This is a genomic window from Neoaquamicrobium sediminum (assembly GCF_040970315.1).
Taxonomy (GTDB): Bacteria; Pseudomonadota; Alphaproteobacteria; order Rhizobiales; family Rhizobiaceae; genus Aerobium; species Aerobium sediminum.
Map to the genome: position 1 here is coordinate 338718 of NZ_JAZHFV010000004.1, position 57671 is coordinate 396388.

At 63.4% G+C, this 57671-nt stretch carries 50 protein-coding genes and 1 tRNA gene (2 of these 51 cut by a window edge); 28 read left to right on the forward strand and 23 right to left on the reverse strand.

Going from position 1 to position 57671, the window contains the following annotated elements:
- The 4 genes from V1479_RS14820 to V1479_RS14835 form a co-directional block, all read left to right on the forward strand.
- Positions 1-514, forward strand: partial view of an extracellular solute-binding protein gene (locus V1479_RS14820; protein WP_173193323.1) — the 3' portion only. The gene continues 614 nt to the left of window position 1, outside the view; the window shows 514 of its 1128 coding nt (coding positions 615-1128); its start codon lies off the left edge, out of view; its stop codon occupies positions 512-514.
- Between the two features lie 91 nt (positions 515-605).
- Complete coding sequence (locus tag V1479_RS14825; RefSeq protein WP_368803591.1) at positions 606-1673, forward strand: ABC transporter ATP-binding protein; 1068 nt, start codon at positions 606-608, stop codon at positions 1671-1673.
- Positions 1666-2547, forward strand: coding sequence for an ABC transporter permease (locus V1479_RS14830; protein WP_173193321.1), 882 nt, complete (start codon positions 1666-1668; stop codon positions 2545-2547). The genes V1479_RS14825 and V1479_RS14830 overlap by 8 nt, the downstream gene beginning before the upstream one ends.
- The gene (locus V1479_RS14835) at positions 2544-3350 is read left to right on the forward strand and encodes an ABC transporter permease (RefSeq protein WP_368803592.1); all 807 of its coding nucleotides are present in this window, start codon (positions 2544-2546) and stop codon (positions 3348-3350) included. Before V1479_RS14830 ends, V1479_RS14835 begins: the two co-directional genes overlap by 4 nt.
- A gap of 6 nt (positions 3351-3356) precedes the next feature.
- Here the strand turns inward: V1479_RS14835 and V1479_RS14840 are convergent, their stop codons facing one another.
- From V1479_RS14840 to V1479_RS14870, 7 genes are all read right to left on the reverse strand, one after another.
- The gene (locus V1479_RS14840; protein ID WP_173193317.1) at positions 3357-3986 is read right to left on the reverse strand and encodes a LysE family translocator; all 630 of its coding nucleotides are present in this window, start codon (positions 3984-3986) and stop codon (positions 3357-3359) included.
- Between the two features lie 2 nt (positions 3987-3988).
- On the reverse strand, positions 3989-5422 hold the full coding sequence (locus V1479_RS14845) for an MFS transporter (protein WP_368803593.1): 1434 nt from the start codon (positions 5420-5422) through the stop codon (positions 3989-3991).
- The gene (locus V1479_RS14850) at positions 5419-6066 is read right to left on the reverse strand and encodes a helix-turn-helix transcriptional regulator (RefSeq protein ID WP_368803594.1); all 648 of its coding nucleotides are present in this window, start codon (positions 6064-6066) and stop codon (positions 5419-5421) included. Before V1479_RS14850 ends, V1479_RS14845 begins: the two co-directional genes overlap by 4 nt.
- An 86-nt stretch (positions 6067-6152) precedes the next feature.
- Positions 6153-6740 (reverse strand): NAD(P)H-dependent oxidoreductase, encoded by a 588-nt coding sequence (locus V1479_RS14855; RefSeq protein ID WP_368803595.1) that lies wholly within the window; start codon positions 6738-6740, stop codon positions 6153-6155.
- A 112-nt stretch (positions 6741-6852) separates the two neighbouring features.
- A complete protein-coding gene (locus V1479_RS14860; RefSeq protein ID WP_376769189.1) occupies positions 6853-7725 on the reverse strand; it encodes a tetratricopeptide repeat protein in 873 nt (290 codons plus the stop codon).
- A 132-nt stretch (positions 7726-7857) separates the two neighbouring features.
- Complete coding sequence (gene rpsU / locus V1479_RS14865) at positions 7858-8091, reverse strand: 30S ribosomal protein S21 (protein ID WP_173193307.1); 234 nt, start codon at positions 8089-8091, stop codon at positions 7858-7860.
- A 182-nt stretch (positions 8092-8273) separates the two neighbouring features.
- Positions 8274-9032 (reverse strand): SDR family oxidoreductase, encoded by a 759-nt coding sequence (locus V1479_RS14870; RefSeq protein WP_368803596.1) that lies wholly within the window; start codon positions 9030-9032, stop codon positions 8274-8276.
- A 232-nt stretch (positions 9033-9264) separates the two neighbouring features.
- Between V1479_RS14870 and V1479_RS14875 the strand changes: the two genes are divergently transcribed.
- From V1479_RS14875 to V1479_RS14895, 5 genes are read left to right on the forward strand one after another with little or no spacing between them, the layout of a single operon-like run.
- Positions 9265-10518, forward strand: coding sequence for a sarcosine oxidase subunit beta (locus V1479_RS14875; RefSeq protein ID WP_368803597.1), 1254 nt, complete (start codon positions 9265-9267; stop codon positions 10516-10518).
- A 9-nt stretch (positions 10519-10527) separates the two neighbouring features.
- On the forward strand, positions 10528-11352 hold the full coding sequence (locus V1479_RS14880; RefSeq protein ID WP_368803598.1) for an alpha/beta fold hydrolase: 825 nt from the start codon (positions 10528-10530) through the stop codon (positions 11350-11352).
- A gap of 7 nt (positions 11353-11359) precedes the next feature.
- Positions 11360-11653: a sarcosine oxidase subunit delta gene (locus tag V1479_RS14885; RefSeq protein WP_368803599.1), complete on the forward strand. Its 294-nt coding sequence runs from the start codon at positions 11360-11362 to the stop codon at positions 11651-11653.
- Positions 11650-14643 (forward strand): sarcosine oxidase subunit alpha, encoded by a 2994-nt coding sequence (locus V1479_RS14890; RefSeq protein WP_368803601.1) that lies wholly within the window; start codon positions 11650-11652, stop codon positions 14641-14643. Before V1479_RS14885 ends, V1479_RS14890 begins: the two co-directional genes overlap by 4 nt.
- On the forward strand, positions 14636-15187 hold the full coding sequence (locus V1479_RS14895; RefSeq protein ID WP_368803602.1) for a sarcosine oxidase subunit gamma: 552 nt from the start codon (positions 14636-14638) through the stop codon (positions 15185-15187). Before V1479_RS14890 ends, V1479_RS14895 begins: the two co-directional genes overlap by 8 nt.
- Here V1479_RS14895 and V1479_RS14900 read toward each other — a convergent pair.
- Positions 15184-17805 carry a bifunctional diguanylate cyclase/phosphodiesterase gene (locus V1479_RS14900; protein WP_438620562.1) on the reverse strand — a complete coding sequence of 874 codons (2622 nt, stop codon included), beginning with the start codon at positions 17803-17805 and terminating at the stop codon, positions 15184-15186. The two genes, V1479_RS14895 and V1479_RS14900, sit on opposite strands and share 4 nt — an antisense overlap.
- Positions 17806-17998: 193 nt before the next feature.
- On the opposite strand from V1479_RS14900, the gene V1479_RS14905 reads away from it, so the two are divergent.
- Positions 17999-18694: an HAD family hydrolase gene (locus tag V1479_RS14905; protein WP_173193295.1), complete on the forward strand. Its 696-nt coding sequence runs from the start codon at positions 17999-18001 to the stop codon at positions 18692-18694.
- Here the strand turns inward: V1479_RS14905 and V1479_RS14910 are convergent.
- Genes V1479_RS14910 through V1479_RS14925 form a run of 4 tightly spaced genes read right to left on the reverse strand, consistent with a single transcriptional unit; the run spans position 18691 to position 21819 of the window.
- Positions 18691-19467, reverse strand: a complete 777-nt coding sequence (locus V1479_RS14910) for an SDR family NAD(P)-dependent oxidoreductase (RefSeq protein WP_368803603.1) — start codon at positions 19465-19467, stop codon at positions 18691-18693. The two genes, V1479_RS14905 and V1479_RS14910, sit on opposite strands and share 4 nt — an antisense overlap.
- A gap of 3 nt (positions 19468-19470) precedes the next feature.
- Positions 19471-20505 (reverse strand): phosphotransferase family protein, encoded by a 1035-nt coding sequence (locus V1479_RS14915; protein ID WP_368803604.1) that lies wholly within the window; start codon positions 20503-20505, stop codon positions 19471-19473.
- Positions 20502-20996 carry a MaoC family dehydratase gene (locus tag V1479_RS14920; protein ID WP_173193289.1) on the reverse strand — a complete coding sequence of 165 codons (495 nt, stop codon included), beginning with the start codon at positions 20994-20996 and terminating at the stop codon, positions 20502-20504. Before V1479_RS14920 ends, V1479_RS14915 begins: the two co-directional genes overlap by 4 nt.
- 10 nt (positions 20997-21006) lie before the next feature.
- A complete protein-coding gene (locus V1479_RS14925) occupies positions 21007-21819 on the reverse strand; it encodes an SDR family oxidoreductase (protein WP_368803605.1) in 813 nt (270 codons plus the stop codon).
- 163 nt (positions 21820-21982) lie between these two features.
- Between V1479_RS14925 and V1479_RS14930 the strand changes: the two genes are divergently transcribed.
- The 10 genes from V1479_RS14930 to V1479_RS14975 all read left to right on the forward strand — a co-directional run bounded on the left by V1479_RS14930 (position 21983) and on the right by V1479_RS14975 (position 32726).
- Positions 21983-22627: a TetR/AcrR family transcriptional regulator gene (locus V1479_RS14930; protein WP_368803606.1), complete on the forward strand. Its 645-nt coding sequence runs from the start codon at positions 21983-21985 to the stop codon at positions 22625-22627.
- Positions 22624-23874, forward strand: a complete 1251-nt coding sequence (locus V1479_RS14935; RefSeq protein WP_438620546.1) for an acyl-CoA dehydrogenase family protein — start codon at positions 22624-22626, stop codon at positions 23872-23874. The genes V1479_RS14930 and V1479_RS14935 overlap by 4 nt, the downstream gene beginning before the upstream one ends.
- A gap of 1 nt (position 23875) precedes the next feature.
- Entirely contained in the window at positions 23876-24844 is a 969-nt protein-coding gene (locus V1479_RS14940; protein ID WP_368803607.1) for an NADPH:quinone oxidoreductase family protein, read from the forward strand.
- A gap of 4 nt (positions 24845-24848) precedes the next feature.
- Entirely contained in the window at positions 24849-25898 is a 1050-nt protein-coding gene (locus V1479_RS14945; protein WP_368803608.1) for a zinc-binding dehydrogenase, read from the forward strand.
- Between the two features lie 101 nt (positions 25899-25999).
- Complete coding sequence (locus tag V1479_RS14950; RefSeq protein WP_368803609.1) at positions 26000-26875, forward strand: branched-chain amino acid ABC transporter permease; 876 nt, start codon at positions 26000-26002, stop codon at positions 26873-26875.
- Between the two features lie 7 nt (positions 26876-26882).
- On the forward strand, positions 26883-27983 hold the full coding sequence (locus tag V1479_RS14955; protein ID WP_368803610.1) for a branched-chain amino acid ABC transporter permease: 1101 nt from the start codon (positions 26883-26885) through the stop codon (positions 27981-27983).
- Complete coding sequence (locus V1479_RS14960) at positions 27980-28768, forward strand: ABC transporter ATP-binding protein (RefSeq protein ID WP_368803611.1); 789 nt, start codon at positions 27980-27982, stop codon at positions 28766-28768. Before V1479_RS14955 ends, V1479_RS14960 begins: the two co-directional genes overlap by 4 nt.
- Positions 28765-29583 (forward strand): ABC transporter ATP-binding protein, encoded by an 819-nt coding sequence (locus V1479_RS14965; RefSeq protein ID WP_173193275.1) that lies wholly within the window; start codon positions 28765-28767, stop codon positions 29581-29583. The genes V1479_RS14960 and V1479_RS14965 overlap by 4 nt, the downstream gene beginning before the upstream one ends.
- Before the next feature lie 25 nt (positions 29584-29608).
- Entirely contained in the window at positions 29609-31504 is a 1896-nt protein-coding gene (locus V1479_RS14970) for an AMP-dependent synthetase/ligase (RefSeq protein ID WP_368803612.1), read from the forward strand.
- Positions 31505-31547: 43 nt separating this feature from the next.
- Complete coding sequence (locus V1479_RS14975; protein ID WP_173193272.1) at positions 31548-32726, forward strand: ABC transporter substrate-binding protein; 1179 nt, start codon at positions 31548-31550, stop codon at positions 32724-32726.
- A gap of 145 nt (positions 32727-32871) precedes the next feature.
- Here V1479_RS14975 and V1479_RS14980 read toward each other — a convergent pair whose 3' ends face one another.
- The 3 genes from V1479_RS14980 to V1479_RS14990 all read right to left on the reverse strand — a co-directional run bounded on the left by V1479_RS14980 (position 32872) and on the right by V1479_RS14990 (position 38226).
- Positions 32872-36006, reverse strand: a complete 3135-nt coding sequence (locus V1479_RS14980; protein ID WP_368803613.1) for an efflux RND transporter permease subunit — start codon at positions 36004-36006, stop codon at positions 32872-32874.
- A gap of 32 nt (positions 36007-36038) precedes the next feature.
- The gene (locus V1479_RS14985; RefSeq protein ID WP_368803614.1) at positions 36039-37208 is read right to left on the reverse strand and encodes an efflux RND transporter periplasmic adaptor subunit; all 1170 of its coding nucleotides are present in this window, start codon (positions 37206-37208) and stop codon (positions 36039-36041) included.
- Between the two features lie 190 nt (positions 37209-37398).
- Positions 37399-38226: a MurR/RpiR family transcriptional regulator gene (locus tag V1479_RS14990; RefSeq protein WP_368803615.1), complete on the reverse strand. Its 828-nt coding sequence runs from the start codon at positions 38224-38226 to the stop codon at positions 37399-37401.
- Between the two features lie 126 nt (positions 38227-38352).
- Here V1479_RS14990 and V1479_RS14995 point away from each other — a divergent pair, with 126 nt between their 5' ends.
- The 3 genes from V1479_RS14995 (at position 38353) to V1479_RS15005 (ending at position 42525) form a co-directional block, all read left to right on the forward strand.
- The gene (locus V1479_RS14995) at positions 38353-39723 is read left to right on the forward strand and encodes a glutamine synthetase family protein (protein WP_368803616.1); all 1371 of its coding nucleotides are present in this window, start codon (positions 38353-38355) and stop codon (positions 39721-39723) included.
- Between the two features lie 37 nt (positions 39724-39760).
- Complete coding sequence (locus V1479_RS15000) at positions 39761-41143, forward strand: aldehyde dehydrogenase family protein (protein WP_368803617.1); 1383 nt, start codon at positions 39761-39763, stop codon at positions 41141-41143.
- 209 nt (positions 41144-41352) lie between these two features.
- Positions 41353-42525 carry an iron-containing alcohol dehydrogenase gene (locus tag V1479_RS15005; RefSeq protein WP_368803618.1) on the forward strand — a complete coding sequence of 391 codons (1173 nt, stop codon included), beginning with the start codon at positions 41353-41355 and terminating at the stop codon, positions 42523-42525.
- Between the two features lie 106 nt (positions 42526-42631).
- Here V1479_RS15005 and V1479_RS15010 read toward each other — a convergent pair whose 3' ends face one another.
- From V1479_RS15010 to cpdR, 3 genes are all read right to left on the reverse strand, one after another.
- Positions 42632-43078 carry a VOC family protein gene (locus V1479_RS15010; RefSeq protein ID WP_368803619.1) on the reverse strand — a complete coding sequence of 149 codons (447 nt, stop codon included), beginning with the start codon at positions 43076-43078 and terminating at the stop codon, positions 42632-42634.
- 359 nt (positions 43079-43437) lie between these two features.
- A tRNA-Val gene (locus tag V1479_RS15015) sits at positions 43438-43512 on the reverse strand.
- Between the two features lie 128 nt (positions 43513-43640).
- Positions 43641-44003: a cell cycle two-component system response regulator CpdR gene (gene cpdR / locus V1479_RS15020; protein WP_173193260.1), complete on the reverse strand. Its 363-nt coding sequence runs from the start codon at positions 44001-44003 to the stop codon at positions 43641-43643.
- Between the two features lie 229 nt (positions 44004-44232).
- Between cpdR and V1479_RS15025 the strand changes: the two genes are divergently transcribed.
- Both V1479_RS15025 and hisN read left to right on the forward strand, forming a co-directional pair.
- Positions 44233-45123, forward strand: a complete 891-nt coding sequence (locus V1479_RS15025; RefSeq protein WP_368803620.1) for an N-formylglutamate amidohydrolase — start codon at positions 44233-44235, stop codon at positions 45121-45123.
- A gap of 204 nt (positions 45124-45327) precedes the next feature.
- A complete protein-coding gene (hisN, locus tag V1479_RS15030) occupies positions 45328-46098 on the forward strand; it encodes a histidinol-phosphatase (RefSeq protein ID WP_368803621.1) in 771 nt (256 codons plus the stop codon).
- Positions 46099-46106: 8 nt separating this feature from the next.
- On the opposite strand, the gene V1479_RS15035 is transcribed toward hisN, so the two are convergent.
- Positions 46107-47084 carry an alpha/beta fold hydrolase gene (locus tag V1479_RS15035; protein WP_194248560.1) on the reverse strand — a complete coding sequence of 326 codons (978 nt, stop codon included), beginning with the start codon at positions 47082-47084 and terminating at the stop codon, positions 46107-46109.
- Between the two features lie 411 nt (positions 47085-47495).
- Here V1479_RS15035 and V1479_RS15040 point away from each other — a divergent pair, with 411 nt between their 5' ends.
- A complete protein-coding gene (locus V1479_RS15040; RefSeq protein ID WP_173193256.1) occupies positions 47496-47960 on the forward strand; it encodes an Hsp20 family protein in 465 nt (154 codons plus the stop codon).
- Between the two features lie 66 nt (positions 47961-48026).
- Here the strand turns inward: V1479_RS15040 and V1479_RS15045 are convergent, their stop codons facing one another.
- On the reverse strand, positions 48027-48434 hold the full coding sequence (locus V1479_RS15045; protein WP_368803622.1) for a GFA family protein: 408 nt from the start codon (positions 48432-48434) through the stop codon (positions 48027-48029).
- A 39-nt stretch (positions 48435-48473) separates the two neighbouring features.
- Positions 48474-49523 carry a threonine aldolase family protein gene (locus V1479_RS15050; protein WP_173193254.1) on the reverse strand — a complete coding sequence of 350 codons (1050 nt, stop codon included), beginning with the start codon at positions 49521-49523 and terminating at the stop codon, positions 48474-48476.
- A gap of 518 nt (positions 49524-50041) precedes the next feature.
- Between V1479_RS15050 and gltB the strand changes: the two genes are divergently transcribed.
- Both gltB and V1479_RS15060 read left to right on the forward strand, forming a co-directional pair.
- Positions 50042-54769: a glutamate synthase large subunit gene (gltB, locus tag V1479_RS15055; RefSeq protein WP_368803623.1), complete on the forward strand. Its 4728-nt coding sequence runs from the start codon at positions 50042-50044 to the stop codon at positions 54767-54769.
- 68 nt (positions 54770-54837) lie between these two features.
- Complete coding sequence (locus tag V1479_RS15060; protein ID WP_368803625.1) at positions 54838-56295, forward strand: glutamate synthase subunit beta; 1458 nt, start codon at positions 54838-54840, stop codon at positions 56293-56295.
- A gap of 3 nt (positions 56296-56298) precedes the next feature.
- Here V1479_RS15060 and V1479_RS15065 read toward each other — a convergent pair whose 3' ends face one another.
- Both V1479_RS15065 and V1479_RS15070 read right to left on the reverse strand, forming a co-directional pair.
- Positions 56299-57549, reverse strand: coding sequence for an SGNH/GDSL hydrolase family protein (locus V1479_RS15065; RefSeq protein ID WP_368803626.1), 1251 nt, complete (start codon positions 57547-57549; stop codon positions 56299-56301).
- A gap of 11 nt (positions 57550-57560) precedes the next feature.
- Positions 57561-57671, reverse strand: the end of a protein-coding gene (locus V1479_RS15070; protein ID WP_368803627.1) for a lytic murein transglycosylase. The gene runs 1119 nt beyond the window's last position; only the last 111 of its 1230 coding nucleotides appear in the window; the start codon falls outside the window, past its right edge — the gene reads right to left on this strand; its stop codon occupies positions 57561-57563.

Genomic DNA, 57671 nt, shown 5'->3' on the forward strand with positions numbered 1-57671 from the left:
CGCCTTTGCCAGCCCGGAAGCTCAGGTCGAAATCTTCGACGTGATCCTCGCCGAGGCGATCGCGCGCAAGGGCAACATCGTGCAGTTCTGGTCGAACGAAAACGAGGCGCAGGGCGCGTTCCGCGTCAATGGCGCGGCGATCGGCCAGACCTGGGATTCGACCGGTGCGGCACTTGCCAAGGAAGGCCTGCCGGTCGGTTTCATCGCGCCGAAGGAAGGCGCACTGGCGTGGATGGAAGGCGTCTCGATCCCTTCAGGCGCGGAAAACATCGACCAGGCCTATGCCTTCATCAACTGGTTCCTGACGCCGGAAGCAGGCGCGATGTACTCCAACGCCACGTCGATCAACTCGACCGCAGTGGGCGCTGCCGACCTGCTTTCCGACGAAGCCAAGGCGTTCTTCGCCGCAGCCTATCCGGGCGACGCGCTCGACAAGCTGTGGTGGTGGCCGATCCAGGAGAGCTGGTACGTCACCAAACGCAACGAATATCAGGACCGCTTCCTCTCGGCCTGATCCATTATTCGGGAGCCGCCGACTGGCGGCTCCCGATGCACCGGCGCCCGTGCGCGGCATGGCTGGAATACCGGATTGAAGAAGGGGCGGCATGTCGCATTCGGTTGAACTTCACGACATCGGCATGACCTTTGGCACGACGCGGGCCGTGGGCGGCGTCTCGTTTACGGTGGAGAGTGGCGAGTTCTTTTCCATCCTCGGGCCCTCGGGATGCGGCAAGACCACCATCCTGCGGATGATAGCCGGCTTCCTGAACCCGACCGAGGGCCGGATCGTCATCGGCGGGCGCGACATGGCGGGGCTTGGCCCGGACCAGCGGCCGACGGCGATGATCTTTCAGTCGCTGGCACTGTTTCCGCTTATGCCGGTCTGGGAAAACATCGCCTTCGGGCTGGAAGCGCGGGGGGCCTCAAAGGCCGAGCGGCGCAAGCGGGCCGACGAACTGCTGACACTGATCGCGCTGGAAGGCTACGGCGACCGCATGCCGGGCGAGCTTTCCGGCGGCCAGCGCCAGCGCGTGGCGATTGCCCGCGCGCTTGCCGTGGAGCCGCAGGTGCTGCTGCTCGACGAGCCGCTGTCGGCGCTGGACCTGAAGCTGCGCCAGCACATGCGCGCCGAGCTGCGCGCGCTACAGAAGCGCACCGGCGTCACCTTCATCTACATCACGCACGACCAGTCCGAGGCGCTTGCGATGTCCGACCGCATCGCGGTGATGAGTGCCGGCGTGCTGCAACAGGTGGGCGCGCCGCGCGAACTCTACGACAACCCGGCGACGCCGTTCGTGGCGGCCTTCGTCGGCGAAACCAATGCTTTTTCCGGCAAGATCGCGGCGATTGAAGCGGGTATCGCGTCCATCGAAACGAAGCTCGGCGTCATGCGCGGCCGGGCAGGGCCGGACGTAGCGCAGGGACATGCCGCTCGGCTCTACGTGCGGCCGGAGGCGCTCACGACAGGCAAGGGCGGCGACAACACGTTGAATGCCACCGTGGAGCGGATCGATTTCGAGGGCGCGTTCGCGCTCGCCCATGGCCGCCTCGACGACGGGTCGGAACTCGTCGCCTCGATCTCCAGCACAGATCTTTCGAGCGCGCCTGCCATCGGCTCTCGCGCCTCCTTCGCGTTCGACCAGCGCCATGCCGTGGTGCTTGCCGATGGGTGAGCTCTACAAGCGCTTCGGCGGCGGGCTTGCCACCACCTTCCTGGCCCTGGTGCTGTTGTGGATTGCGGGCATGGTGCTCGCGCCCAACATCATGATGGTCGACTACGCATTGCGACCGAACCTGCCGCCTTCCCAGATCGGCGGACCGAACGACGTCTATTCGCTCGACAACGTGCTTTATCTCGCCAACGAGGCAGTCCACCGCTCGATCTTCTTCAAGACGATCTGGGCGAGCGCCTTCGTGGCGTTCGCGACATTCGTGGTCTGCTATCCGCTCGCCTTCTGGCTGGCGCAGCACGCGACGCCCAGCCAGACGGCCATCGCGCTCCTTGCTCTGACGATCCCGTTCTGGATCAACGAGGTGCTGCGCACGCTCGCCTGGTACATCCTGCTCGCCTTCCGCGGGCCGCTCAATGCGCTGCTGCTCGGTGTCGGCGTCATCGACGAGCCGATGCGATATTACGGCAATGGCGGCGTGCTGGCGGGCATGATCTACGCCTACATCCTGTTCATGCTGTTTCCGATCTACAACGCGATCGAAAGCCTTGAAAAGGCGCAGATCGAGGCGGCGCGTGACCTCGGCGCATCGACCTGGCGCATTCACTGGCGCGTGGTGATGCCTCATGCCAAGGCCGGCATCGCCACCGGCTGCGTCTTCACCTTCATGCTCGCAGCCGGCTCCTATGTCGCGCCGGCGCTGCTCGGTGCGCCGGGCAGCCGCTGGTTCACCGAAATCATCTACAACTGGTTCTTCGAGGGCGGCGACTGGAACCGCGGTGCCGCCTATGCGCTGGTGCTGCTCGTGCTTTGCCTGGCGGTGGTGCTGGTGACGCTGAAGCTGGCGCGCGTGAACCTGACGGACGTCGCGAAATGAGCGCCGCCGACCGCATCTCGCGTGCTCTGTTCGGCTTCTATCTCGTCGCGTTCTTTGTCTATCTGTTCGCGCCGCTGGCGATCATGGGGGCTGCGACCTTCAATTCGAGCCGCTTTCCGACGGTGACACCATGGCAGGGCACAACCCTGCAATGGTTCTCCGAACTCTGGTCCGACAGCGCGATGTGGCAGTCGGTCTGGACGTCCATCGTGGTCGCGTTCTTCGTGGTGCTGATCGCGCTGCCGGTCGGTACGGCTGCGGCGCTGATGCTGACCAGCCTGCATGCGCGGGCACGCGGTTTCCTCTACGCCGTGATGGTCTCGCCGCTGCTCACGCCCGGCGTCGTCATCGGCATCGCCACGCTGGTCCTGTGGCGCCAGCTTGGCGTCGGGGGCGGCGTGTTCCTCATCGTCGTCGCGCAGGCGAGCTTCATCATCTGCTACGTCATGCTGATGGTCGCCGCGCGCCTGCAGCGCTTCGACCGCACGCAGGAGGAGGCGGCACTCGGCCTTGGAGCGTCGAAATTCATGGTGTTCCGGCGCATCCTGTTGCCGTTCCTCAAGCCGGCACTGATCGCGGCAGCCTTCCTCGCCGTGCTCCAGTCGGTCGAGAACTACAACACGACGCTGTTCGTGCGCGGGTTCGACACGCCGCTGACCGTGTTCATCGCCACCAAGGTGCGGACCGGACTGACGCCAGCCGTCAACGCGCTGGCGCTTATCATGATCGCGATCACGGTTCTGGGCGCCGTCGCCTACGAGATCGCGCGGCGCAGGCAGGCGAGGGCGGGCAAAGCGGCGTAGGGTGTTCTAGCGCCGCGCTTCGATAGCCATGCTGACGGCGAGGCCGGCCAGGACGGTTCCCATGAACCAGCGCTGGAGCGCCAGCCAGAACGGGTGCCTCATCAGGAAGAGCGCGATGCCGCCTGCGGCGATGGCGATCATCGCGTTGACCACGAAGCTGATCGCGATCTGCATGAAGCCGAGGGTGAGGGCCTGCGTGAGCACGTTGCCTGCAGGATCGATGAACTGCGGCAGAAGCGACATGTAAAGCACGGCCGCCTTGGGGTTCAGGAGATTGGTAAACAGTCCCATCAGGAACAGCTTGCGCGGGCTGTCCTTCGGCAACTCGCGCACCTGAAACGGCGAGCGCCCGCCGGGCCGCACGGCCTGCCACGCAAGCCACAGCAGATAGGCCGCGCCTGCAAAGCGAAGCAAATCGTAGGCAAAGGGCACCGCCATCACCAGCGCGGTTATGCCGAAGACGGCGGCGAGCATGTAGAAGACGAAACCGAGCGCCACGCCGCCCAGCGAGATCAGGCCGGCGACGGCACCCTGGCTGATAGACCGGGATATCAGGTAGATCATGTTGGGGCCGGGCGTCAGCACCATGCCGAGCGCGATGAGGGCGAAAGCGATCAGGTTTGTCGTCTCGGGCATGGCTATTCCATCGTGGTGCGCTTGCGCTCGCCGTTCATCAGCCGTAGCGCCGCGACGGAACCCAGCACGCCGAAGGGCAGGAATGCAAGGAACAGCCATTGGGCCACGCTTGCAGCTGTTTCACCCGAAAGACCTTCGGAGAATCCAGCCGCATTGGCCACGATGCCGGCCAGCGCGGCACCGGTGGCGTAGCCGATCCTCTGCATGGTCGGCACGGCCGAAGAGGTGACGGTTCGTTCCTCCTCACGCGCGGAAGAAACGATGAGACGGGTGACGAACGGCCAGGCAATGCCGAAGCCACCGCCCTGCAGCACCGCACAGGCGAGTATCAACGGTATCGATCCGCTGGGAACCGCGAAGACGAAGCCGGCCATGCCGCCGAAAATCATCAGCGCGCCGGCAAGAATGATCGCGCGCTCGTGCTGCGGCTGTGCCTTGGCGACGAGGATGGACATGACCGACCAGGCAATCGATTCCGCCGCGATGATGTATCCGGTGGTCAGAATCGATATGCCATGCAGGCTGGTAAGGATCAGCGGGCCGTAGATCGAGAAGGTGATGGTGCCGGCCGACAATGCCGCCATCATGACGATGCCGTTGCCGACCTGCGTGCGCATGTCGAGCGGCCGTGTCGGGAACAGTCGCGAGCGCGGCTTTCTGGCGTCGAGAAGGAAGAACGCGGCAAGGCCGACTGCGCCGACCGCAAGCAGGATGACGGCGCTGGCGAGGTCGGTGCGGATGCCCGCGAGGGCGATCGCCATGATCGCGGCCGCCATCACCAGCAGCGGCAACCAGGGGAAGGGCGGCACGCCTTCGGGGCTGGCCTTGCGCTGTGTGGCCTGCGGCCCGCGCAGCACTCCGAGGCTGACCAGCGCCATGCCGGCTCCGGCGATGGCAAACGCGCCGAACGCCCACCGCCACGAGGCGGTTTCGGCAAAAAGCGCGCCGACCAAGGGGCCGCCGAAGGCCGACACGCCCCAGACCACCGAGATGATGGCGAAGAGCTGCGGCCAGATCAGGCGCGGGAACAGTCTTTCGATCGACACATACGACAGCGACACCAGCGCGCCGCCGCCAAAACCCTCAAGTAGCCGGCCGGCGAGAAACCAGTGCATGTCGGGCGCGCTAGCACAGAGCGCGGCGCCGGCCGCATAGAGCAGGGCGGCGGCCACCATGTTGGTGCGCAGCGCCATGTAGCTGACCAGCCGCCCGGCCGCGGCCCCTGCGGTGATGGAGCCAATCTCATAGATCGACAGCGACCAGCCGACGAGTTCGACACCGGATATGTCGGAGATCATGCTCGGCATGATGGTGGCGATCATCGTCTCGTTGGAGGCATGCAGGACGATGCCGAGCGAGATGAAGCAGAAGCGGCCAAGGTCACCGCTCGCCCACAGGTCACGCCAGTCAGGACGCTGCTCTTGCGTGTGGCTCATGCCGCGAACTCCTTCGCCGGTACGATACGGTAGGTGCACCGGCGACTGCCGGACAGAAGGTGCTCGCCGCGTTCGACCTCGACGTCGGGCCCCAACGCTGCCGCGAAGACATCGAGTTCGGACCGGCAGAAGTTCTGGCAGGTTCGCGCTGCCGCGCAGATCGGGCAGTGATTTTCCACGAGCAGCAGCGCGCCATCGTCGAGCTTGACGGTTTCGGCCATGTACCCTTCCTCGCTGCGAAGCCGGGTAAGGCATTCGACCCGCGCGGCGAACTCATCAATCCCGGCAAGCGCGGTGCGGTAGCGGGCCAGTGTCTGGCGCTCACGTTCACCGATCAGGCGGTCGAGACCGTCGTTACCGAAGACAGCGCGGATCGAGGCGATCATTTCCACGGTCAGCGCTGCGTGAGCGTCTGGAAAGCGGGCCTGCGCCTTCTCGGTCAGTTGCCAGTAACGTCGTGGGCGGCCGACTGACCCCGCCTCGTCGAAATGCTGTACGAGCCGTTCATCAAGCAAACCGGTGAGTTGCTTACGGGTGCCCGGTACAGTGATGCCGAGATGGCGTGCCAGCGTTTCGGTGGTCTGCGGTCCCCGGAACTTGAGGAAGCGCAGGATCCGATCCGCGCTGGTAGCTGGCGTCTGCATGCTGACCTCAATATAAAAACCAAAAGGTTTCTATATTGATTTTGCCGGCCAGCCTAGAAACAAGCCTTGGGCCAGAACCGGGAGCGTCAGCTTCCGATCGCTCGGGCGATACGCTTCTCGAAACGGGCAATCCTGTCGTCCGTCGCTGTCTCGGCCTGATAGAAAGGCAGATAGGTGAAGCGTGCATTGGGCGCGCAGCCGCCGAAGACGGCAGTCTTGAGGACACGGCGCACCGGTCGCCGCAACACCAACCGGTCGACCCACCATGGCGAGCCGAGCGTGGTGATGGCGATCACCTGTTTGAGGCCGGGAAGCTTCGGCACGATCGGCCCGAAATCGCGACCATGGTCGAAGGCCACACCGGGCGCCATGACGCGGTCGAGCCAGCCTTTCATGATCGCCGGTGGACCGAACCACCAGGTCGGAAAGGCGAGCACCAGCAATTCAGCTGCGCCGAGCGCCGCGATATGGCGCTCCATGCCTGACCGATCATACCGGTCGGCATAATATGAGGCACGCTCGGCGGCCGTCAGGCGCGGATCGAAATCCTCGGCGTAAAGGTCGACAAGCGAGACCTCGTGCCCGGCTGCTTCCAGCCTGTTCGACGCGAAATCGGAGAACCGGCGGGTGAGATTTTCCTCAAGCGGATGAGCGCGGACGATCAGGCAGTTCATTGGCAAGCCTCGTTGACGAAGCACACCATGCGCCAGCGATCCAGACGCGGTCTACCTTGCGGCCGACAATTCGCATCCCCGCGCGCGTACGTGCTTGTTGCGAAGAAGTCGCTCAGGCGCCCTTGGTGCGGGCGAGGCCGTCCTTGGCCGCCTTGAGATTGGGATCCAGCCGCGCTGCCTCGCCATAGGATCGCGCGGCCCGCGTGTTGTCTCCCCGCCGTTCGAGGATCAGTCCCTGATAGGCCCAGGCCTCTGCGTTGGTCTTGTCGAGACGGATCGCCGTGTTGAAATCCGCGAGCGCGTTGTCTTCGTCGTTGCGAGCCAGATAGGACAGGCCACGGCCGTTGTAAGGTTCGGCGGCGTTGGGCGCCAGCGAGATGGCCTTGGCGAAATCCTCGATCGCGAAGTCGTGCTGGCCGCGCGCCTGATAGAGCAGGCCGCGATTGTGATAGGCGCGCGGATCGGTCGTGTCGAGCTGGATGGCGCGCTCGAAGTCCTGGAAAGCCTCGTTGCCGCGTCCGGCGAGACGGTAGAGGTTGCCCCGTCCGATATACGCGGCGTCGTAATTCGGGTTGATCTGCAGTGCGCGGTTGTAGTCCTGCAGCGCTGCCTGCTGGTCGCCCATGTACCGGTAGATCAGCGCGCGGTTGGAATAGGCCTGGTAGAAATTCGGGTTGAGACGGACGGCGGTCTCGAAATCCTTCAGCGCGTCCTGATAGCGTCCGCCGCGCCCGTAGGCCGAGCCGCGCACATTGTAACCTTCCGGATCGTTCGGGCTGCGCTGGATGACGGCGGAGAGGGAAGAGATATTCTCCGTAGAAGCCTGGGCTGCTTCGGCTTCGGAGACCTCTACGAGCGGGCCTGTCGAGGTCTGGCATCCGGCCAGAGACAGTGCGGCGGCCATAACCAGAGCGGCGACCGTCAGCTTGACCTCGGGACCGCGAAAGGTTGCAGCTTCTGTCATCTTGGGCTCCCCCTGCTTCATCGCCCCACCGGAACGTGCCGGGGACGAAGACGTTCCGCGCAATGGCTGCGGGCTGGAATCAAAAAGGTGGCGACGATTCTCATCGCGCCACCTTAGTCGGTATCGCCGGAAAAGGACGAAAACTTGGCGTGATCAGCGTGCAGGAGCCGAACGGCCGCCAGCAACGAGACCTTCACGCTGGGCGCGCTTGCGAGCCAGCTTGCGAGCGCGGCGAACGGCTTCCGCCTTTTCGCGGGCGCGCTTCTCGGACGGCTTCTCGTAATGTCCGCGCATCTTCATTTCGCGGAAGATACCTTCGCGCTGCATCTTCTTCTTGAGAGCGCGGAGCGCCTGGTCAACATTGTTGTCGCGGACGAGTACCTGCACGTGCGTTCCTGTCTTCCGGTTGATGTGCGTTGTCAAAAAATTCCGGACGCAATACCCCTGCGTCCCCGCGGCGGATACACCACGAATTGCGGCGGCTCTTAGCAGAACGCAGAAGGCTTGTCGAGCGGAATGCGATGCCCGGCGCGTTTCTCTGTCATCACCAGGCCGGACACCGCTTTCAATCACACCCGGTTGATCGAAACGCCGCCATCGGCAAGAAGCGCCGTTCCGGTGGTGAAGCTGGACTCGTCGGCCGCCAGATAGAGCGCGGTCGCCGCGATCTCCTCCGGCTCGGCGACGCGTTTCATGGCGTGAAGGCCTTCGACGAACGATCGTTCTTCCGGCGTCTTGAATGTCGCGGCAGGCGTATCGGTGCCGCCCGGAAGGAGGGCGTTGATCCTGATGCCCCTCGGCCCGTATTCGGCAGCCAGAACCTGCGTCAGACCGATCACGCCAGCCTTTGCCGATGCATAGGCGGCCATGCCGGGCATGCCCACCGTGTAACCGACGAAGGTGGAGGTGAAGATGATCGAGCCGGCGCCATTCTCCAGCATCGCCGGAATCTGGTGCTTTGAACCGAGAAACGCCCCGGTCAGGTTCGTCTCAATGGTCCGGTTCCAGCCGTCTAGCGAAACCGTGTGCGATTCACCAATTTCGCCTGTAGCGCCGGCATTGTTGAAGGCGATGTCGAGGCTGCCGAAACGCGACATGGCCAGATCGACCAATGCGGCGGCATGGGCTTCGTCGGCGACATCGCCGGCAAGGATCGCTGCTTCGCCGCCATCGGCCCCGATTTCCGATTGTACGCGCTCCAGCTCGTGCTCGCGCCGTGCCGCCAGCACAAGCCGGGCGCCCTGGCGGGCGAAGAGCAGCGCGGTCGCCCGGCCGATACCCGAACTTGCGCCGGTGACGATCGCCACCTTTCCGTTCAGTGAAAACATGATTCCTGTCCTTGTTGTTGCAGTCATGCCCGGCCGGACGGTGGGGTGATCGCATCTGCGGGTGTGGGCCAGCCACCCGAAATCGGACAGGGGTTGCGATGGGTCGTCGCGGTCGACGCATTACGGCACGCGCCGTCGCAAACAGCGCAAGAGTGGCCGTGTCATTTCGCTAGTGATACACGGTCCGAGGCTGGTGACAGCCAGAGCGCCTTCGAACTGCGAGCCGACAGCCATGCGCAAATATTCCGCCTTCGCCATCGCCCGGGAAGCGTTTCGCGGCCACAAGGGATGGGAAGAACAGTGGACCTCGCCAGAGCCGAAGGCCGAATACGATGTCGTTATCGTCGGCGCCGGCGGGCATGGGCTGGCGACGGCCTACTACCTTGCAAGTGTTCACGGCATCACCAATGTCGCGGTGGTGGAAAAGGGCTGGCTGGGCGGCGGCAATACCGGCCGCAACACCACGATCATCCGCTCCAACTATCTCTATGATGAAAGCGCGGGCATCTACGACCACGCGGTGAAGCTGTGGGACGGGCTGTCGCAGGAGCTCAACTACAACGTCATGTATTCGGCCCGCGGCGTGATGATGCTGGCGCACAACGTCCACGACGTGCAGGTGTTCAAACGGCACATCCACGCGAACCGGCTCAACGGTGTCGACAATGAGTGGCTGACGCCGGAGCAGGCGAAGGACTATTGCCCGCCGCTCAACGTCTCGAAGAGCGCGCGCTATCCCGTGATGGGCGCGGCTCTGCAGCGCCGTGGCGGCACGGCGCGGCACGATGCAGTTGCGTGGGGCTATGCGCGCGGCGCTTCTGCGCGCGGCGTCGACATCATCCAGAATTGCGAGGTGACGGGCATCCGCCGCGCGCCGCAGGGTCATGTCCTTGGCGTCGAGACGACCAGAGGCTTCATCGGCGCGAAGAAGGTGGGTGTCGTGGCGGCCGGGCATTCGTCCGTCATCATGCAGATGGCCGATGTGCGCATGCCACTGGAAAGCTATCCGCTGCAGGCACTCGTGTCGGAGCCGGTCAAGCCGGTTTTCCCGTGCGTGGTCATGTCCAACACCGTGCACGCCTACATATCCCAGTCCGACAAGGGCGAACTGGTGATCGGCGCCGGCACCGATCAATACACCTCCTATTCGCAGACCGGCGGGTTGCACATCCTCAACCACACGCTCGACGCGATCTGCGAGATGTTCCCGATGTTCACGCGCATGAAGATGCTGCGCTCGTGGGGCGGCATCGTCGACGTAACGCCCGACCGCTCGCCGATCATGGCGAAGACGCCGGTGAAGGGGCTCTACGTCAATTGCGGCTGGGGCACGGGTGGCTTCAAGGCCACGCCCGGCTCGGGCCACGTCTTCGCCCACACGATCGCGCGCGATGAGCCGCACGCGATCAACGCACCGTTCACGCTGGAGCGTTTCCGCACCGGACGGCTGATCGACGAGGCGGCGGCGGCCGCCGTGGCGCACTGAGTTCGTTCAATGTGGAAGGTCGACCAGCGAACGATGACGCAGGCGGGAGAGGTCGCCTGGGGCCGGGCCGGCAGCGGGCCGGCGCTGGTGCTCGCGCATGGCTGGCCGTGGTCGTCATTTAGCTGGCACCGGGTGATCTCGTTGCTTGCCAGGCATTTTACCGTCCACTGGTTCGACATGCCGGGCTACGGCGAATCCGAGATGCGGCGCGGTCAATCGACCGCGTTGGACGTGCAGGGGCAGGTGTTCGCCGAAATGCTCGACGTGTGGGAGCTTGTGCGTCCGCATGTCGTTGCGCACGACATGGGCGGTGCGGTGACCCTGCGAGCCCATCTGCTGGGCGGGGTCGAGTACGACAGGCTCGTGCTCATGAATGTCGTCGCGCTCAGCCCATGGGGCTCGGCGTTCTTCGACCATGTTGGCCGCCATATCGACGCGTTTACCGGCCTGCCGCCGCATATCCATGAGGCGGTCGTGAGCGCGTATATCCAGGGTGCCCTGGTCAATGAACTCGCGGATGGCGATCTCGACCGGCTTCTCACGCCGTGGCTGAGCGAGGCGGGGCGGGCGAGCTTCTATGCCCAGTTCGCGCAGGCCGACGAGCGTTTGACCGGCGACTTCGAAGACAGGCTTGCGGACATACGCTGCCCGGTCGCGATCCTGTGGGGCGAAGCCGACCCGTGGATTCCGGTCGCGCGGGGCCGACTGCTGCACGAGAAGATACCACATTCGAGCTTCGAGGCGCTGGCCGGTGTCGGCCATCTGCCACAGCTCGAAGCCCCGGAACCCGTTACCGCGCGTCTGCTCGACGCGCTTTCGAAAACAGGCGAGTAGGGAAGCCATGCTGCTGATCCGTTGCCCCTATTGTGAAGAAGAACGACCGGAGCTCGAATTCCGGCATGCCGGCGAAGCGCATCTCGTCAGGCCGTCGAACATCACCGAGATGAGCGACGAGGATTTCGAGGGCTACTTCTTCATCCGGCAGAATCCCAAGGGGCTCGTCTACGAACGCTGGCGGCACGTCTACGGCTGCGCGCGCTTCTTCAACGCCGTGCGCGACACGGTGAGCGACAAGTTCGTGATGACTTACAAGGCCGGCGAGAAGAAGCCTGTCATCAAGGGAGCAGCCGAATGACCGCGCCGTTCCGCATCGCAGGCAAGGGCCGTCTGACGCCCGCCAGAGTAGCGCGCTTCACGTTCGATGGCGCCGGCTATGCGGGGCTGGAGGGCGACACGCTCGCCTCGGCCCTGCTCGCAAATGGCGTCCATCTCGTCGGTCGGTCGTTCAAGTATCACCGGCCGCGCGGCTTCCTTTCGGCGGGTGCCGAGGAGCCGAACGCGCTGGTGGGTATCCATCGAGACGCGGCGCGCAAGACACCTAATGTGCGCGCGACGGTTCAGGAACTCTATGACGGGCTCACCGCCGTCTCGCAGAACCGCTGGCCCTCGCTGAAGATGGATGTGGGCGCGGTCAACGATCTCGCGTCGCCTTTTTTCTCCGCCGGCTTCTACTACAAGACGTTCATGTGGCCGAAGGCGGCATGGAAGCATCTCTACGAGCCGCAGATCCGCTCGGCCGCCGGTCTCGGCGTCTCGCCCGACCAGCCCGATCCCGACCATTACGCTGCGCGTTATGCGCATTGCGACGTGCTGATCGTAGGCGGCGGCGCGGCGGGGCTTGCTGCCGCGCTGAGCGCGGCCGAGGCGGGCGCGCGGGTCATCATTGCCGATGAACAGGCGGAGCCCGGCGGCGCGTTGCGGTTTGAGACCGGGACGAACATAGAAGGCAAGGACGGATGGGCCTGGGCGAGCGAGTCGGCGGCGCGGTTGGCGGCGATGGACAATGTGCGCCTGCTGACCCGTACCACTGCCTTCGGCTACTATGCCCAGAACTTCGTCGGCCTCGTGGAACGCGTGAGCGACCATCTGGCGGCCCCGTTGCCGGAACTCCCGCGCGAGCGGCTGTGGCAGGTTCGGGCCAGGCGGGTCGTCCTCGCCACCGGCGCGATCGAGCGGCACATGGTGTTTCCCGACAACGACCGGCCGGGCGTCATGCTGGCATCGGCGGCGCGCACCTATCTCAATCATTACGGCGTTGCGGTCGGAAAGTCGGTCGGCGTCTATACGGCCAACGACTCGGCCTATCACGCCGCGATCGACCTCAAGAAGGCCGGTGTGCATGTCGCGGCAATCGTCGACCTGCGCGATAATCCGCAAGGCCCGGCTGTCGACGAGGTAAGGGGGCTCGGCATCGAGATCAGTGCCGGCCGTGCCGTTACCGGCGTTTCAGGGCGCCAGCGTATCTCGGCGATGACGGTGCAGCCGAAGAACGGCGGCGCCTCCCGCACGATTGCTGTGGACGCGCTTCTGACCTCCGCCGGCTGGACGCCATCCGTGCATCTCTTTTCCCAGTCGCGCGGCAAAGTGGCCTTCGACGAGGCGGGCAGGCGGTTCCTGCCGGGCACCTACGCACAGGATTGCGTATCTGTCGGTGCGTGCAATGGGACCGACGAACTCGGCACACTTCTTGGCGAAGCTGCCACCGCCGGCCATGCTGCCGCCAAAGCGGCAGGCATCAAGGTCGGCCGCGTGTCGAAACCGAAGGCATCTACCGGCGAGCGCTGGGCCGGTGGCATGCTGGGTGCCGCACCCGGGGCCGGCGCCGACTCGAAGGCCAAAGCGTTCGTCGACTTCCAGAACGACGTCACGGCCAAGGACATTCGCCAGGCCGTGCGGGAGGGCATGCGCTCGATCGAGCACGTCAAGCGCTTCACCACCAACGGTATGGCGACGGACCAAGGCAAGACCTCGAACCTGCACGGACTTGCCATTGCCGCCGAGACGCTCGGCAAGCCTATCCCCGAGGTCGGCCTGACGACGTTCCGCGCTCCTTACACGCCGGTCACCTTCGGGGCGATCGTCAACCACGCACGAGGCAGCCTGTTCGATCCGACCCGACGTACCGCGATGCATGGCTGGGCCGAGGCGCACGGCGCCGTGTTTGAGGACGTCGGCCAGTGGAAACGCGCCTGGTATTTCCCGCGTGCAGGCGAGGACATGCACGCTGCGGTCGACAGGGAATGCCGTACGGTGCGACAGTCGGCCGGCATCTTCGATGCGTCGACGCTCGGCAAGATCGAAGTGGTCGGGCCTGACGCGGCGGCATTCATGGAGCTCCTCTATACCAATCCGTGGCAGAAGCTCGCCTCAGGCCGGTGCCGATACGGCATCATGCTGCGCGAGGACGGCTTCATCTACGACGACGGTGTGGTGGGCCGGCTGGCGGATGACCGCTTCCACGTCACCACGACCACAGGCGGTGCGGCGCGCGTCATGAACCACATGGAGGATTATCTCCAGACCGAGTTCCCGCACCTGAAGGTCTATCTCACCTCGATTTCCGAGCAGTGGGCCGTCATTGCCGTGCAGGGGCCGAAATCCCGCGACATCATCGCGCCGCTGGTTGAGGGCATCGACCTCTCAGACGCCGCGATGCCGCATATGTCGGTGCGGGAGGGACGCATCTGCGGTGTGCCGACTCGTCTCTTCCGTATGTCGTTCACCGGCGAGCGGGGCTTCGAAATCAACGTACCCGCGGACTTCGGGCAGGCTGTGTGGGAGGCGGTCTGGGCTGAGGGCGAAAAGCACGGCGCCTGCGCCTACGGTACCGAGGCGATGCACGTGCTGCGCGCCGAAAAAGGCTACATTATCGTCGGACAGGAGACCGACGGCACGGTGACGCCGAACGACGCTGGGCTCGACTGGGCGGTCGGCAAGAAGAAGACCGATTTCGTTGGCATTCGCGGGTTGATGCGCCCCGACCTCGTCGCTCCGGGGCGCAAGCAGCTCGTCGGGCTCAGAACGAAAGACCCGAAAGTTGTGCTTGAGGAAGGTGCGCAGATCGTTGCCGATCCGAACCAGCCGGTTCCGATGAAGATGATCGGACACGTCACCTCGTCCTACTGGTCGGAGAATCGCGGCCATTCGATCGCGCTGGCCCTCGTTGCCGACGGACGCGCGCTCATGGGCAAGACACTTCATGTGCCGATGCCGGATCGCACGATCGAGGTTGAAGTGACCGGAACCGTTTTCTTCGACGAGAAGGGAGAGCGTCTCGATGGCTAGAACCGAAGCCGCCCGCAAACCCGTGCTCGAAGGCCGGATGGCCAATCACGCTTGGGTCGTTGTCGCGCCGGCGGAACCCGCTAAGCGACTTTCGCTGCGCGCGCCGGCGGAGAGCGTCGCCTCGTTATCACGTACCCTTGGCTTGAAGTTGCCGGAGAGGCCAAAGCAGTCCGTACTGAAAGGTGACCGTGCAGCCCTCTGGCTCGGGCCTGACGAATGGCTGCTGATAGACCGTGCCGAGAGCAACCTCGATGCGGCAGTTGATCGGGTCAGGGTGTTTCATTCGGCTGTCGACGTGTCGCATCGCAATGTCGGGATTCTCGTCGAAGGTCAGGGGGCCGAGGCGACGATCGCCGCAGGTTGTCCGCAGGACGTCTCGCTTCAGGCCTTTCCGGTAGGCGCATGTTCGCGGACCGTGTTGGGCAAGATCGAAATCGTGCTGTGGCGCACGGGCGAAGCGCAGTTTCGCGTCGAGTGCTGGCGATCGTTCGCCGACTACGCCTTCACCCTTCTTGCCGAAGCTGCGAGAGACGCCAACGGCTAGCCGGTGTTGCGCCAGCGTCGCGATTGGACGAACTCGATGAGATCGTCGGCGCTCATCGCTTTTGCGAAGGCATAACCTTGAAGGGCGTTGCAGCCGAGCTGCCGCAGCACTTTCGCGTGCTGCATAGTCTCGACGCCTTCGGCGAGGACTTCGATGCCGAGGGACCGTCCGATGTCGATGATCGAGCCCACAAGCTGACGCTGCCCCGCCGAATGTACGATGGGCATCACGAGTTGCCGGTCGATCTTGAGACGGCGCGGCTTGAGCTTCATCAGGCTGACGATAGACGCATATCCGGTGCCGAAATCATCGATCTCGATGTCGATGCCGAGTTCCTTGATCTGGTTGACATTCCAGGTGATGACTTCGTCATTCTCGTCGAGAAAGATCGACTCCACGAGTTCGAACGACACAGTGCCGGGCCGGATGTCCATCTGGCGCAGGTTGTTTATCAGTTCGTCGTCATGCAGCCGCCGCGCCGAAACGTTGACGGAGGTCTTGGGGATGCCGAGACCGATCTCCTCCCAACGGTTGAAGTCGGCAAGCGCCTGTTCGAGGACGATGCGATCGATCGTGGCAACGACGTTGAGTTCTTCCGCGATCTTGAGGAAGGCGTTGGGCGCAAGCAGACCTTCGCGCGGGTGGTTCCAGCGGGCCAGTGCCTCGACACCGATAACCTCAAGCGTCTCTGCATCGAATTGCGGCTGGTAGTGTGCCACGAACTGTCGCTGCTCGAGGCCTGAGAGAATGTTGTCGGCGACCCGCTTGGTGGTGATGATCTCGGTCTGCAGCGCATCGTTGAAGAACTGGTGGCGGTTGCGGCCGCGCTCCTTGGCCCGGTAGAGCGCGATGTCGGCGTTGACCAGCAACCGCGTCGGATCGGCCAGCTCATCCATGTCAGTTGCAATGCCGATCGACACGCCGACGCGGCAATCGTGCCCGCCGTAGCTAAGCGGCTGCTGCATGCGCTCGACGATCCGCTCCGACAGCTTTGCCAACCCACGGATCGAAGGATTGCCCGCCCCGGTCTGCCAGCGGCGGACGACAACAAATTCGTCACCGCCCACCCGTGCCACGAAATCACCCGGCTCCACCGTCGCGCGCAGGATGCTGGCTGCGTGTACCAGCATGGCGTCGCCGGCCGAATGCCCGAGCGTGTCGTTGATCTGCTTGAAGCGGTCGAGATCCATCTGGAGCAGGGCCGCCGTTTCCTTGCCCTCGGCAAATTGCCGCGCGTGATCAGCCATTACGTCGTCGAGATAGCGCCGGTTCGGCAGGCCAGTCAGCGAATCGTGCAGCGCGTTGTGTTCTATGCGGGCCTTCGCGCGTTCGAGCTCGGCATTGCGTGCCTCGGTCAATGCGTTGGCGCGCTTCAGTTCATCGTTGAGCGCGACGTCGGCTGTCACATCCCAGTTCACGCCGATCATTTTTGCCGGCGTCCCGGCGTCCTTGTATAGCGTCCCCAGCGCGCGGATATGACGTGTCTCTCCGTCATCGAGAACGATCCGAAACTGCGAGACATAGCTACCCCTGTCACCCGTGAAGGCAGCATTGAATTCGCTGTTTGCACGCTCGAGGTCGTCCGGGTGAACGCGCTTTTCCCAGTCCTTCGTATTTCGCGGAGCGCCATCGGCCGGATAGCCATAGAGCTCGTTCATCCGGTCGTCCCAGTACTCTTCCTTCTCGCCCACATTCATCTCCCAGACCGCGACCTTGGACGTGTCCAGTGCGAGGCCGAGGCGACGCGACATGCGCGCAAGCTGAAGTTCGCGTCGCTTCAGTTCGCGAATGTGGTTCAGACGCTCTTCGATAAGACGTCCCATGATCAGGGCGGGTACCATGATGAGCGCGCCGGCAAGCAGGATCAGCAGACGAAGCGCCCAGGTGTTCGTAGGCGTTCCGGCCCATCCCCCTTTCGGTATCGCAGCAATGCGCCAGGATCCGGACGGCAATATCACGTCCGCAGTGACCGGATCGTTGGCGGAAGCTGCGCCCGAGCCGTAGAAACGCGCGCCGTTCACACCGGTGCCGTCGTGCCCGATGAGGTCGATATCGATCGCCAGATCCGGATCGAGCAAGCCACTTTGGGCATACAGCTTGTTGGCATCGACTACGGCGGACACGATGCCCCAGAACGTTTCGCTGCCGTTCGGGCCGGGAGTGAAAACAGGAAATCGCCCGATGAAGCTCTTGCCGCCTTGCACCAGGTCAACTGGCCCGGCGAGCACAAGGTCTGCGGTGTCACGAGCACGCAAAGCTGCGGCGCGCTGCGCTTCGTTCCGGTTGTAATCCAGACCGAGAGCGCTTTCATTGCCCTGCAAAGGGTAGATCAGGTTTACAACCAGATCGCGCGCAGCAGCTATATGACGGATCTGGGATCGCTCTTGCAGCAGCGCCGCCGCAAGGGTGGCGAAGCGCGTCTGATCCATTTCTGGTTCGGTGGAAAGCGTAGCGACAAGCCCTCGAACAAGCTGGATATTGCCGTTGATATTGCCTTCGAGCTTCGCGCGGATGAGGCTGATCTCGCCGAGGACTTCGCTGTGCAGGTCATGCCGGAAGACAGCGCGGTTCTGCTGTTCCGCGAAAAGCCATGCCAGCGCAATAACGACTAATGCCAGAAAGGCCGGTATATTGGTCGCCCTTAGAACAGGCCTGACAGGCCCCAAGGTGCCGATGGCTAGAAATTTCACAATACCCACCTGCCTATGAGGCGGTTAGCTGGTCCGAGTTTCGACCCCGACCGTTGCATGAACTGCTTAAATTAGGCTTTAGAGAACTAAGCAAATGTCTATCGCGAGGGAACGCGCGCAGATGAAAGAACTGTCCACCATTGGCTTCGACGCCGACGATACGCTCTGGCAGAATGAGCAGTTCTTCCGCTTGACCGAGGCGCGTTTCGCGGAACTGCTGGCCGACCACGCCGAGCCCGATCATCTGCTCGACCGGCTGCTGGAGGCAGAGAAACGCAATCTCGGACACTATGGCTTCGGCATCAAGGGGTTTACGCTCTCGATGATCGAAACCGCAGTCGAAGTGACCGAGGGACGGGTGCCGGCGAGCGTGATCGGCGAAATCCTGGCGGCTGGACGGGAGATGCTCCGACATCCTGTCGAGACGCTTCCGCACGTGCAGGAGACGCTGGAAGAGCTGGCTGGCAAATACCGGCTGGTACTGATCACCAAGGGCGATCTGTTCGACCAGGAGCGCAAGCTTGCGCAGTCGGGACTGGGCGACTTCTTCGATGCGGTCGAGATCGTCAGCGACAAGAGTGCCGGCACATATGAGCGCGTGTTCTCACGCCATGGCGACGGCGCCGAGCATGCGATGATGGTCGGCAATTCGCTGAAGTCTGACGTCGCGCCAGCGATCGAGGCGGGGAGCTGGGGCGTGTACGTTCCGCACGAGCTCACGTGGGTTCTGGAGCGGATCGAGGCACCGGAGGAGCATCCTCGCTACCGGCAGATCGAGCATCTGGGGCAGCTCCGCGAGCTGATTGCGAAGCTCTAGATCGACGTTATCCCGCCATCGGCGGCAAGCGTCTGGCCGGTCATGAAACCGTTCTCGGGACTTGCCGCGAACAGGATCACCTCGACGATCTCGTCGACCTCGGCCAGCCGCCGCATCGGTACGCCGCGCACCAGTTCGGCCTCGCTCGCCTTGCGATCTTCCTCTGCAGCCGGCAACGATTTTTCGACCATCGTGGTGCGCGCGAACGACGGGCAGACAGCGTTGACGCGCACGCCTTTGGTCGCGTACTCGGCCGCCGCCGAACGGGTGAGCCCCACCACACCGTGCTTGGCGGCGGCATAGACGGAAAGCCGCGGTGCTCCGGCGATGCCGGCCACGGACGCGATGTTGACGATCGCGCTGCGTTTTCCCTCTGCGCGAAAACGGCGCTCCATCGACGGAAGCTGGTGCTTGAGAGCGTAGAACACGCCAAGAAGGTCGACTTCGATAACCTTGCGGGCATCGTCCGAAGCGATATTGGGCAGCTTCATCATATCGTGCACAATGCCGGCATTGTTCAGCGCGATGTCGAGCCCGCCGAAGCGCTTTTCCGCCAGGGCGACGAGCTCTTTCGAAAGGTTTTCGTCCGCAATGTTGCCGGCCAGCACGGCGGTTTCGGCATCAATCGCCGAGGCGGTTTCCTCCAGGCGGGCGGGGTCAAGGTCGGACAGGACCAGGCGGGCGCCTTCAGCCGCGAAGCGTTCCGCCGCACGGCGGCCGAAACCGCCGGTGGCACCCGTCACCAGCACTGTCAGACCCGAAAACCGCGCCATGCGTCATTTCCCTTTTTCGATTGCCTGGCGAGCCAGTGCCGCCAGCAGGCGCACGGCCTGACCATAGGTCTTCGCCTTTTCCGGGTTGGAGGCATTGCCGTCGAGGGCGCGCTTGTAGACGCCCTGGCAGATGGCGGCGAGCCTGAAGAAGGAGAAGGCGAGATAGAAAACCCAATTGTCGATGCCGGCAATGCCGCGACGCTCGCAGTAGCGGGCGACGTACTCGGCCTCCGACGGCAGGCCGAGCGCCTGGCGATCCATGCCGCCGAGCCCGCGAAAGCCGGAATCGTGGGGCAGCCGCCATTGCATGCACTGATAGGCGATGTCGGCCAAGGGATGGCCGAGCGTTGACAGTTCCCAGTCGAGCACGGCGATCACTTCGGGCCGGTCGTGGGCGAATATCATGTTGTCGAGGCGGTAATCGCCGTGAACGAGCGAGACTTGGCCGTCATCGGCGACCTGATTGCTCTCAAGCCAGGCGATCAGCGCATCCATGTCTTCGACCGTGCCGGTCTCGGAGGCGCGATACTGGCTGGTCCAGCGTCCGAACTGTCGCTCGAAATAGCTGCCCGGCTTGCCGAAATCGCTGAGCCCGGCGGCCTCGATGTCGACATCGTGGAGGGCTGCAAGCACCGCGTTCATGGCGTCGCTGGTCGCGCTGCGTTCCTCGTTCGTTGCAAGGTCGGGCAGTGCCGGGTCCCACAGGATACGCCCGTCGACGAATGCCATGACGTAGAACATGCGGCCTATCGGCGAGGCCTCCTCCGACAGGTGGAGGACCTCCGGCACGGGCACGGCCGTATCTTTCAGCGCCTTCATGACCCGGAATTCGCGATCGACCTGGTGCGCCGATTTCAGCAACTCGCCCGGCGGCTTGGCGCGCAACACGTAACGACCGCTTTCAGCATCCAGCGCATAGGTCGGGTTCGACTGGCCCGAGCCGAACTTGCGGATATCCTTAAGCCCCCTGAAGCCGGGGACGTTCTTTTCCAGATAGGGAGCCAGCGCTGCCGCATCGAGCGCGTTTGGATCGCTCATGCGTCCTCCCTTTTGCGCTCTATCGCCGCGAGCGTGAGCCAGCGCGCGGTAAGGGCCGGCTTCTTCGAGCCTTCGATCTCGATCGTGACGTCGTAGTTCAGGTGAATCCAGCCGGACGGACGCGCGGTCATTTCCGCCAGCTTGAAACGCGCGCGGATGCGCGCGCCCGACTTGACCGGCGAAACGAAGCGCAGCCGGTCGAAGCCGTAGTTCACGCCCATCCCAGCTTCGCGGATCGGGGGAATCGTCTCGTAAGCCATGGCTGAAAGCAGCGAGAGGGACAGGAAGCCGTGTGCAATGGTTCCACCGAACGGCGTTTCGGCCGCCGCGCGTTCCGGGTCCACGTGGATGAACTGATGGTCGTCGGTCGCATCGGCGAACTTGTCGATCATCTCCTGGGACACCACGCGCCAGGGCGACACGCCGATCTCCTGGCCGACCGCTTTCTGGGCTTCCTCAAGCGGAAGTGGTTCTCTCTGGCTATTGCTCATCTAGCTCGCATCATTCCTTGAAAAGCGTCATGCCATGCTGGGCCGACTGGCCGCCGTCCAGTGGCAGGATCGCGCCGGTCACATAGCTCCCCGCCCTGCTGCACAGATACAGGGTCGCGCCCGCGATGTCATCCGGTGCGCCGATGCGCCCGATCGGCACGCGCTTGCCGACCTTGTCGGCCTGTTCGTCGGTCCCGGTGGCGAATGCCGTCATCCGGCTCTGGAAGGGGCCGGGCGCGAAGGCGTTGACGGTGATGCGTCGTGCCGCGAGTTCGTTGGCCAGCGTGCGGGTGAGGTGGTGAACAGCGGCCTTCGAAGCCGTGTAGGAATAGGCACCGTCCGCCATCGGTTGTGTGCCCATGACCGAGCCGAGATTAATGATGCGGGCAGGGTCTTCATCGCTCGCCGCCTTTTCCAGCATCAGGGTCAGCTCGCGGGTGAGGTGAAATAGGCCGGTGACGTTGACGCCGAGCACTTTTGCCCAGGCGCTGTAGGGAAAATCCTCATATTCCGCGCCCCAGGAGACGCCGGCATTGTTGATAAGGATGTTCAGGCTGTCGGTGCGGCTGCGCACCTCCGCGACCAATGCAGCAATGCCTTCTTCAGTACTCACGTCCCCGGAAAACCCTTCTGCGCTGCCCTTGCCGATGGCGTTGAGCTCTTCGGCGACGCGCGCGCAGTCGGCGCCCTTACGCGAAGCGATCAGAACCCTTGCGCCGCCTTGCACGAGACCGGTCGCAGCCATTCGGCCGATGCCGGTTGCAGCGCCTGTGACCAGCGCGGTCTTGCCGGCCACCGAAAAGAGTTCGTCCAGATACGTCATCATTTCCTCCCTTGGCGCGGCGGGCAGGGGGAAATTCGTACCGGCCGCGTTGACAACATACCCGGTAGTATGTTCATCATTTCGATACCCGTAAAGGCCCGACGCGAATTTGCTCCGCTGTTCGCACAACGAGGATGCCGGCGGGTCGGGAGGTTGCTGCGCAATGACGCTCGGCGTGCGCGAACATGTCCAGGAAAGCTCGCGAGCCGATATTCTCGAGGCGGCCGCAAGCTGTTTCATGGAGCGCGGCTACACCGAGACGTCCATCGACGATGTCGCGCGCAGCCTCGGCGCCACCAAGGGGCGCATCTACCACCACTTCCGCTCCAAGGCCGATATCTTCGCGGAGGTTTTCCGCGTCGGCATGGAGATGAATTACGCGGCGATCGAGCCTTACCGCGCCATGTCCGATCCGGTGGCGCGCTGGCGGCATATGGCCTTCGCGCATGCGATCCAGATGATCACGACCAAACCGTTCCAGCGCACGGTGTGGGTCGGCGTGAAGATGCATCTGCGCGGCGCGACGACGCCTGAACAGCGCAGCGTCTTTGCCGAACTGATCGAATATCGCACCAATTACGGCAACGTCTTTCGCGAGACGCTTGTCGAGGGGCGCGAGAGCGGAGACTTCCGTTTCGACGATCTGAGCATCGCCAATCAGTTGATGTTCGTCGTGCTCAATTCGCCAATCTTCTGGTACTCGCCGCGCGTCGGGGAAACCCGCGCCGACATCGAGGATCTCGCACGAAAGGTCGTCACCGCCGCCTATCGCGGCCTGGGCGGCAAGGAGGAACAATCGACGCCATGACAAAGAACCCCGAGATGAACCTCGGCATGACCGAGCGGCTTAAGCCGATCCACGACAAGGTCGCGCAGATGGTGCGCGAGGAGATCATCCCGCTCGACGAAGAATTCCTGAGCGAAGTTGGCAAGGATGGCGATCGCTGGAGCTACACGCCACGGCAGACCGAGATTCTCGAAGGGCTGAAGGCAAAGGCGCGCGAGCGCGGACTTTGGAACTTCTGGCTCACCCATTCCGACCGGGGCTACGGCCTGTCGACAGTGGAGTATGCCTATCTGGCAGAGGAAATGGGCAAGGCACACCTTGGCGCCGAGACCTTCAACTGTTCCGCTCCCGACACCGGCAATATGGAAGTGCTGGAGCGCTATGGCACGCAGGCGCACAAGGACCGCTGGCTGGCGCCGCTGCTGGAAGGCAAGATCCGCTCCGCCTATCTGATGACCGAGCCGGACGTGGCCTCGTCGGATGCCACCAACATCGCCATGCGCTGCGAACGCGACGGCGACCATTATGTGCTCAACGGCGAGAAATGGTGGTCGTCGGGTGCGGGCGACCCGCGCTGTGCGATCTACATCACCATGGTGAGTTCGCCCGACGAGAGCCGGCCGAAGCACCAGCAGCACTCGATGATCCTCGTGCCGGCCGACACGCCCGGCGTCACCAAGCTCAGGGCGATGAAGGTCTATGGCGATGACGATGCGCCGCACGGCCATCTGCATCTGCGCTTCGAGAATGTGCGGGTGCCGTCCGACAATCTCATCCTCGGCGAGGGGCGCGGGTTCGAGATCGCGCAAGGACGGCTCGGGCCGGGACGCATCCACCACTGCATGCGTGCCATCGGCCAGGCGGAGATGGCGCTGGAACTGATGTGCCAGCGCTCGATGCGCCGCGAGGCGTTCGGCAAGCCGCTCGCGCAGCTTGGCGCCAACTATGACATCATTGCGGAATGCCGCATGGAGATCGAGATGGCCCGGCTTCTGTGCCTCAAGGCCGCTTGGATGATCGACCAGGGCGACAAGAAGGCCGCGGCCCCCTGGATCAGCCAGGTCAAGGTGGTTGCACCGCGCGTGGCGCTCAAGGTCACCGACGAAGCCGTGCAGATGTATGGCGGGCAGGGCATCAGCCAGGACACGCCGCTGGCGCGCTCATGGACCCATTTGCGCACGCTGCGCCTTGCGGACGGGCCGGATGCAGTCCATCGTCGTCAGGTGGCGCGCGAAGAGCTGCGCAAATACACGCAACAGAAGGTTTGACATGAAAGCCATCGTTGCAAACGAGTTCGGGCCGATCAGCCAGTTGCAGTATGCGGACTGGCCCGAGCCTGTCGCGGCAGGCCGCACAGTCGTGATCGAAGCCGAGGTGATCGGCGTCAATTTCCCCGACGGGCTGCTGGTGCGAGGCCTCTACCAGATGAAGCCGCAGACGCCATTCGTGCCCGGCATGGAAGTGGCGGGCCGGGTCGTGGCGGTGGGCGACGAAGTCACCCGCTTCAAGATCGGCGACCGCGTCGCTTCGGTGTCCTCGCTGGGTGCCTATGCCGAGCGGGTTGCCGCACACGAAGCGTCAGTGATGAAACTGCCGGACGCGATTTCCGGGCAGGATGCCTGCGCACTGCTCTGCGGGTTCGGCACCTCGCACCACGCGCTCAAGCAGCGCGGCCAGCTCCAGCCCGGCGAGACGCTGTGCGTGCTCGGCGCGTCGGGGGCAACCGGTGTGGCCGCCGTGCAGATCGGCAAGGCAATGGGGGCGCGGGTCATCGGTGTCGCTTCCAGCGAGGCGAAGCGCGAGATCGCCCGGCAATCCGGCGCCGACATCGTGCTCGGTTATGACAACCTCAAGGATGCCTTGAAGGACGCTACGGACGGCAAGGGCGTGGACGTCGCCTTCGACCCGGTCGGCGGAGACGCATTCGACGCGCTGTCGCGGTCGATGGCCTGGAACGGCCGTCTGCTGGTGGTCGGTTTTGCCTCGGGCACGATCCCGAAACTGCCAGTGAACCTGACCCTGGTGAAAGGCTACAGCGTTGTCGGCGTGTTCTGGGGGGCGTTCACCCAGAAGGAACCTGCCGTCTATGCCGAGAACATGAAGGAACTGGTCGGCTGGCATCTTGCCGGCAAGGTGAAGCCGGTGATCGAGGGCGTCTATGCGCTCGCCGATGCGCCAGCCGTCCTGCAGCGCGTGCTTGGCCGCGGCGCGGCCGGCAAGATCGTGCTCAAGCCCTGAGGAGATGCCGCCAGTGTCCATTCCAGCCACGATGAACGCGCTTCTTCTGAAGAACGACGGCTATGCCCGGCAGCCGTCCGGCACCGTCCTGGAAGCGCTTGATCCCTATGTCGAGGCCGGCACGATTGCCGTGCCCGAGCCGGAAGGGCGGCAGGTGCTGATCAAGGTGGTCCTCGCCTCGATCAACCCGTCGGACGTGATGTTCGTGAAAGGCATGTACGGCCAGCCGCGCGTTCAGGGCCGGCCGGCGGGGTTCGAGGGTGTCGGCCATGTCGTTGCCGCCGGGCCGGAGCCGGAAGCACAGGCACTGATGGGACGGCGCATCGCGTTCGCGACCGGGCTTTCCAACTGGGGTAGCTGGGCCGACTACGCCGTTGCCGATGCGCCGGGGTGCATCCCGCTTCTCGATACGGTGCGGAACGAGGATGCGGCGGCGATGATCGTCAATCCGCTCACCGCGCTTGCCATGTTCGGTATCGTCAAGGAGGCGGGCGAGAAGGCATTTGTGCTGACCGCAGGCGCCAGCCAGCTCTGCAAGCTGATAATCAGCGTTGCCAGGGACGAAGGCTATCGCCCGATCGCGATCGTGCGCCGCGACGAGCAGATCGCCATCCTGAAGGAACTGGGCGCGGCCCACGTGCTCAACGCCGATGCGCCGGGATTCCGCGACGAACTTGCCGCCGTGTTGCGCGAGGAAAAGCCGCGTATCTTCCTCGACGCAGTGACAGGGCCGCTGGCCGGCGCGATCTTCAACGCGATGGGCAGGCATGCGCGGTGGATCGTCTATGGCAGGCTCGACCCTGCCGCAACGCCCATCCCCGAGCCCGGTCAATTGATCTTCATGCACAAGAAGATCGAGGGTTTCTGGCTGGTCGAATGGATGCGGACTGCCGGCGCGGAGCGTCGCATGAGCGCGGTGGTGGAGGCGCAGAAGCGGTTCTCCGACGGGCGGTGGGCTACAGACGTGACGGCCGTGGTGCCGCTCTCGGAAGCGATCGAGCGGGTGCCGCAGGAATTGGCCAAGCCGAACGGCAAGGTTTTCATCGCGCCCTGAGCGCGAACGGGAGGCGCGGCGGCGGGGAGGCTGCCGCGAAAAGGGAGAAGATTTCGGGTGCGGTGACACAGAGCACCGGCCCGTGAGGAGGAGGAACACATTTGGACGTCTTGCAGCTGATCGTCAGCGGTCTCGCCAATGGCTGTGTCTACGGCCTCGTCGCGATGGGCTTCGTGCTGATCTACAAGGCAACCGAAGCGGTGAATTTCGCCCAGGGCGATTTCATGATGCTCGGGGCCTTCATTTGTCTGGGGCTGACCAACCCGCAATTCATGGGTCTGCCTTTCTGGATTTCGGTGCCCATCGCCATCGCCGCCATGGGGGCCTTCGGCTATGCGCTCGACCTAGTCGTGCTGCGCCGCATGTTCGGTCAGAGCCAGGTGGCGGTCATCATCCTGACGATCGCGCTCGGCTTTGTGCTGCGCTTCGCCGCCGGCCTGATCTGGGGGCATGAACCGATATCGCTGCAGACCCCGATGGCCGGCAAATACGTCCGGTTCGGCGGGCTCGTGCTCGGTCTCAACGAGCTGATCATCATACTCGTGACGGTCGCGCTGACGGTCATCCTCTATTTCTACTTCAACCGCACCAAGCTCGGTGTGGCGATGCAGGCGTCGTCACAGAACCAGCTCGCGGCCTACTACATGGGCATCCCCGTCAAGCGGATCCATTCGCTGATCTGGGCGCTTGCCGGCATGGTGGCAGCGGTTGCGGGCATCCTGTTCGCCTCCAAGGGCTCTATCGATCCGTCGATCGGCCTGCTTGGCATTAAGGCGTTCGCGGCGGCCGTGATCGGCGGTTTCGGCTCGCTGCCCGGCGCGTTGCTGGGCGGATTGATCGTCGGGCTGCTGGAACCATTCGCATCACGCTACATCGCAGCGGGCTACTCGCAGATCATGCCCTACCTGCTGCTCTTCCTGATCCTCGTCTTCCGACCGCACGGCATCCTCGCCCAGGTCCACCAGAAGAAGGTGTGAGGCTGACATGCGGACGGTTTTCAAGACTTCCTACGACGCCGACATCAACCTCTTCCGGCATGGCGCGCAACGCGGCTGGTACATATTGCTGCTGGTGGTCATGCTTGTGCTGCCTCTGGGCGTCAGCAGCTTCGCCATTGGCGAGATGACCAACCTGCTCATCTGGTCGATCGCGTGCATGGGACTGATGATTCTCGTCGGCCAGACCGGGCAGGCGAGCCTCGGCCACGCAGCCTTCCTGGCAATCGGCTGCTATGCCAATGTGCTGCTTCAGGAACGGCTGGGCCTGCCGTTCATACTGTCCTTCCCGTTGGCCGGACTGATCGCGGGCATCGCCGGCGCGCTCATCGCCCGGCCGATGACGAAGCTGCACGGCATCTATCTGGCGATCGGTACGCTGGCGATTGCGATCCTCGTCGACGACTTCATCGTCATCGCGGCGCCGCTGACCAATGGCGTGATCGGCCTGTTCGCGCCCGACATCGACATCTTCGGGCTCAGCTTCAACCGCTATGCCAATCCCGAGCGGCTTTACTATCTGATCCTCGGTATCACGCTGCTTGTGGTGCTGGCTTACCGCAACCTCCAGCGCTCGCCGCTCGGCCGCTCGTTCGCGGCGATCCGGGATTCCGAAATCTCGGCGCAGGCGATGGGCGTCAACGTGGCGCGGACCAAGGCCGTTTCCTTCGGCATCTCGGCCGGCATTACCGGGCTGGCCGGCGCGCTGATGGGACACTTCGCCGGCATTTTCAACAACGAGACCTTCAACATCATCATCTCGATCCAGCTTCTGCTGGCGATCGTGATCGGCGGGCTCGGCACGATCCACGGCGCATTTTTCGGCGCGGCCGTGGTGGCGCTGCTGCCGCAGGCGATTTCGATGTCGCGCGATCTTCTCAATCAGGTGCTCGGCGGCGGTTCGATCGCCATTCCCGGACTGGAATCGGCCATCTTCGGCGCGATCCTGATCGCCTTCATCCTGTTCGAGCCGAGCGGCATCTACGGGCGCTGGTTCAAGATACGAACCTATTTCGAGCTGTTCCCGTTCTATCGCCGCGACATGTTCCGCCGCCAGAAATCCTATCTGAAGACGGAGCGGATGCGATGAGCGCGCTGCTGGAAATCGACAACGTCACGCTGCGCTTCGGCGGCGTGGTGGCGGTCAACCAGGTCTCGTTCAATGTCGAGGAAGGCGACGTCTTCGCCCTTGTCGGGCCGAACGGTGCGGGCAAGTCCACACTCTTCAACCTGATCTCGCGCATCTACGACCCGGTCGAGGGCGACATCCGTTTTGACGGCAAGAGCATCCTCGGCAAGGCGCCGCACGATATCGCCAGGCTCGGTATCGCGCGCACCTTCCAGAACATCGAGCTGTTCGAGCAGGCGACTGTGATGCAGAACCTGCTGGTCGGCCGGCATCGCCACCGCAAGAGCAACATGTGGACGGAGCTCGCCTTCACGCCTTTCGTTCGTGCCGAGGAACGCCGGCACCGCGAGGCGATCGAGAAGGTGATCGATTTCCTCGACCTGCAGGCCTATCGCGACAAGTATATCGCGGGGCTGCCCTACGGCGTGCGCAAGGTGGTCGAGATGGGCCGCGCGCTGGCAATCGAGCCGCGGCTGCTCCTCCTCGACGAGCCGGCCTCGGGCCTGTCGGTGGAGGAAACGCAGGACGTCGCGTTCTGGGTCGAGGACATCAAGAAGCAGATGGGCATCACGGTGCTGATGGTCGAACACGACATGCATCTTGTGTCGGCAGTGTCGGATCGGGTGCTGGCGCTGGCCGATGGCCAGATGCTTTCGATCGGCAAGCCGCACGAGGTGCAGAACGACCCCAGGGTGATCGAGGCCTATATCGGCGTTTCGGACGAGAAGCAGGAGGTGCCGGCATGAATGTCGCGGCAAAAGCAGCGGCTCCTTCTGCCGCCAAGGACACACAGGTTGTGCTTTCGATCCGCAACATCGAGAGCTTCTACGGGCCGATCATGGCGATCCGGGGCGTCAGTCTGGAGGTGCGCGAAGGGCAGATCGTCACGGTGCTCGGCGCCAACGGCGCCGGCAAGACGACCCTGATGAAGACCATCTCCGGCGTGATGGACCCAGAGAAGGGGCAGATCGTCTATCAGGGCCAGAACATCGCAGGCGCCAATCCCGACAAGGTGGTCCGCGCCGGTGTCGTTCATGTGCCGGAAGGGCGCGAGGTCTTCCCGCTGCTGACGGTCGAGGAAAACCTGAAGATGGGCGCCTTCACCCGTTCGGACACGGACGGCATCCGGCGCGACCACGATATGGTCTTCTCCTACTTCCCGATTCTTGCGGAACGCCGCAACCAGGCGGCCGGCACGCTTTCGGGCGGCCAGCAGCAGATGCTGGCGATTGGCCGTGGGCTGATGGCGAAGCCGAAGCTGATGCTTCTCGACGAGCCGTCGCTCGGGCTGTCGCCATTGCTGGTGAAGGAAATCTTCCAGATCATCCGGCGGCTCAACCGTGAACAGGGCGTGACGATGATGCTGGTCGAGCAGAATGCCAAGGTGGCGCTCGAGGTGGCCGACTACGGCTATGTGATGGAACTTGGACGCATCGTGATGGCCGACGCGGCCGAGCGACTTCTGCAGTCGAAGGATGTGCAGGAGTTCTATCTCGGCATGCAGACGGAGGAGAGCCAGCGTGGCCAGAAGCGCTGGAAGCAGAAGAAAACGTGGCGCTGATGCGCGCTTTCGGGAGGAAAGTGACATGACCATCGCCGAGAAGCTGCCCGCCCAGCAGACAGTGCACGGGCATTCTTTCAACGCCGACCTGACCAGGGGACCGTATTACCTCGACGGTTGCGACACACTGGTGAAGCTGTTCCGGCAGCGATGCCTGGAACTGCAGGACAAGGTGGCGCACCGCGAGAAGGATTACGGCATCTGGCTGTCCTATACGTGGAGCGACTTCTACGAACACGCGCGCCTGATCGGCCTCGGGCTGTTGTCGCTCGGCCTCAAGCGCGGTGAGGTGGTGTCGATTCTGTCCGAGGACAATAAGGAGTGGATCTACACCGATCTCGGCGTCCAGTCGGTCGGCGGCATATCGTCGGGCGTCTATACGACGGATTCGGCCGCCCAGCTCAAATATCTCGTCAACGATTCCGACAGCCGCTTCCTGTTCGTCGAGAATGACGAGCAGCTCGACAAATATCTGTCGATCAAGGACGAGATGCCGGGGCTGGCGCGCGTGATCGTCTACGACCGCGATGGCCTGCACGACTTCTCTGACGAGAAGGTGATCTTCCTCGATGACCTCTACGCGTTGGGGCGCGCCTTCCTGAAGGAAAACCCCAACCGCTTCGACGAGGAAATTGCCAGGTCCAAGCCCGAGGAAACGGCGATCCTGGTCTATACCTCCGGTACGACCGGCCCGCCGAAGGGCGCGATGATCAGCCACCAGAACATCATCGTGTCGATCATCGGTTCGGTGCTGACCCTGCCGGTGAAACCGACCGACGAGCAGGTCTGCTTCCTGCCGCTGTGCCATATTCTGGAGCGTCTGATCTCCGTCTTCACGCCGATCGGTTTGAAGTCCACGGTGAACTTTGCCGAGAGCCCCGAAACGGTGTTCGACAATGTGCGCGAGGTCTCGCCACATGTCTTCACGGCTGTTCCCCGCGTCTGGGAGAAAATCTACAGCCGCGTCATGATCATGGCGAGCGAGGCCAGCATGATCGGCAAATGGGCGTTCGCGCAGGCCATGAAGGCCGGGCGGGCGCGCGCCGAGGCACTGGAGGAGGGGCGGCCGGTACCTTTCGGAACCAGGCTTGCCTATTCCTTCTGGGATTTCATGCTTCTGTCGAACGTGCGCCGGATGCTGGGCTTCGACCGGTTGCGGCGCGGCACGACCGGTGCGGCGCCGATCTCCCCCGACCTCATCCGGTGGTATCGCTCGATCGGCATCACGATCCTCGAAGGTTACGGCATGACGGAGAGTTCCGGCGTGATTTCCGTGAACCTGATCGAGAACGAGAAAACGGCCAGCGTCGGGCCGGTGGTACCGGGCGGCGAAATCCGCATCGCGCCGGATGGCGAGATTCAGTACAGGGGTCCAAACGTCTTCAAGGGCTACTGGAATAAGCCGGACAAGACGGCGGAGACGATCTCGTCCGACGGCTGGCTGAGCACGGGCGATGTCGGCCGGCTGGACAATCAGGGTTTCCTGTTCATCACCGGCCGCGCCAAGGACATCATCATCACCGCAGGCGGCAAGAACATCACGCCGGCCGAGATCGAGAACCGGCTGAAATTCTCGCCCTTCATATCCGACGCCGTTGTGATCGGAGACAAACGCAAGTTCCTGACCTGCCTGGTGATGATCGACCAGGAAAACGTCGAGAAGTTCGCGCAGGACCACAAGGTGCCATTCAACAACTTCAAATCGCTATGCGCGGCTCAGGAAGTGCGAGACCTGATCGCCGGCATCGTCGATGAGACAAACAAGGAGTTCGCCCGCGTCGAGCAAATCAAGGATTTCCGCTTGATCGATGTGCTTCTGACCGCTGAAGATGAGGAACTGACGGCGACGATGAAGCTGAAGCGCAGCTTTGTCGAGAAGAAGCACAAAGAGCTGATTGACGAGATGTACGGGCGGGAATGATTTCCGACCCGACGTGCTGAAAGACAACCAGGAGGAGTGAAAAATGAAAAGCATGCTCACGAAATCTATTCTGGCGATGGGGCTTGCCGCAGGCATGGCGTCTGCTGCCCACGCCACACAGGGCGTTACCGACACCGAGATCGTCATCGGATCGAACGGCGACCTTTCGGGCATCTTCGCTGCGTTTAACGTCGGCGCCATCAAGGCTGCGCAGCAGATGTTCGACGACGTGAACGCCAAGGGCGGCATTCACGGCCGCAAGATCCGGTTCGTGGTGGAGGACCACGGCTACCAGGTGCCGAAGGCGGTCCAGAACTTCAACAAGCTGATCAACTCCGATCAGGTCTTCGCGATGATTCTGAACCTCGGCACGCCGCACAACATCGCCGGTTTCCCGCTCATGGAGGCCAAGCAGGTGGCAAACGTCTCGCCGCTGACCTCGGCGCGCCAGATGATCGAAGGCGACATAACCTACAAATACGCTGGCACCGCTTCGTATTATGACGGGTTGCGTGCAGGCGTTAAGTATCTCGCCGAGCAGAACGACGCCAAGGAAGTCTGCGCGATGTACATCCCGTCGGACTTCGGTCTCGAAGTGTTCGAGGCGGCGCGTGACCAGGCCGAAGCGATGGGCCTGACCTTCGCGGCGGAAACCACGCACAAGCCGGATGAGCAGGACTTCGTCGGCTCGATCCAGAAGCTGCGGGAAGCGGGCTGCGACATCGTCGCGACCGGCATCGGCGTGCGCCAGACCATCGTCGCCTTCGGCACCGCGAAGAAGCTGGGCTGGACCGACGCCGCCTTCATCGGCTCGTCCGCCGGCTTCAACACCGCAGTCGCAAAGGTTCCGGAAGGCGTGACCGAGGGCTACTACGCGGCCGCTGGCTGGTCGGACTTCGAGAACCGGATGGACAATCCGGAAGTCAAGGCCTGGGCTGAGGACTTCCAGGCCAAGGCCGGCGAGCCGGCTGGAACGGCAGCCCAGCTCGGCTACGGAGCGGCCCGGACGCTCATCGCTGCGCTCGAGGCGGCAGGACCTGACCTGACTGCGGAGAGCTTCCAGAAGGGCATGGAGGGTCTCGAGTTCGACGACGCGATCCTCGACATCACGGTCAATTACGGGCCCGACGATCACCAGGGCGGCGACCTGATCGTCATATCGAAGATTGAGGGCGGCAAGTGGGTCGAAGTCGGCCGCGTCGATCCGACTGAATCGCAGTAAGGCGCCACAAAGCAAAATAAAACGCCGCGCGGGCAACCGCGCGGCGTTCTTTTTTTGGTGCGTCCTTCGAGGCTCTAACCTCCCTCATTCCTGAGGTGCGAGCGCAGCAAGCCTCGAAGGACGCCCGAGATAGATGGGTTCTCCACTATTCAGCCGGTTGTGTACCCATCTTCGGGCGGCTCGCGTCTTCCAGTTCGCGGTGGAGGCGCTTTTCCTCCTCCACCGCCGGCGTGATGAAGCGGCCGAGCAGGAGGTAGGCGACGGGGGTGAGATAGAGCGTCGACAACGTCGATAGTCCCAGCCCGCCAACGATCACCCAGCCGAGCGACACACGTGCTTCCGCGCCGGCGCCGCTGGCAAGAATGAGCGGCAAACCGCCGACGATCGTGCACAGCATGGTCATCACGACGGGACGCAAGCGGATATTGGACGCCTGTTCGACGGCTTCGCGAACACCAAGTCCCCTGTCGCGTAGCTGATTGGCGAATTCGACGATCAGGATGCCGTTCTTGGCCATGATGCCGACCAGAAGGACAAGGCCAATCTGGCTGTAGACGTTTAGGCTGGTGCCGGTCAGCAGCAAGGCGAAGACAGCGCAGGCAAGGCCGAGGGGAACCGTGGCCATGATGATAGCGGCGCTGACGAAGCTCTCGAACTGCGCGGCGAGGACGAGCAGAATGATAACGATGGCGAAGCCGAAGATCGTCATCATGCCGCCGGACGTCTCGTCGAGCGTTGCTGCCTCGGCAAGCGGCACAACCCGGCTGCCGGGCGGCATGTGTTTCGCCGCGATTTCCTGTGCCACAGCATAGGCATCGCCCAATGCGAAATCCGGCGCCAGCGCGGTGGTGACAGCCACGGAGCGCATCTGCTGTTCGCGTGCCAGCGACGGCGCGACAGCCTGTTCCGTCAGGTTCGCAATCGTCGACATCGGCACGAAGCGGCCGTCCTGGGCCTTGAGGAAGATGTTCTCAAGGTCGGTGGGATCGTTGATCGGGTTGGTCGTCGACAGCAGCTTCACGTCGTAAGAACGGTCGTCGATAAACACCGAGCCTATTTCACGGCTGTCGACCATTGCCTGGATCGCTTCCGATAATCCGGTGATGTTGATGCCAAGATCGGAGGCGCGCTCGCGGTCGATGCGCACCGAAAGCTGAGGCTGCGTCGTCTCCTGTGACAGGCGCGGCTGGCGGAAGCGGGCGTCCTGTTCGAACTCGGCGACAACGGCCTCCGCTGCGGCGTTGAGGTCGGCATAATTGTTGCCGACGATGGCAAATTGCAGACCGCTGCCGGCGCCGCGAATGCCCAGACTGTTCGGCTGGAAAGCGAAGGCGCGGACACCCGGCACGTCCTGGACGAGGGCGGTCACGTCGTTGAGGATTTCCTGCTGGGAGCGGGCCCGATGTTCCCATGGCGCCAGAGACATGACCATAAAGCCGGAGTTCTGTGACCCACCCGAGCCTGCAATGGCGAAAGTCGAGGTGATCTCACCGGAATCGCGCAATGGCTGGATCAGGCTTTCGATGCGCCGCATCTGCTGTGCGAGGTAATCGAGGCTGACGCCCTGCGGGGCGGAGATGCGCACGAAGGCAGCGGAACGATCCTCCGAAGGCGTGAGTTCCGAGCGGATCGTGGGGAAGAGCGCCGCCGCCAGCGCCGAAAACAGAACAGCGACGACTATTACGAGCATCGGAGCGTTGAGCGCCGCGCGCAGTGTCGTCCGGTAGATGCTTGCCAGCGCCCCGCCGATGCGCCCGAGCAGGCCGTGATGGCTGTGCTCCTCGCTTTTGCCTGAGAGCATGCGGGATGCAAGCATGGGGCAAAGCGACAGCGCGACGATCGAGGACAGGAAGACGGCGATGGCCAGGACGAACCCGAATTCGCGGAAGAGTCCGCCGGTCTGGCCAGGCAGGAAGGAAAGCGGCACGAAGACGGCGACCAGCGTGGCGGTCGTCGCGAGCACGGCAAAGAAAACCTCCTGCGTGCCGAGCACCGCCGCTGCTCGTGGGCCCATACCCTCATTGCGCCGGCGCACGATGTTTTCCAGCACGACGATCGCATCGTCGACCACGAGGCCGGTGGCAAGCACGAAGGCCAGAAGCGTCAGGATGTTGATCGAGAAACCGGCAAGATAGATCGCTGCTACCGAGCCGATCAAGGCAACCGGCAGAGCGAGGCCGGGAATGATGGTGGCGCGCCAATCGAGCAGGAACGCGAAGATGATGAGCAGCACGACGGTGACCGAGATGCCCAGCGCGATCTCCACCTCGTGGATCGCGCCGTTGATGAACACCGCCTCGTCGCCGGTCACGAAGATGTCTACGCCCTGGGGCAAGGTCGGCCGGATCCGCTCGACCGCCTTGCGCACGCCTTCGGAAATCGTCAGCGTATTGGACTGCGCCTGCCGGATAATGCCCATGCCAATGCCCGTCCGGCCATTGGCGCGAAGCTGGGATTCGCCGACGTCGCCGCCCAGGGTCACCGTCGCCACGTCGGACAGCCGGGTGGTGCCGTTGATGATGATGCTTTCGAAGTCCTCAGGCGTCGTGACCGGGGCTGTTGCCCGCACGATCAGGTCCTGGGTGTTGCTGGTCAGGGAGCCGGCAGGTGTGTCGAAGGCTATGGATGCGAGGGCATTGCGTATATCGGCGACCGTAAGGCCCAGGCTTGCCAGACGCGACTGGTTTATATCGACGCGGAAAATCTTGTCGCGGTCACCGAAGACCTGGACCTCGGCGACGCCGTCGATCGATGAAAGCGTGTCGACGATCTGGTCTTCGACCAGCAGGGTCATGTCGTGCACGCTCATCGTGTCCGATGTGATGGCGAGTCGAAGGACAGCCTGGGCATCGGCATCCGCCTTGACGATGCGCGGCACATCGGCGTCATCGGGCAGGTTGTTCTGGATGCGGCCTACCGCATCGCGCATGTCAGAGGCGGCGGTATCGAGGTCGACGCCGTCGTTGAATTCCACGGTGATGCGGCTACGGCCGAAGGATGACGACGACGAGATGGACTTGACGCCGGCCACGCGCGCGATCGCGCCTTCGATGACGGCGGTGATCTCGCGGTCGATGGATTCAGCCGAAGCGCCGGTGAAGTTGGTGTTGACGGTAATGACCGGACGGTCGACGTCCGGCAACTCGCGGATCTCGACACCGAAAAGCGCTGCCAGTCCCGCCACCGCAATCAGCGTGTTGATGACGAATGCCAGTACCGGCCGCCGCACGAAAAGCGCGGTGATGCCATTCTCGACGGCGGCGTTGGTTTCCTGGCTCACGCGTTGTTTCCTCGTATGGGTTATGCCGCGCCTTACGATCCGGTCGTGGTGATGACGGGCTGGGCCTGATCATCCTGCGCGCGGACGAGCCGGACCTCTTCGCCTTCGCGCACCGAATGGATGCCTTCGGTGACGACCGCGCCTGCTTCACCGAAATCGCCCGCGACAAGGACGCTGTCGGTGTTTCGCTGGATGATGGTGACCGGGGCGCGGCGCGCCTTTCCGTCTTCGACCAGCCACACGAACGCGCCGTCGGTGCCCCACTGGATCGCCAGCGGGTCGACCGCGGGATAGCTGTCGCCCGGGAACGTCATGGTGACCTGGAACGACATGCCCGCGCGCAGCGTGTCGTCGTCATTGGTGATGCTGGCCTGGATCCGCAGCGTGCGGCTCTGCGCATCGATGCGGTTGTCGATAGCGCTGACGATGCCGTCGAAATTATCGTCGGGGCGGGCAACGGAGGCGGCCGATACGCTGTCGCCGACCTCGATCATGCCCGCGAACCGTTCTGGAACCCAGAAGTCGATAACGATGCGCGAGCGATCGTCGATAGTCGCGATTTCGGTTTGCGCGGTGACGTAGTTGCCGGCCGAAACCGGCAGGATGCCGACAATGCCGGAAATGGGCGCAACGACAGTGCGTCGCTGCAAGGTCAGATCAGCATCCCGCGCAGCGAGCCGGGCGTTGGTGACCGCGAGTTCGGCTTCGTTAAGCTGGACGGCGGTCGCCGTATTGGTATTGCGCAACGCGCGGATGCGTTCCAGCCGAGCCTCCGCGTCGTCGAGAGCGGCGCGGGCGCGGTCGAGTGCGATTTCTTCGGCTTCGGCATCAAGACGGGCTATTGGGTCGCCGGCCTCTACGCGCGATCCGGACTCCACCGAAAGCTCCGTCAGCCTGCCGGATGCGAAAGGCGTTACGGACACAGAACTGGTCGCCCGGCCGGTGCCGATTGCAGACAGCCTGTCATTGATCGTCGCGGTCTCGATACGGGAGGCGACAACAAGTGCCGGCTGCTGGCCAAAACCGCCGCGGCCCTGCCTCGCTTCGGTTTGCGGTGCGGGACGGTCCGGCACGGCAGCCATGGCCCATTCCATGCCCCAGCTTTCCAGCATCTCCGGCGCGCCCGGAAAGAAGCGGACCCAGAGGCCGACGGCCACGGCGATCACGATCAGCGACGCGATCAGTTGCTTCCAAAACGACATACGTCACTCCGGGTTCTGGCGGGATACCCGAAAGGGCCTGGCAACCACCGGGAATGCAATTAACGACGAAAGCGCCGTTTCCACCGATGGTGCGGCGCATCCCTTCGTCGTCTTTATGCCAACTATGCTGTCCTAATGCATCCAGTATATCATTAAATATCGGTAATTTGACCGGCTTCCCTCGTCCGTCTCAACCGCCGCGCAAACGCTCCATCTCCCTTATGCGTTTCGCGCCCGCGTCACCAAGCTTGCGGGTGAGATCGCCAGTCAGCGCTTCGGCAACGAGGAACAGTGCAACGGAGGAGTCCCATGCCGAGGGAACCGCCGTGCGGCCGGCGATCACGTGCCGGGCGTAGCGCGCGATCGGCGACAGCCATTGATCGGTCAGGAGAATTATCTGGGCGCCGCGCCCGTGGGCGACCTCGGCGAAGCGCAGAAGGCTCTCCTGGTAGCGCCGGATGTCGAAGATCACGACAACGTCGTTGCGGCCCAGGTCGATGAGCCGGTCACGCCAGTTGCTTTCCTGCCCGGCCAGGTGCTGCACACCCGGACGTACGATGGCCAGGTGAGCGGCCATGTATGCGGCGACAGGATCGGTGAACCGGCCACCGACGAGATAGACCTTGCCGCGCCGGTTGGACAGGACGCCGACCATGTCGTCCATCTGGCGCTGGGAGAGATGGCGGAAGGTTTCTCTCAGGTTCTCAATCGCCGCCGCGACAAAGGGCGTAGTGTGTCGATCGGAATCCGGGCCGGTTGCCCGGGAGAGCGGAGACTGAAGCTGCGCGGCCAGCTCATCTTGCAGCCGTGCCTGGAAGTCCGCGTAGTTTTGAAACCCGAGCCGTGCAACGAAGCGCAGGATTGTCGGTGACGATACGCCGGCCTGGGCCGAAAATTCGGCCACCGTGCGCAGTCCGGTCAGCGGGTAATTTGCGATCAGAATCTGCGCGGCGCGCCTTTCACCAGCCGGCATCTGGTCCATCCGGTCGGCGATGAGTTCGGCGATACTTGTGCTCATATGGCGGCCGCTGGAACGGGTTTGACAAACTGTCACGAAGTGTATGAAATCATCCAAGATACCTCAATGCAATCAATCTCGTATCATTCGTTACATGCGTAACGACGCCCAGCGACGGAGCGGACGATGGCAGGCACGATTTCATTCGATCAGTTGAAGAAGCTCGTCGCCGGCGGCGATGTCGATACCGTGCTCGCCTGCGCGGTCGACATGCAGGGCAGGCTGATCGGCAAGCGTTTCCTGGCGAAGTATTTCGTCGAATCCGCCTATGACGAGACGCATGGCTGCAACTACCTGCTGGCAAACGACATCGATATGGAGCCGGTGCCGGGCTACAAGGCGGCGAGTTGGACGAAGGGCTATGGTGACTTCGTCATGAAGCCCGATCTTTCGACGCTGCGTACGCTGCCCTGGCTTGAAAAGACGGCAATGGTGCTGTGCGACCTCCAGGACCATCACACGCATGAGGAACTGCCGCACTCACCGCGCGGTATCCTCAAGCGGCAGGTGGCGCGGCTGAAGGAGCGGGGCTATCTCGCCTATTTCGCCTCCGAGCTGGAATTCTACCTGTTCGACGAGACCTACGATACCGCGCGGATGAAGCACTGGAGCGGGCTCGATACGGCATCTCCATATATCGAGGACTATCTGATCCAGCTCACCTCGAAGGAAGAAGGCGTGATGCGCCGCCTGCGTAACGAGATGGAAGCGGCAGGCATCCCGATCGAGAACTCCAAGGGCGAGTGGGGGCCGGGGCAGGAGGAGATCAACGTCCGCTATGCGGAAGTGCTGGAGATGGCCGACCGCCACGTCATTCTGAAGAACGGCGCCAAGGAGATCGCCCATTCGGAAGGCAAGGCCATCACCTTCATGGCCAAGTACAACTACGAGCTCGCCGGCAATTCGAGCCACATCCACAACTCTCTGTGGAGCGCCGATGGGAAGACGCCGCTGTTCTTCGACAAGTCGGCGAAGTGGACGCTGAGCGAACTCGGCCAGCAATGGGCGGCAGGCCAGCTTCGCTATGCCAAGGAATTCACCTGGTTCCTCGCGCCTTACATCAACTCCTACAAGCGGTTTCAGGCGGGCACTTTCGCTCCGACCAAGATCATGTGGAGCGAAGACAACCGCACTGCTGGCTTCCGCCTGTGCGGGATGGGCACCAAGGGCATCCGTATGGAGTGCCGCATCGGCGGCGCCGACCTCAACCCCTATCTCGCCTTTGCGGCGCTGATAGCAGCCGGCCTTACAGGCATCGACGAGAAGCTCGAACTGCAGGAGCCGTTCGTCGGCGATGCATATCGGGCCAACCGCCTGCCGGAGATACCCAAGACGCTACGCGAGGCCATAGACACGATGGCTAAGTCGAAGATGCTGAAGCAAGCCTTCGGCGACGAGGTGATCGACCATTATCTCCACACCGCCCGCTGGGAGCAGATGGAGTATGATCGCCGCGTGACCGACTGGGAGTTGCATCGCGGCTTCGAAAGATATTAGGGCGCACCAGACTTAAAACGCCTGCGGAGATTTCCAAGTGGAAACCATAAAACTCAAGTCACCCATCGATGGCTCGGTCTATGCCGAGCGGCCCGTGGCGACCGAAGCCGAGATCGGCGCTGCGGTCGAACGCGCCAGATCGGCGCAGCTTGCATGGGCAGGCACACCGATCGACGAGAAGGCTAAATATCTTCTGGCCTTCCTTGAAGCGCTGGTTGCGATGAACGACGACATCGTGCCCGAACTTGCCTGGCAGATGGGGCGCCCCGTGCGGTATGGCGGCGAGAAGGGCGGTGTGGAAGAACGCACCCGCTACATGGTGGCGCTGGCCGAGAAAGCGCTTGCGCCCTTCGTTCCGGAGGGCCGTCCCGGTTTTCGCCGTTATCTCAAGCGCGAGCCGCTGGGCGTCGTCTTCGTGATCGCGCCGTGGAATTATCCCTATCTGACCGCGGTGAACTCGATCGTGCCGGCGCTGATGGCCGGCAATGCCGTCATCCTCAAACATGCAGCGCAGACGCTGCTGGTCGGCGAGCGTTTCCAGGCGGCTTTCGACAAGGCTGGCCTGCCCAAGGGCCTGTTCCAGAACATCGTGCTCAGCCATGGCCAGACCGAAAAACTGCTTGGGTCGGGCGAGGTCGATCACTGCAACTTCACCGGCTCGGTGGCGGGTGGTCGCGCGATCGAAAAGGCGGCCGCCGGCACCTTCATGACGCTGGGTCTGGAGCTTGGCGGCAAGGATCCGGCCTATGTGCTGCCAGACGTGAAGCTCGACCATGCCATCGCCAATCTCGTCGACGGCGCCTTTTACAATTCGGGCCAATGCTGCTGCGGCATCGAACGCGTCTATGTGCACGAGAAGGTCTACGACGATTTTGTCGAGGGCTTCATCGCCGAGACGAAAAACTATGTGGTCGGCAACCCGCTCGATCAGTCCACGACCATGGGCCCGATGGCGCAGGCGCGCTTTGCCGACTTCATCCGCGAGCAGAAGGCGGAAGCGCTGCGCAAGGGGGCGGCCGCGCATATCGGCATGAAGGTCGAAGGCGACCGTGAAGGCTCACCCTATATCGCGCCGGAAGTTCTGACCGGCGTCAACCACCAGATGAGCGTGATGCGCGAGGAAAGCTTCGGTCCGATCGTAGGCATCATGAAGGTGCGCGACGACGAGGAAGCCATCGCGCTGATGAACGACAGCCCCTACGGGCTCACCGCATCGCTATGGACGACTGATGCCGACCACGCCGCGCGGCTCGGGGACAGGATCGAGACGGGCACGGTGTTCATGAACCGCTGCGACTATGTCGACCCCGGCCTCGTCTGGACCGGCGTCAAGGACACCGGCAAGGGCGGTGCCATGGGACTTGTAGGTTACGAGAATCTGACGCGCCCGAAGAGCTATCATTTGCGGGAAGCGATTTAGGACAGCCATGAATCCCCACCGCGTCATCCCGGAAACCGGAGCGAAGCGGAGGTTATCTGGGACCTATTGGTCGGTGCATCGTCGAGCGCAGCCCGGTCCTCGCGTCAGCGCGAAACCGCAAGTCGGCCGGCTGCTCAATGGGTCCCGGCTCTCCCCCCGCTGGCCTGGATCGGCCGGGATGAAGAATTTGCATTGTGAAAGATAAACCCATGACCAATCTCGTCTCCAAATGGAACTACCCTACCACGATCCGATTCGGCGCGGGCCGCATTGCCGAGCTGCCGGAGGTGCTCAGGGACACGGGGATCGCCAATCCGCTGTTCGTCACGGATCCCGGACTTGCGAAGTTGCCAGTGGTTGCCTCCACGCTGAAGCTGCTTGCGGATGCCGGTGTAGCGCATGGCGTATTCTCCGACGTGAAGCCCAACCCGGTGGAATCGAACCTTTATGCCGGCGTCGAGGTCTTCAAGGCCGGCGGGCACGACGGCGTCATCGCCTTCGGCGGCGGCTCGGCGCTCGACCTCGGCAAGCTGATCGCCTTTCAGGCGCACCAGTCCCGCCCGGTCTGGGATTTCGAGGACATCGGCGACTGGTGGGCCCGGGCTGATGCCTCGCGGATCGCGCCCATCGTGGCCGTGCCGACGACGGCCGGCACCGGTTCCGAGGTCGGGCGCGCGGGCGTGCTGACGCACGAAGCGAGCCACACCAAGAAGGTCATCTTCCACCCGAAGATGATGCCGGCCATCGTGATTGCCGACCCGGAGCTGACGGCGGGCATGCCGCCCTTCATCACCGCCGGCACCGGCATGGACGCGCTCGCGCACTGCCTGGAAGCCTATTGCGCACCGGGCTACCATCCGATGGCCGACGGCATCGCGCTCGAGGGCGTGCGTCTTGTCTTCGAGAACCTGCCCAAAGCCTTCGCCGACGGCTCCGACCTCACGGCGCGGGCGCACATGATGTCGGCCGCGGCCATGGGCGCCACGGCCTTCCAGAAGGGGCTCGGTGCGATTCACTCGCTCTCGCACCCGATCGGCGCGCTCTACGACACGCATCACGGCATGACCAACGCTGTCTTCATGCCCTATGTGCTGGCCTTCAACCGTTCCGCCATTGAGCCCCGCATCGAAAGACTGGCCGCCTATTGCGGCATTGCAGGCGGTTTCGACGGGTTCGCCGAAGCGGTCCTCAATCTGCGCGCAGAGCTGGGCGTGCCGCACACCCTTCCGGCGTTCATCGACGGCTTTGCACCGGATCAGGCGCGCAAGGAACTGATAGCCGACATGGCGATCGTTGATCCTACGGCAGGCGGCAATCCGATCAAGCTGACCAGGGACGGTGCGCTGTCGCTTCTGACCGACGCGATCGAAGGCAACCTCTAAAAGTCGGCTGCGGACGCCGCGCAGGTGCCAGCGTCATAGCTTACACAGCCCCGCTCACACGACTGAGCGGGGCTGCTACAAGCATCCGAAACGTTGCGCTCCTCGTTCAGCCCTGCTGGGGTTTCCAGTCGGGCGAAGGGATGACGTTGACCATCCAGGGGACGCCGAACTTGTCGACCAGCGAACCGAAACCGGGAGACCAGAAGGTTTCGCCAAACGGCATGATGGCCTTGCCGCCCTCCGACAACTGGTCGAACCAGCGTTGGCCTTCGGCGCTGTCCTCGGTGTGCAGCGTGACATCGAAGCCGTTCTTCGGCTTGTCGATATTGGGTGCCCAGTCGGTGTCCATGTCAGCACCCATCAGCGCCTGATCGCCGATTTCCAGCCAGCAGTGCATCAGCCATGTCTTGTACTTCTCGTCGCTGATCGGCATGTCGGGCGGCCCGTCGGCATAGGGCATGGCCGCGGTAATTTTTCCGCCCAGCACCTTGGCGTAGAACTCGAAAGCCTCGCGGCACTGACCCTGAAAGCTCAGGCTCGTCACGATCTTCATGGATGGTTCCCTTCTTGGATAAGGTTGAGAACGTTGGCTGTACAACGGGCAGGTGGCAGGCGATCACCCGATCAGGCATACGCTTGAAGGCCTACTCCCAAATCGCGCGGGCGGTTTTGAGCAGACTTCCACCATCCGCGCTGTTCCGCTGATCGCGTGGTGATCGGCCTCAAGTTTTGTGAGTTGATATCAACGTATTCGACAGGGACATGTCAACGGCACGGCGGTTGTATGCTGACAATCACTCCGATTACTGCAGGCAAAATTCTCTTTTCTTGGGGCGGACAGAAGCCTTGTTCGATCGTGCCAGCGAACCGGGTTCGGCGGCTGCACAAATCAGGACATTAGGGCTTTGAGGATGGTGGGCGTGACAGGGATTGAACCTGTGACCCCTACGATGTCAACGTAGTGCTCTCCCGCTGAGCTACACGCCCATCCGAGCCGCGCATACACCACAGGCCGGAGCCTGCGTCAATAGCCGAAACACGAAGTTTCAGCCCTCGAGAATGCGGAAAATTGTCCACGCTGCCGCACCCGGTTGCGACAGGGGCCTGGCAGGGTCTCAGGCGGCCTGGAGCATCTTTTCGACCTCGTTGACGAGGTCGCGCAGGTGGAACGGTTTCGACAGCACCTTGGCGTCGCGTGGTGCCTTGGAATCGGGGTTGAGTGCGACGGCGGCGAAACCGGTGATGAACATCACCTTGAGGTCGGGATCGATCTCCGTGGCGCGCCGGGCGAGCTCGATGCCGTCCATCTCCGGCATGACGATGTCGGTCAAAAGCAGCGAGAACGGCTCCTCGCGCAGGCGCTCATAGGCACTTGCGCCGTTGTCGAAATCGCTCACGTCGTAGCCGGCCCGTTCCAGAGCCTTCACGAGAAAGCGGCGCATATCGTCGTCATCTTCCGCCAGGAGAATTCTTGTCATGGGTTCCCGTCCGAATCAGTCGCAGCACGCCCGCCGGCTCGCGGACGCATTAACCATTTCGCGTATATGCCCGCGCGGGAGTAAAGATCAAGTGAATGGGAGGGTGCATGCATGTCCGCAAATCGGTCGTTTTCAAGACGTTGGCGACGTTGGGTCAGGCTGGACAGGCCGTGCGGCAAGTGGCACCTTTGAGCAAAGGGTCGACCTGAGGCAGCTTTTCGGGAGTTCCATGAAGCCAGCAGGAGATTTCGCCGAAACGCCGCCTTTCGTGGTCAGACGCGCCGCGCAGCAGCGCGTGCCTTTCGTGTTCAATTCGCCGCATAGCGGCAGCACGTATCCGGCTCGCTTCCTTGCGATGAGCAAGCTCGATGCCGTCGGCATCCGGCGCTCGGAGGACTGCTATGTCGATGAGCTTTTTGCGGGCGCGGTAACGCTCGGCGCGCCCATGCTGGCGGCGAATTTCCCCCGTGCCTATCTCGACGCCAACCGGGAGCCGTGGGAGCTGGATCCGCGCATGTTCGCCGACCCGCTGCCCGCGCATGTCAACGCGCGCTCGGCGCGGGTGGCCGGCGGGCTCGGCACGGTGCCGCGGCTCGTAGGCGAGGGGCAGGAGATCTACGCTGGAAAGCTGCCGCTTTCCGAAGCCCTCATGCGGATCGAAACCGTCTACCGCCCCTACCACGAAGAGCTGAAGCGGCTCCTGACGCGCACCCATGCCAAGTTCGGCTACGCCGTTCTGATCGACTGCCACTCGATGCCGGCAAGCATCCGTCTTGGCGACACGGGAATGAAGCCGGATTTCATCGTCGGAGACCGCTTCGGCGTCGCGTGCGCTCCGGCCCTGTCGGAAGCTGCCATCGCAATCCTTTCCGGCATGGGCTACAGCGTTGCCCATAACAAGCCTTATGCAGGCGGGTTCATAACCGAGCATTACGGCCGGCCGCCGCGCGGGTTGCACGCGCTGCAGATCGAGGTCAATCGCGGCCTCTACATGGACGAGCGGACGCTGCAGAAGACCAGAGGGTTCGCGGCGCTGGCCAATGACTTGACCCGTTTCGCCGCCGACATTATGGCGCTGCCGGACCATTGCTTCAGCAGCCTGCCGCTCGCGGCGGAATAGCCGACACGATCCGACCTAAAAAAAGACCGCACCGTTTGCACGACGCGGTCGAAGTCTAGGGAGGAAACGCCCAAGGAGGGCATAGACAGGTCGCCCTGTCCAAAATCGAGTTTATGCTGCGTTGCACAAATGTCAAGCGGCCGGTAAGGGCTGTGCAAAAACTAGGCGACGGCGCGAGCGGCGGCCCCAGAGGAGACGGATTTTATGATAGAGGCGGAATTCATGCGGCGCATCGCAGCGGCCGCAGCAGCGCAGACATTGCCGCGTTTTCGCCAGGCCGGGCTCGTTTCCAACAAGCTCGCTTCCGGCTTCGATCCGGTGACGGAAGCGGACCGTGAAGCTGAAAAGGCGATACGGTCGCTGATCCGCAGCACCTTCCCGGATCACGGCATCCTGGGCGAGGAGTTCGGCGCGGAAAACACCGATAGCCGCCATGTCTGGGTGATCGATCCGATCGACGGAACGCGCGCATTCATCTCGGGTCTGCCGTTGTGGGGCACGTTGGTCGGGCTGACCGATGGCGGCGACGCTATAGCGGGAATGATGTCCCAACCCTTCACCGGCGAACTGTTCTGGGCCGCTGGCGAAGCCTCGCATTATGACGGGCCGGGCGGCGCGCGGCGGCTCGCGACGCGTGGCACGCGCGCGATCGCCGAGGCCACTATGTGCACCACCACGCCGGCGCTGTTCGCCGGCGAAATGCGCGCGTCGTACGACCGGCTTGAAGGTTCGGTGCGGCTCGCGCGATACGGCACCGATTGCTACGCCTATGCCATGCTGGCGGCGGGCAATGTGGACCTTGTCGTGGAGACGGGACTCCAGCCTTACGACATCGTGGCTCTGGTGCCGATCATCGAGCGGGCAGGCGGCGTCATCACCCGCTGGGACAGCGGTCCGGCCGAAAAGGCTGGCGACATCGTCGCTGCCGCAACGCCCGAGCTACACGCTGCCGCGCTCGAGATGCTCAACGCCTAGGCTGTCAGTCAGGCCGGCTCGCTGCCGGGAATAAACGCATCGAAGGCGGCGAAGAATTGCTCGCGATAGACATCCGCTTCCTGCAGCAATTCGTGGCGCGCGCCGTCGATCGTCACCAGCGATCCTGTGCGCAGAAGCTGCGTGAACCGTTCGATGGCAGGCGTCTCGACCACCTGATCCGCACCGGCGGCAACGATAAGGGTCGGGACCTTGATTGAGGCGATGTAGTCGGGGTCCTGCACGCGCTCGCTGGCCAGGCATGCCGCGCGGATCCAGGCGACGGTCGGGCCGCCGATGCCCAGTTTGGGATAGTGCCGGTAGATGTCGACATTGCGTGCGTGGCGCTCAGGATCGCTGGTGAGCACATTGCCTTCAAAGGGCGGGTTCTCGTCGCGCTTCCCGTGCCCGAGATACATCGTGCCGAGGCCCAGCCCGTAGAGGAACGACGAAAGGCGCAGTGTGCCGCGCATCGTAAGCGGCTGGCCTGCAAATTCCAGCAACGGAGCGCTGAGAACCATGCGCTGCACCCGGTTGGCCAAAGTGGGCGCGGCCAGCAGTGCCACCAGCGCGCCGGTGGAGTGAGCCAGCATGAAGTAGGGCCCGCGGCAATCGGGCAGAACGATTTCCTCGAAGAAGACGCCGACGTCACCCACATAATCCATGAAGCTGTCGACATAGCCGCGATGCGGATTGCGGATCAGGCGCTCCGAGCCGCCCTGGCCACGCAGGTCGAAGATCGCGACGCCGAGCCCTCGTTTCGACAGGTGGCGGATCGTCTCGAAATATTTCTCGATGCACTCGTTGCGCCCGGTCTGAATGACCACCGTGCCCTTGAGCGGGCGACCTTCGGCCGCAAAACGCGCATAACGCAGGCGCTTGCCGTCGCGCGTGGTGATGAACCCGGCATGCACGTTGGCGGGCACCGGGTTGCCCGGCGTCTCGTGGAGAAGCTCCTGAATGGATTGGTCGTCCTGAGGCGGGTTCATAGCTGCCGTGATAGAAAGCGGCTCGATGAAATGCAAAGGGATTCCGGCCGGTTTGCTGACGCCGGACGTGGAAAGGCCGGAAGAGCCCATTATGGACTGCTTCCGGCCTCCTGACGAACCGGGAGGAAGGGACGATACACCCGGGTCGGCATCGGTGACGGAGAATTTCTCATCCGCCAATCCGTAGTCTCGAGATGAAATCTAGCAGCCGCCGCCTGAACCCGATCCGAAGGAGCGGTTCATCTGGCGTTCATCAAAGGCGGCATGTCGGGGACTTGAAACCGGACTGCGTCAAACCCAAATCCAGTGCGTGGCCGCCAATAGAAGGGGCCACTGGTCGTGGGAGATGCCGATACGGATCTTCGCTGACATGACCATACGCAAACATGTTGCTCAAAGGAGAACAGACCCATGCGTCATGTTGATTTTTCGCCGCTCTATCGTTCCACCGTCGGCTTCGACCGCCTCTTCACGATGCTCGATTCGCTTGCGCAGCCCGATAACGGCCAGACCTACCCGCCCTACAACATCGAGCGAACCGGCGAAGACGCCTATCGCATCTCGATGGCCGTTGCAGGCTTCTCGGAAGACGAGATTTCGATCGAGGCACACCGCAATGTGCTGACCGTGAAGGGCGAGAAGACCGAGGAGCAGACCGAGAGCTCGGAGTTCCTGCATCGCGGCATCGCCGCGCGCGCTTTCGAGCGCCGTTTCCAGCTCGCCGACCACGTCGAGGTCCAGGGCGCCGCGCTCAAGAACGGCCTTCTGCACATCGAGCTGAAGCGCAACATCCCCGAGGAGATGAAGCCGCGCCGGATCGCGATTGCCGCCGCTCCGGCAAAGGCGAAGCAGATCGAGGCCCAGGCTTCGAAATAAGTCCGTCCAGATTGGACATCGAGGCGGCGCCTTCGGGCGCCGCTTTTGTTTTACGTGTCTTTCGGCTCAGCGTCGCGGCATGCGCTCGTAGGCAGGCATTTCTTCCGCGATGAAATGGAAGGGCTGGCGGTCGATCGTGAAGATAGCGATCTGCGGTTGGCCGAAAAGTTCGGGCCGGTCGAGCGTGCCGGCCTTCAGGATCACCTCGGGCATGTCCTGCCTGCGTGTCGCCAGATGCGTACCGCATTGCGCGCAGAACTCGCGCGTCACGGCATTTTCCAGGTCGCTGCGCCTGAAGCTTTGCGGGGTCCCTTCGGTGTAACGAAAATTTTCCGGCGGAATGAGCAGGAAAAAATTGGGTCCGCCGCCGGAAAAATACTGGCATTCGCGGCAATGACACTGAGCTCTCAGCTTCGGTTTGCCCTCCGCCTCGTAGCGCATCGCGCCGCAATAGCACCCGCCGGTCAATTCCATCAACATCTCCTCTCCTTCAGAACCGCAACCGATGGAGCGCTACGCGATCAGGTCGCCCAGGCGGTCCACTTCGTCCGCACTGGTTGCGAAGCTTGTGACAAAGCGGCAGAGCGTCTCGTCCTCCCCGATTTCGCCGGCAAAGCCATGCGGGGGATGCCATGGATAGAAGGCCGCGCCCTGCGCCTTCAACACTTCGACCACTGAAAGCGGCATGATCGGAAACACTTCGTTGGCCTGAGGCTCCCATCCGAGCCGCGTCTTCGATGACGCCCTGATATGATCGGCCAGCCGTGCGGCCATGGCGTTCGCGTGGCGCGCGGTTTCCAGCCACAGGCCGTCCTCGAAATACGCTTCGAACTGTGCGGCGATGAACCGCGATTTGGAAAAGAGCTGAGCGGCACGTTTGCGTATGAATGGAAATGCCTGTGCCTTCTTCGGATCCATAAAGACGACCGCTTCCGCGCACCAGCAGCCATTCTTGGTGCCGCCGAAGGAGACGATGTCGACGCCCTGTTTCCAGGTCATTTCCGCCGGCGAGGTGTCGAGTGCTACCAGGCCGTTGGCGAAGCGTGCACCGTCCATGTGCAGCGGCAGGCCGTGCTTTCGTGCGACCTGTGAAACCGCCGCGATGTCGGCAAGCTGGTAGACGGTGCCAATTTCCGTTGTCTGCGTGATCGAGATCGCAGCCGGCTGTCCCGAATGAACGAATTCCGGGGGATAGCGACCGATCTCGTGCTCCAGCGCTGCCGGATCCATCCGTCCCAATGGTCCATCAACGGGACACAGCCGACCGCCGCCGGTCAGGTATTCCGGCGCGCCGCCCTCGTCGGCGATCATGTGCGCCTCGCGGTGGCAGAACGCGACGCCGCCGGGCCTTGCGACGGCTGCCATCGACAGCGAATTCGCAGCCGTGCCGGTCGCGACGAAGAACACCGCCACCTCGCGTTCGAAGATTTCGCTGAAGGTCTGCTCGACCTGACGATCGAGATCGCTCGATCCGTAGGCCGAGGCGAAGCCGGCGGAATGCCGCGTCAGGTTTCCAGCAATTCGCGGGTGGACGCCGGCCCAGTTATCGGAGGCAAAAAACATGAGATGATCCGGGGTGACAGTGAAAGATGAGGCTGGCAGTGTGGACGAGATCGCGCGGGTTCCGCAAGCCGTGTGGTTACGCTGCCGGTGGGCGCGGTAGACGGCGGCCAAGGTGGTTTTTCACAGGCAACCGACCGGAACGTTCGAAAACGTCGCGTTGCGCGCAACAAAATTTCGCGTTTAGCCGCAATTTTTTGCACATCCGTCTTGTCTGTGCTTAAGCTTTGTGGCATACGGAATTTAGGACAGTATTGCTGTCTTATTTAACGCGCGCTTGAATGGCCGGGTTTGGGGTATGATGACCGCAAATCCGGTTTTCGATGCGGGCGGTTTCGGATGGGTTGGAGCCCGCGCGAGCAGCTCCGGCTTCGTTCGCCAAGGGAGGCAAAGCCGCAAGCGGCATAGTCTCCCTGACGGCCTTTCGCAAGATATGCCGACAGAATGCCGGAAGTGCGCAAACGCTGTGCCTGCCGGATCGAACCGACCGCCCCAAAAGGGCTACTCTGGAGGAAGAGGCGATGACGGACCTGACGCCATCTGAAACGACCGTGCCTATGCCGGCCGCGCAGAGCAAAACGGCCGTCACCAAAACCACCGCCTCCACGTTCGGCCTGCCGGCTGCGCGAGGGCTTTACGATCCGCGCAACGAGCACGACGCCTGTGGTGTGGGCTTCATCGCGCACATGAAAGGCGAGAAGTCGCACGACATCGTGCGCGACGGTCTCGCCATGCTCGAAAATCTCACCCACCGTGGTGCGGTGGGCGCCGACCCGCTGATGGGTGATGGCGCCGGGCTGCTGGTGCAAATTCCCGACCGGTTCTTCCGCGAGGAAATGGCCGCTCAGGGCGTCGAACTGCCCGAGTCGGGGCACTACGCCGTCGGCCATATCTTCATGCCGCGTGATCCGGCTATCGTTGCGCGCACCGAGGAGATCATCGCCGAGGTCGTCCACCAGGAAGGCCAGACGCTGCTAGGCTTCCGGGAAGTGCCGGTCGACAATTCGTCACTGTCCAAGGCTCCCGACATTGCGGCTTCCGAACCTGTCCATCGTCAGGTGTTCATCGCCCGCAATCCGGCGATTGAAAGCCAGGACGAGTTCGAGCGCCGGCTCTTTATTCTGCGCAAGGTGGTTTCCGCGCGGATTTATGCGGAGACGGGCGGGCGCGACAACAGCCCTTACACCGTGTCACTGTCGTCGCGGACCATCGTCTACAAGGGCATGTTCCTGGCCTATCAGGTGGGGGCCTACTACAAGGATCTCGCCGATCCGCGTTTCGAATCCGCGCTGGTCCTTGTTCACCAGCGGTTCTCGACCAACACGTTCCCTTCCTGGCAGCTTGCCCATCCCTACCGCATGGTCGCCCACAACGGCGAAATCAACACGCTGCGCGGCAACGTCAACTGGATGGCGGCACGGCAGGCCTCGGTCGATTCCGAACTGTTCGGCAACGACATCGCCAAGCTGTGGCCGATCTCCTACGAGGGGCAGTCGGATACCGCCTGCTTCGACAATGCGCTCGAATTCCTGACGCAGGGTGGCTACTCGCTGGCCCACGCCATGATGATGCTGATCCCGGAGGCCTGGGCCGGCAACAAGCTCATGGATGAGGAGCGCAAGGCTTTCTACGAATACCACGCGGCCCTGATGGAGCCGTGGGACGGTCCGGCCGCCGTTGCCTTCACCGACGGGCGCCAGATCGGCGCGACGCTCGACCGCAACGGGCTTCGTCCGGCGCGCTACGTCGTCACCGACGACGACCGCATCATCATGGCGTCCGAGGCCGGCGCATTGCCGGTGGCCGAGGAGAAGGTCGTGAAGAAGTGGCGACTGCAGCCCGGCCGCATGCTGCTTATCGACCTCGAAAAGGGGCGCATCGTTTCCGACGAGGAGATCAAGTCGGAGATCGCCACCAAGCATCCCTATCGGCAGTGGCTCGCCAACACGCAGCTCATCCTCGAGGATCTGAAGCCGGTGGAGCCGCGCGCGCTGCGCAAGGACGTGTCGCTGCTCGACCGTCAGCAGGCCTTCGGCTACACGCAGGAAGACACCAAGCTTCTGATGTCGCCGATGGCGACGACCGGACAGGAAGCCGTCGGTTCCATGGGCACCGATACGCCGATCTCCGCGATGTCCGACAAGTCGAAGCTGCTCTACACCTATTTCAAGCAGAACTTCGCGCAGGTCACCAACCCGCCGATCGATCCGATCCGCGAGGAGCTGGTGATGAGCCTCGTCTCCTTCATCGGACCGCGGCCGAACATCTTCGATCTCGTCGGGTCCTCGCGCCGCAAGCGGCTGGAGGTGCGTCAGCCGATCCTGACCAATGGCGACCTGGAGAAGATCCGCTCGATCGGCCACACCGAGGACCGGTTCGACACCAAGACGCTGGATGTCACCTATTCGGTGATGGAGGGGACGGCGGGCATGCAGGGCGCCGTGGAGCGGCTTTGCGAGCGCGCCGAGGCGGCCGTTGCCGGCGGCTACAACATCATCATCCTGTCCGACCGGCAGGTTGGGCCGGACCGCATCGCGATCCCCGCGCTGTGGGCGACGGCGGCGGTCCACCACCATCTGATCCGCAAGGGGCTGCGCACCTCGGTCGGCCTCGTGGTCGAGTCGGGCGAACCGCGCGAAGTGCATCATTTCTGCTGCCTCGCCGGCTATGGCGCGGAAGCCATCAACCCCTATCTCGCCTTCGACACCCTGCTCGACATGCATGCGCGCGGGGATTTCCCGCCGGAAGTCGACCAGTATGAGGTGGTCTCGCGATACATCAAGTCGATCGGCAAGGGCATCCTCAAGGTCATGTCCAAAATGGGCATCTCGACCTACCAGTCCTATTGCGGCGCTCAGATCTTCGATGCGGTCGGGCTCTCGTCGGAGTTCGTCGAGCATTTCTTCACGGGAACGGCGACCACCATCGAAGGCGTCGGATTGGCCGAGGTGGCCGAGGAGACAGTGCAGCGACACGCGCTGGCTTTCGGCGACGACCCGGTGCTGCGCAACGCGCTCGATGTGGGCGGCGAATACATGTTCCGCATGCGGGGCGAGGCGCATATGTGGTCGCCCGACGCGGTGGCCACGCTGCAGCATGCAGTGCGCAAAGGTTCGTGGGAGACCTACAAGGAGTTCTCTCAGCAGATCGACTCCGATGCGTCTCGGGCCAGAAGCATTCGTGGCCTCTTCCGTCTCAAGCTGGCCGAGGAGACCGGCCGCGCGCCGGTCCCGCTCGACGAAGTCGAGCCTGCGGCCGAGATCGTCAAGCGGTTCTCGACCGGGGCGATGTCGTTCGGCTCGATCAGCCGTGAGGCGCATACCACGCTCGCCATCGCCATGAACCGGATCGGCGGCAAGTCGAACACCGGCGAGGGCGGCGAGGAGCCCGACCGCTACCTGCCGCTGCCCGACGGTTCGGCAAACCCGGAACGCTCGGCGATCAAGCAGGTCGCGTCCGGCCGGTTCGGCGTCACGACCGAATATCTCGTCAATTCCGACATGATCCAGATCAAGGTCGCGCAGGGCGCAAAGCCCGGTGAGGGCGGCCAGTTGCCGGGCCATAAGGTGGACGCGACCATCGCCAAGACCCGGCACTCGACGCCTGGCGTTGGCCTGATCTCGCCGCCGCCGCACCACGACATCTATTCGATCGAAGATCTGGCGCAGCTCATCTTCGACCTGAAGAACGTGAACCCCACGGCCGACGTGTCGGTGAAGCTGGTTTCCGAAGTGGGCGTCGGTACGGTTGCGGCGGGTGTCGCCAAGGCGCGGGCCGACCATATCACCATCTCCGGCTATGACGGTGGTACCGGCGCTTCGCCGCTGACCTCTCTCAAGCATGCCGGCAGCCCGTGGGAGATGGGCCTTGCCGAGACCCACCAGACGCTGGTATTGAACGGCCTGCGCAGCCGCATCGCGCTGCAGGTCGACGGCGGACTGCGCACCGGCCGCGATGTAATCGTCGGCGCACTGCTGGGGGCCGACGAGTTCGGCTTCTCAACGGCGCCGTTGATCGCCGCCGGCTGCATCATGATGCGCAAGTGCCATCTCAACACCTGCCCGGTCGGCGTCGCCACGCAGGACCCGGTGCTGCGCAAGCGCTTCAAGGGCGCGCCGGAGCACGTCATCAACTACTTCTTCTATGTTGCCGAAGAAGTGCGCGAACTGCTCGCCGCCATGGGCTTCCGCAAGCTCGACGAGATCATCGGCGATACCGATCTGGTGGCCAAGCAGGAGATGATCGAGCACTGGAAGGCGAGGGGGCTCGATTTCAGCCGCGTCTTCCACAAGCCCGAAGCGCCCAAGGAAGAGACCTACTGGACGACGCGACAGGAGCACCCGATCGACGACGTGCTGGACCGCAAGCTCATTGAGCTTGCAGCCCCTGCGCTCGAGTCTAAGCAGCCGGTGAAGATCGAGGTGCCGATCCGCAATGTCGACCGCTCGGCGGGTGCAATGCTGTCGGGAGCGGTCGCCAAGCGCTTCGGCCACAAGGGACTGAAGGACGACACGATCGCCGTGACCTTGACGGGCACCGCCGGCCAGTCCTTCGGCGCCTTCCTTTCGCGCGGTGTTTCGTTCGATCTGATCGGCGACGGCAACGACTATGTCGGCAAGGGCCTTTCGGGCGGTCGCATCGTCATACGGCCTTCGGACGATTCGAAGATCGTGCCAGAAGACTCGATCATCGTCGGCAACACCGTGCTCTACGGTGCCATCGAGGGCGAGTGCTACTTCCGCGGCGTTGCGGGCGAGCGCTTCGCTGTGCGCAATTCCGGCGCGGTGGCGGTCGTGGAAGGCGTGGGCGACCATGGCTGCGAATACATGACCGGCGGTGTGGTCGTCGTGATCGGCCAGACGGGCCGCAACTTCGCGGCCGGCATGTCGGGCGGCGTGGCCTATGTGCTCGACGAAGCCGGCGATTTCGCCGAACGCTGCAACATGGCGATGGTCGAGCTCGAGCCCGTGCCCGAGGAAGACGACATGCTTGAGAAGCTGCATCACCATGGTGGCGACATCGACCACAAGGGCCGTGTCGACGTGTCGGGCGACATGACGCGCCACGACGAGGAGCGCCTGGTGCAGCTCATCTCGAACCACATGCATTATACCGGCTCGACACGCGCCCGCGAAATCCTGGACAACTGGGCGGATTATCGTCCGAAATTCAGGAAAGTGATGCCGGTTGAGTACCGCCGTGCGCTGATCGAAATGGAGCGCATGCGCATGGGCATCGCGGCCGAATAGGCAGGAAGAACGACATTGCTGCGCCCGGAGGCGGCCCGACTGGCCGCTTCCCGAGGCTGGAGGTAAGAATGGGCAAGGTAACAGGATTTCTCGAGATCGACCGGCAGGTGCACAAGTACCAGCCGGCCTCCGACCGTATCAGGCATTTCAGGGAATTCACCCTGCCGATGTCGGATCAGGAAGTCGAGAAACAGGCCGCCCGATGCATGGATTGCGGCATTCCGTTCTGCCATGGGCCGACGGGCTGCCCGGTTCACAACCAGATCCCGGACTGGAACGACCTCGTCTACAACGGCGACTGGGACGGTGCGATCCGCAACCTGCATTCGACCAACAACTTCCCGGAATGGACCGGACGCATCTGCCCGGCACCGTGCGAGGAGGCCTGCACGCTCAACCTCGAGGACATCCCTGTCGCGATCAAGACCGTGGAGCAGGCGATCGCCGACAAGGCGTACGAGCAGGGCCACATCCGCCCGATGCCGGCCGCAAGCCAGACCGGCAAGAAGATCGCGATCATCGGTTCGGGACCGGCGGGCATGGCTGCCGCGCAGCAGCTCGGCCGCGTCGGCCACGAGGTTCATGTCTTCGAGCGCGAGTCGAAGCCGGGCGGGCTGATGCGCTACGGCATCCCCGACTTCAAGATCGAGAAGCACTATGTCGATGCGCGTGTGAAGCAGATGGAAGGCGAGGGCGTTACCTTCCACTGCGGCGTCAATGTCGGTGTCGACAAGAAGGTCTCCGAACTGCTGGCCGAGCACGATGCCGTGCTCTATTGCGGCGGCTCCGAGACGCCGCGCCCGGCGGGTATTCCCGGTGCGGAGTTCATCGGCGTTCACGACGCCATGCCTTATCTGGTTCAGCAGAACCGGCGCGTGGGGGGCGAGGACATCCAGTCGGTCGCATGGGCCTCCGAGCCGATCGTCGCCGGTGGCAAGCATGTGGTCGTCGTCGGCGGTGGTGATACGGCCTCCGACTGTGTCGGCACCGCCTTCCGCCAGGGCGCGGTACGTGTGACGCAGCTCGACATTCGCCCACAGCCGCCGGAGAAGGAAGACAAGCTCACCGTCTGGCCCTACTGGGCGACCAAGATGCGGACCTCCTCATCGCAGGCGGAGGGCGCCCAGCGCGAATTCCAGGTCGCGACGCTGGAGTTCATTGGCGACGAGGACGGCGTACTGACCGGCGTCAAGTGCTGCGAGGTGGACGAGAAGCGCAAGCCGGTCGCTGGCACCGAGTTCGTCATTCGCGCCGATCTCGCCTTCATCGCCATCGGTTTCGCGGGCCCCATCTCCGGTGGCGTGACGAAGGAGCTGGACGGCCAGATGACGCTGAATGTGGATGCGCGGCGCTCGACCAATGTGGTCGCCAACGATCGCGACTATCGCACCAGCGTCGATAGGCTGTTTGCAGCCGGCGACGTGCGTCGTGGTCAGTCACTGGTCGTCTGGGCAATCCGCGAGGGCCGCCAGGCCGCGCATGCCATCGACAAGTTCCTCATGGGTGAGACTGTTCTGCCGCGTTAGCGACTACGGCGTTATCGCCGTGGTGCTTTGACGGTCGGGCCCGGCTGAGGCGGGGCCGGGTCGTCTTATCTCGAAATCGTCTGCGCGCCCGGGGGTGGGGGCAGGAGCCAGTCCCTTGCGGGAAAGCTGCTCAGCAGGCGTTCGCGCTTCGCCGCTGGGGCGCGCGAAGGATGCGCCGAGCAATTGTCCGCCGCTGTCGGATCCCAGATCGTCCAGCGCCATGGGCGCGGTGCGGTCGATGACCGCCGGTGTGGAGCCGTCGGGAGTGGGCCCGCCGAGCAAGCCGTCGCCATCGAGCCCGGGCGTTCCCGGTGTTGCCGAGCCTGTCTCGAACAGGCGGTTGAGCGGCTTTTCGGCATAGAAGGCGATCTTGCGGCGCCCGTCGCGGGTCACGTTGATCCCATCGCTGGAGCGAAGCTGGGCCGGCTGGCCGTTCATGTCGGGGCCGTTGGTTGCGAACGCGCCGCTTTCGTCGACGAAACCGTCCCAGACATCGACATATTCGCCACCCGCATCTGTCACGAGGCGCCGGTAGATGTCGTTGAATGCCAGCATGTCCGATGACATCGCGCCTGGACGGAAGGGCAGGTTACCCACCCATATCAGTGGCAGGTCCCTGTCCCTGACCGTCTTGATAAGCGCGGTCACGCGGCGCTCATATTCCTTGAGCCATGCGTCCGAGCGCGGGGGCTCGCGGTTTCCGTCTACGCGCATCTGCTGGCGGTCATTGGAGCCGATCATGACGACGACGGTGTCGGGTTTTTCCTCGTCGATCAACGTGCCGATATTGCCGGGCCAATCGTAGTAGTCGTCGCGGACCAGACCCGAGGAACCGTTGGTGCGATTGACGATCACCACGTCGGCATTCTGTTCGTAGGCAGCGTCGAGACCGTCGGCCAGTCCGCCGGCCAGGAAGTCGCCGACAACCAGAACCCGGCTTGCATCTTCCGCCTTCTCAATCTCTGGAACCACGGGCGCTGCGGGCGCCGCCGGCTGGCTGCGCCGGACCGCAGGTGCCGCCCGGCGCTGGGTCTCCGGCGGCGGTGCGATCACCCTATCGCGGCGCTGAGGCTCCCGGTCGCGGCGCGAGAACAGGAACCGCAATATCCCGCCCCCTGATTGCCGCTCGCCGGCCTCCTGCGCATGCGCAGCGCTTAAGAGAATACCACCGCCGACGGGCGCCAGCAGCGTCAGCGTCAATGCAACGCACAGGAGGCGAAGCGCATGACCAAGGGTGAGAGGGGGTACGCGCATCGATACTCCGGTTATTGACCGCGCAGCCGCGTCAGCAGTTCCTTGCTCGGATGACCGTCGGGCGACATGCCCATGCGGCCCTGCAAGGCCTTGATCGCTTCGCGCGAGGCGGGGCCGATCCT

Excerpts from the sequence above, each read along its gene's own strand:
- V1479_RS14835 (WP_368803592.1), top strand. The coding sequence starts at position 2,544 with ATGAGCGCCGCCGACCGCATCTCGCGTGCTCTGTTCGGCTTCTATCTC.
- V1479_RS14875 (WP_368803597.1), top strand. The coding sequence starts at position 9,265 with ATGCGCAAATATTCCGCCTTCGCCATCGCCCGGGAAGCGTTTCGCGGC.
- V1479_RS14985 (WP_368803614.1), bottom strand. The coding sequence starts at position 37,208 with ATGTCGTTTTGGAAGCAACTGATCGCGTCGCTGATCGTGATCGCCGTG.
- V1479_RS14925 (WP_368803605.1), bottom strand. The coding sequence starts at position 21,819 with ATGACGTATCTGGACGAACTCTTTTCGGTGGCCGGCAAGACCGCGCTG.
- V1479_RS14885 (WP_368803599.1), top strand. The coding sequence starts at position 11,360 with ATGCTGCTGATCCGTTGCCCCTATTGTGAAGAAGAACGACCGGAGCTC.
- V1479_RS14955 (WP_368803610.1), top strand. The coding sequence starts at position 26,883 with ATGCGGACGGTTTTCAAGACTTCCTACGACGCCGACATCAACCTCTTC.
- V1479_RS14880 (WP_368803598.1), top strand. The coding sequence starts at position 10,528 with ATGTGGAAGGTCGACCAGCGAACGATGACGCAGGCGGGAGAGGTCGCC.
- V1479_RS14840 (WP_173193317.1), bottom strand. The coding sequence starts at position 3,986 with ATGCCCGAGACGACAAACCTGATCGCTTTCGCCCTCATCGCGCTCGGC.
- V1479_RS14830 (WP_173193321.1), top strand. The coding sequence starts at position 1,666 with ATGGGTGAGCTCTACAAGCGCTTCGGCGGCGGGCTTGCCACCACCTTC.
- V1479_RS14930 (WP_368803606.1), top strand. The coding sequence starts at position 21,983 with ATGACGCTCGGCGTGCGCGAACATGTCCAGGAAAGCTCGCGAGCCGAT.
- V1479_RS14860 (WP_376769189.1), bottom strand. The coding sequence starts at position 7,725 with ATGAAGCAGGGGGAGCCCAAGATGACAGAAGCTGCAACCTTTCGCGGT.
- V1479_RS14895 (WP_368803602.1), top strand. The coding sequence starts at position 14,636 with ATGGCTAGAACCGAAGCCGCCCGCAAACCCGTGCTCGAAGGCCGGATG.
- V1479_RS15060 (WP_368803625.1), top strand. The coding sequence starts at position 54,838 with ATGGGCAAGGTAACAGGATTTCTCGAGATCGACCGGCAGGTGCACAAG.
- V1479_RS14910 (WP_368803603.1), bottom strand. The coding sequence starts at position 19,467 with ATGGCGCGGTTTTCGGGTCTGACAGTGCTGGTGACGGGTGCCACCGGC.
- V1479_RS14960 (WP_368803611.1), top strand. The coding sequence starts at position 27,980 with ATGAGCGCGCTGCTGGAAATCGACAACGTCACGCTGCGCTTCGGCGGC.
- gltB (WP_368803623.1), top strand. The coding sequence starts at position 50,042 with ATGACGGACCTGACGCCATCTGAAACGACCGTGCCTATGCCGGCCGCG.
- V1479_RS15035 (WP_194248560.1), bottom strand. The coding sequence starts at position 47,084 with ATGAACCCGCCTCAGGACGACCAATCCATTCAGGAGCTTCTCCACGAG.
- V1479_RS14990 (WP_368803615.1), bottom strand. The coding sequence starts at position 38,226 with ATGAGCACAAGTATCGCCGAACTCATCGCCGACCGGATGGACCAGATG.
- V1479_RS14995 (WP_368803616.1), top strand. The coding sequence starts at position 38,353 with ATGGCAGGCACGATTTCATTCGATCAGTTGAAGAAGCTCGTCGCCGGC.
- V1479_RS15050 (WP_173193254.1), bottom strand. The coding sequence starts at position 49,523 with ATGTTTTTTGCCTCCGATAACTGGGCCGGCGTCCACCCGCGAATTGCT.
- V1479_RS14855 (WP_368803595.1), bottom strand. The coding sequence starts at position 6,740 with ATGAACTGCCTGATCGTCCGCGCTCATCCGCTTGAGGAAAATCTCACC.
- V1479_RS14975 (WP_173193272.1), top strand. The coding sequence starts at position 31,548 with ATGAAAAGCATGCTCACGAAATCTATTCTGGCGATGGGGCTTGCCGCA.
- V1479_RS15065 (WP_368803626.1), bottom strand. The coding sequence starts at position 57,549 with ATGCGCGTACCCCCTCTCACCCTTGGTCATGCGCTTCGCCTCCTGTGC.
- V1479_RS14825 (WP_368803591.1), top strand. The coding sequence starts at position 606 with ATGTCGCATTCGGTTGAACTTCACGACATCGGCATGACCTTTGGCACG.
- V1479_RS15025 (WP_368803620.1), top strand. The coding sequence starts at position 44,233 with ATGAAGCCAGCAGGAGATTTCGCCGAAACGCCGCCTTTCGTGGTCAGA.
- V1479_RS15045 (WP_368803622.1), bottom strand. The coding sequence starts at position 48,434 with ATGGAATTGACCGGCGGGTGCTATTGCGGCGCGATGCGCTACGAGGCG.
- hisN (WP_368803621.1), top strand. The coding sequence starts at position 45,328 with ATGATAGAGGCGGAATTCATGCGGCGCATCGCAGCGGCCGCAGCAGCG.
- V1479_RS14920 (WP_173193289.1), bottom strand. The coding sequence starts at position 20,996 with ATGAGCAATAGCCAGAGAGAACCACTTCCGCTTGAGGAAGCCCAGAAA.
- V1479_RS14850 (WP_368803594.1), bottom strand. The coding sequence starts at position 6,066 with ATGCAGACGCCAGCTACCAGCGCGGATCGGATCCTGCGCTTCCTCAAG.
- V1479_RS14915 (WP_368803604.1), bottom strand. The coding sequence starts at position 20,505 with ATGAGCGATCCAAACGCGCTCGATGCGGCAGCGCTGGCTCCCTATCTG.
- V1479_RS14935 (WP_438620546.1), top strand. The coding sequence starts at position 22,624 with ATGACAAAGAACCCCGAGATGAACCTCGGCATGACCGAGCGGCTTAAG.
- V1479_RS14945 (WP_368803608.1), top strand. The coding sequence starts at position 24,849 with ATGCCGCCAGTGTCCATTCCAGCCACGATGAACGCGCTTCTTCTGAAG.
- V1479_RS14965 (WP_173193275.1), top strand. The coding sequence starts at position 28,765 with ATGAATGTCGCGGCAAAAGCAGCGGCTCCTTCTGCCGCCAAGGACACA.
- V1479_RS15005 (WP_368803618.1), top strand. The coding sequence starts at position 41,353 with ATGACCAATCTCGTCTCCAAATGGAACTACCCTACCACGATCCGATTC.
- V1479_RS15040 (WP_173193256.1), top strand. The coding sequence starts at position 47,496 with ATGCGTCATGTTGATTTTTCGCCGCTCTATCGTTCCACCGTCGGCTTC.
- V1479_RS14890 (WP_368803601.1), top strand. The coding sequence starts at position 11,650 with ATGACCGCGCCGTTCCGCATCGCAGGCAAGGGCCGTCTGACGCCCGCC.
- V1479_RS15010 (WP_368803619.1), bottom strand. The coding sequence starts at position 43,078 with ATGAAGATCGTGACGAGCCTGAGCTTTCAGGGTCAGTGCCGCGAGGCT.
- V1479_RS14870 (WP_368803596.1), bottom strand. The coding sequence starts at position 9,032 with ATGTTTTCACTGAACGGAAAGGTGGCGATCGTCACCGGCGCAAGTTCG.
- V1479_RS14970 (WP_368803612.1), top strand. The coding sequence starts at position 29,609 with ATGACCATCGCCGAGAAGCTGCCCGCCCAGCAGACAGTGCACGGGCAT.
- V1479_RS14845 (WP_368803593.1), bottom strand. The coding sequence starts at position 5,422 with ATGAGCCACACGCAAGAGCAGCGTCCTGACTGGCGTGACCTGTGGGCG.
- V1479_RS14905 (WP_173193295.1), top strand. The coding sequence starts at position 17,999 with ATGAAAGAACTGTCCACCATTGGCTTCGACGCCGACGATACGCTCTGG.
- cpdR (WP_173193260.1), bottom strand. The coding sequence starts at position 44,003 with ATGACAAGAATTCTCCTGGCGGAAGATGACGACGATATGCGCCGCTTT.
- V1479_RS14940 (WP_368803607.1), top strand. The coding sequence starts at position 23,876 with ATGAAAGCCATCGTTGCAAACGAGTTCGGGCCGATCAGCCAGTTGCAG.